Consider the following 57,671-nt stretch of genomic DNA (forward strand, 5'->3'; position numbering starts at 1 on the left):
CCTATGCGCATTCCTTAAGAAAAAGAATAAAGCCCATGCTCTCATAAAAATGGATGCTTTACAAATAAGGATGATAAACAAAAAATGTCATATTTTTGTTTATATAAGCATTGCCGATAGGGGAGTTTTTACTTTGTGAAAATTAACCACTTTTTATCTTTATAGAAATGACAGTTTAAATTAAGGTTTAGCCTTTTATTTTAAAAGGAACGGAGTGCTGAAACGGCCAGATTTAGGCTGCTTTTTTGGAGTCATTAGCTATTCTTCAATTAATTTTAAAATTAAAATGAAATGAAAGCTTGGCATTAATCAGTGAATTTAGTAGTTTGACATTTAGTTTACATGCTAGTTAATCTATAAGGTTGGTCGACAATGTATCTACAGATAGATTGATAGCAAAAAAACAGTTTAAAAGGAGGGTAGGCTTTAGTATATTACTGAGGAATGCTAGAATGAGAATATAATATAACAAATTTTTAAACATATAACATTTGTGGGGGTAGTGTGAGCGACTTTTATGAAAGACAACTCAATTTTATCCTAAAAAAAATCGAGGAATATGAATTAAACAAAATACCATTATCTTGTTTTGTTTATGAGTGCGATGGCGTGCTATGCCTAATGGAAGAAGGGGTTAATCCCATTTTAGAAAGAAAAATCAGGGCATACTGGTGGGAATTGGAACAAGTCCAAACCACCACTTATGCTCATGAACAAAAGACGGTGGATTTCAATGAGCAAAAAATTATTGAAGAAGCTTTGGAAGGTATCAAGCAACTAATCCATCGGGAATTGCTTTTGATTCAAATTAGCGGAAAGCATTCCCGGTCTCTTCGCAAAGTTGAGCAATATGATTGGTGAAAGCCAATTTTCTAACCCTTATCAGGAAGAATACTCCAGCGAATTTACAGAAATGACCTCTTCCTGATTCAAAGGATCTCTTCTCTGCGCGCTAATACTTTCACATGCGCTTTCACAGACTGAGCGAGTGCAAGTAAGTGATACCCCCCTTCTAGTATTGAAATGACCCTATTTTCTGCATATCGGCGAGCAATTTCTTTGGTCAATATAGTCAATTCAGCAAAATCTCTCTCAGTTAAGTTAAAGCGACCTAAGGGGTCGAGGAAATGCGCATCAAAGCCAGCGGAGATGAGCACAAGGTTGGGAACAAAAGTCTCCATGGCAGGAATAAGCTTTTTATAAAAAGCTTTTAAAATTTCAAACCGAGCTTCCTCTCCCCCTCTAATCGGGCAATTCAAGATTGTTCCGACACCCTCTCCTTCACCCGCAAAAAGGGTATCGCCTGTACCCGGGTAATTTCCTTGCTCATGTGTACTAAAGTAGAAGACAGAAGGATCATCTTTAAAAATATCTTCTGTGCCGTCTCCATGATGGAGATCCCAATCGACAATCAATACTTTCTTGATAAAAGGATATTTTTTTTGCGCATAGCGAGCTCCAATGGCAATATTATTAAACAGGCAAAAGCCTTTTCCTTGCGCTTTTCTCGCATGGTGACCGGGAGGGCGTACGATGCAAAAAGCATTTTGGCCTTCTTTATTCAAAATGGCATCTACTGCAGTTAATACGCCGCCTGCTGCACGAATAGCCACCTCAAACGAGCTAGGGCAGATATTCACATCTCCTGTGCTTAACTCTGTAGAGCCATCTGTCTGAGCATATTTGACTTCATCTTGTACAAGTTGCCAATAATCTTCTGTATGGCAAAGGAGAATCTCTTCTTTGGTTGCTTTTCGAGGCGTGCGAGTATTTTGGCCAGTTTTTAGCCCCGATTGCATCAAGGCTTGATTAACCACCCTAGCACGCTCGGGAGTTTCCACATGAAAAGGGCCTGTTAAATGTTGGAGATAGAGGGGATCTTCAATAATGAGAGTGGGTAAAGTTGGAGGTGGCATAATTTGTTCCTTTTTAATGAAACTTTTAATTTCGAAAATCGAGTAATAAACTCCCTGTTTTTTAATAGAAATTCTGCTAAAATCCTATCTTTTTTATTTAGTGGGAGTGTGTTGTGTTAAAGTTAGCCCCAGATCATTGGAAAATGATTTTTCGCCAAAATTTTACTCAATGGAAAACACTAGCGGATTTCCTCGAGTTGGATCAACCCCTGCGCGAGCAAATTTTGAAACACCCCTCTTTTCCTTTAAATCTTCCGCGACGTTTAGCTGAAAAAATTAAAAAAAACACGCTTGATGATCCTATCTTAAAGCAATTCTTACCCACTTTATCCGAGCAAATCCCATTGGCTGGTTTTGTGCTTGATCCTGTGGAAGACAGGCAATTTGCTAAAGCCCCTAAGCTCTTGCACAAATATCATGGCAGGGCTTTGATTGTTTGTACAAGTGCTTGTGTGATGAATTGCCGTTTTTGTTTCAGGCAAAATTTCGATTATGAAGTTCAAGAAAAAGGCTTTCAAAAAGAGCTTGAGCTGATTGCTGCTGACGAATCCTTGCAAGAAATCATTTTAAGTGGGGGGGACCCTCTTTCTTTATCTGATAGGGTGATTGGCCATTTGCTCGACGAATTAAGTCGCCTTAAGCATGTGAAGCGAGTGCGCTTTCATACACGTTTTCCCATCGGGATCCCGGAGCGCATAGATGAAAATTTTCTTAAGCTATTTGAGAGCCGCCCTTATGTTACCTGGTTTGTTTTGCATACCAATCATCCGCATGAACTCGACGATCAGATTTTCTACCATTTGCATTTGCTTCAACAAAAAGGGGTAATTTTATTAACCCAATCGGTTTTGCTAAAAGGAATCAATGATTGTTCAAATGTTTTAAGAGAGCTTTTTACCCTTTTAGTTAATCGAGGAATTATTCCTTATTACCTCCATCAATTGGATCGGGTCCAAGGGGGGGGACATTTCGAGGTGTCGGAAGAAACTGGCAAAAAGCTCATTCAAGAGATCGCTAAATACCTTCCTGGGTATGCTGTCCCTAAGTATGTAAGAGAAATTGCAGGGGAGCCGCATAAGACTCCTCTATTTTAGCTAGTATAAGCCGCGATAATTTCTTCTTTAATTTTGGAAAGAGGCTTTTCTGGTCCAAAAGTATACGCGTATACTTCTTGGCGTATCGCGCCAAATTTTTCTTGATCAGTTGGAAGGCTTTTTTCAATGGTTTGGTAAAGAGCGGGAAATTGTTCAGGCGCAATTTCTGTCCCACACCGAAATAGATAAAGGCCCCGATCTGTTTTGGTATCTCTACGTTGCTTATTTAAGAAGAACATGGGTTTATTAAACGCTAAAAAGTCATAGCCAACTGATGACATGTCTCCAATATAAATATCCGCATAATCCAATAAAGGATAAACGAGAGGAAAATCTTTTAAAAAAATGATATTGCTTTTGCCTTGGTGTTTGCCCAAGATCCGGTAGTAGGCCACAGTATCATCCAGTTCCAAGCGGGGATGGAGCTTGACGATTAAGTTATAGTCGGGGGGGAGCCCATCTAAAACATATCTAGATGAATCAAAGAAGCTAGTGGATTCTTCTAAATCTAACCAGGTGGGGGCATACAAAATTGTGGGGTTTGCTGGATTAAATTGAGGCAAAATCTCTTTTTTGATCAGTTGATCGTAAAAAGCCTTATTTTTTTTATAATAAGTATACCGATAATTCCCTGTAATAACGTAAGCGTGGAGGTTTTCAAAGGTTTGGTAGTGCTTTAGCTGGTCCAGCATATTCTGCCCATAAATTAGGGTGATATCTTCATTCGCACTTTTTTTCAGATAAAATCCTTTATCGGAAAACCCATGAGGGCAATGAACATTTCTGAGCCTTTTTTGATATTTCATTTCTAGATTGAAATATTTTTCTCGAAAGGTTTTTCTGTCCCATAAATCGGACATAAATAAGACGTCGTAATGGGCGATTAAAAACTCCGGATCAAACGAGTCGTAATCCACTTTTTGAGCATTGAGCCCGGGATAATATCTTGATCCTAAGGCGTAGTCTAATTCGTCGATAAATAAAAGGGGGATGCCCATAAGGATGCAGACTACAGCAAGATGGTCGGTATAGTGTATATTGGCAGAGGGGTTAACACCCACCCCTTTTTTTGGCTCTGTCATAAGGGTTTTAAATCGTTAGAGTGGCATTTTTTAAGGCTTTATGTACAAATTCTGCTCGCTTGTGGGGAATTTCTTCCTGGGGGATTTTTTCATCTCCACATTGAAATAGCAAATGAGCGCGCCGGCAGGCGAAAAACAATTCATTGAGCTTATCGACGGTAATTCCTGTGAGCCAGCCCAGATCCGTTCCCAATTTTAATAAGCTTATCGCATTCAAAGCTTCAATGGCTTCCAGTTTATAGGAGTGAACCAGAACTCCAAACGCACGGCTCACCTTATCCATCACTTCTGGATTTTTTTGTTGATGCAGGTGCATACGGGCTGTACTTTCCTCTACGACAAGTTTAGTAATGAAAGCACGCAAAGAGGCGATCACATTTTCCTCCGTGACTCCCAGGGTATAACGGTTGCGTATGGCGAGGAGATCTCCAATAATTTCATGGGGATTCCCTTGTAGGCTAGTAATGGTCAATGTTTCATTTCCTAAGCGGGCGAGGGTTTGATTGATTTCACCGGTTTGAATTAATGCGGACGGTTGAGCTAGAACTGTAATAGTCAATGCCGTTCCACATTGGCTCGGGTCAGCTGTTAGAAAACCAAAGTTTGGCGAAAATGCATAAGTAACCACTTTTCGCAAGGTGGTTTCTAATTTAACAAGGCGGGACCAAATTTGCTCAATTTCGCCATGGCAATCAATCCAGGTAATTTGCATGTGATCTTTAACATTGAGGGCGAGTAAAAATTCTCCGGAAGAGCCGAGGATAAAAGCTTCTCCTCCATGCGCTTGTTGGTAGCCTTCTTCAGACAAAAAATGCTCTACCAGGAATTCTTTTTCTAAAGGCCCTAATTCTTCTGAACGAATCAGAGCGGAATCTGCCAGGTGGTTAGATTGAAGAAGCTCATGGCTAACCAGAGAAATGATCTGTTTTTTCTGATCTGAGGAAAGCTTGCTAGGGAATTTAAATTTTTCAATATTTCTATTTAAGGTTGCAGTCGTAGCTAACCAAATCGTGTTGCGGTTATTGGCCCAAGGTTTGGTTTGCCGAATCAGAAAATCACTATTTTTCTTCATGTTTTTTCTCCGCATCCTTAGTAAGCTCCTTAATCTGATCGCGTAGCAGAGCTGCTTGTTCATAATCTTCTCGTTGCAAGGTTTCAGTTAGGGCTTCATTCAGAGCGAGTAAGCGCAAAGAAGAACTAATAATAGGGGCTTCTTGGGGAGTACGCCCAATATGGAAAAGGATCGATTTTTTATTACCTGCTAAGCGTGCTGGAATTTTATTAGAGGCGACCATATCTGCTAAAAGAGCTTCTCCAAAGACCTCATAACAAGTGCTACATCCCATGCGAGAGCCAATGCGAACCTCTTCCAGGGTAGTGTCGCAATTTCCGCAGGCAAGGTTGGTGCCTCCATCCCCGAGGTTTACGCCACCTTCTTTGTAGCTTTGCACCCCATAGAGTTTTTTCTTAAGCTCTGGGCAATCTGCGCACATACTAATATGGTTAATCGCGTTTCCTGAGATTTCGGTATAGCGTATTGCAATCGTTTTTTTGCATTCTGTGCATTCTAAGGGACGCTCTGGCTCTCTATCGGGAAAGAGTGGATTCTTTTTTTCTGGCATAGTCATTTTCCCTTTTAATGTTTATGGGTACCTATGAAAAGTAAAGCCGTTCCCCTATTAGGATTAAAAAACTCTCGGGAAGGAATCCCTGCATGGTGAGGAGAGTCAAGCTCACTATAGGAAAAAAAAAGAATAAAAGTAAAGGGAACATCGGATAGAAAGAAGAATGAGTCTTGATGGACTCGAACCATCGACTCCCTCATTAAAAGTGAGGTGCTCTACCAACTGAGCTAAAGACTCATTATATATTGACCCCAAGGGGATTCGAACCCCTGTTATCGGAATGAAAATCCGGTGTCCTAGACCTGACTAGACGATGGGGCCAGCGGACACAGTTTTGGGCTTGTTTCACTTGGTTACTTGCCCTTAACTTAAAGAAAACTATCTTACCGGACATCCTATTTTTGCACAAGCGTTTTTAAATTGTCGAAATCTCTTTTTCTTTTTTCGCTGCTATTTCATCAGCTAATTTGCAATAATTATCTGTCAGATCTTGGATTTCTTTCTCTTGCTTTTTCATTTGATCTTCAGGAAGCTCCCCTGCTGCTTTCTGCTTGCGCACTAAGTCGTTTGCATCGCGGCGCAAATTGCGAATGGTCACTTTTGCTTCTTCTTGTTTTTTACGGCAAAGCTTTGCCATTTCCTTCCGAAGAGATTCATCCATGGGGGGAATTTTGAGGCGGACCGCATTTCCATCCACGATAGGCATGAAACCTAAATTGGCTCTTTCAATCGCTTTTCCAATGGCATTAGTAGTCCCTGCATCGTAAGGAGTAATAAGCAATTGGCGAGCTTCTGGGCTATTAACAGTCGCGATATCGCGCAAACGCATTTGGCTTCCATAAACTTCCACCATAATACCATCTAGCATAGCTGGGTTGGCTTGACCTGTTCTAATTCCATTAAGATCATTTTTTAAATGTTCTAGGGCTGCTTCCATCTTTTGTTTGGTTTGTTTGACTGTACTCATTGCGAGTGCTCCTTAAATTTAATATTCTTCGACATACGTGCCTTTTTCTATTAAAGAGGCAATGTTAATTTGACCCCATTCCAATAGCTGCATGTTAAAAACGAGGATGGGGATATGGTTATTGCGGCACAATGCAACGGATGTAGCATCCATGACTTCCAGTTTTTCTGCAAGGAATTGCGAATAGCTAATCTTGGCATATTTTGTGGCTGTGGGGTGTTTAGTAGGATCTTTATCGTAAATCCCATCGACTTTTGTGGCTTTCAGCAAAATATCTGCTTGGATTTCACTTGCACGCAAGGCAGCAGCTGTGTCTGTGGTAAAATAAGGGTTACCTGTTCCCCCTACAAAAATAAGAATCTTACCTGCTTTTAGTAAATGGGTGGCATTATTCCACCGGTAAGAGGAGGCAATTTGGGGACATTCAATGGCCGACATGACTTGCGATGGGCAATCAATGGATTCTAAAGCTTGTTGAAGGACAATCCCATTCATCATGGTGGCCAGCATTCCCACATGATCGGAGGGAGGGCGTGGCATTCCAAGCTTTTTTAGATTTATCCCCCGGAAAATATTTCCCCCTCCGATCACGATCGCTAGTTCATGCTGATTATCATGAATTTTTTTTAAGGAATGTGCAATAGATTGGCAGGCTGCGTAATCAATCCCAAATTTTTGGGGGCCCATCAGAATTTCTCCGGATAGCTTTAAAAGAATGCGTTTATGCTTGTTTGCATGTATTTCCATAAGGTATTCCACTTAGTTGGTGCTGAATGGCTGAGTGTAAAGCTTGTTTTGGGAATTTGCAAGTATCGAATGGGAATATTTTGGAGGATTTAAATGTTTAATCCACTCGCTCCTTGTGTAAATTGGGAATTGTCTTTAAAATTGTCAATTAAGCTAAACACATAAACATTCATGCAAGTTATGCAACCTCATTTTTCCGTTTTACCCTTTGAAATTGAATCAAGTTGGCAAAAAGCTTTAGAAGAAGAATTAAAAAAGTCTTACCTTTTAGAGCTTGCTGTCTTTTTAGAAAAAGAGCGCGCTCAAGGCGCCCAGATTTACCCTCCTAAAAATTTGGTTTTCAATGCGCTTTGGAATACGCCCTTCGATCAAGTCAAAGTAGTTATTATTGGGCAAGATCCCTACCATGGTCAGGGGCAAGCACATGGATTGAGCTTTAGTGTGCCCGAAGGAATTACACAACCTCCTTCTTTGAAAAACATTTTTAAGGAGTTGTCAGACGATCTTGGAGTTTCTCCTCCCTCACATGGTTGTTTATTACATTGGGCTAAACAAGGAGTACTCCTGTTAAATGCGACCCTCACAGTTAGAAAAGGGGAACCTATGTCTCACGAGGGGAGGGGGTGGGAGCAATTTACCGATGCCGTCGTGAAAGCCTTGCTGATGCAAAAAAGGCCGCTGGTTTTTATCTTATGGGGCAGATGGGCTCAGAAAAAATGGGAACATTTCAAAAGTTTGCAAGATCCCAATCTACATTTAGTGCTAACAGCTGCACATCCTTCCCCCTATTCAGCTAATCAAGGATTTTTTGGATGCCGCCATTTTTCTAAGACAAATCAATGGTTAGAAAAGCACCATTTAACCCCGATTGATTGGAAAATTGTTTAAAACTCGTTCGTTTTCTTAATAGAAATTTGCTAGAATGTTTTTTTGTACTCTCTTTATTTGGAGAATGATGGATATGGTTCCTTTGCAAGAATTGCCCTCTTCAGTTCGTTATTGTGCTCTTGATGGGCGTGACGTTTATTTAGTAGGTACAGCTCATGTCTCTGCCCAAAGTGTACAGGATGTGGGGGAAACTATTGGAAAAATTCAGCCCGATACCATTTGTATTGAATTATGTCCCTCTCGCTACCAATCTCTTAATCAGCAAGATGCCTGGAAAAATATGGACCTTTTTGAAGTGGTAAGAAAAGGCAAGTCGCTTTATTTACTCGGTCATTTGATTATGAGCGGCTTTTATCAAAGAATTGGCCAGCAACTTGGCGTAAAGCCGGGAGCTGAAATGCTTGAAGGGGCGCGTTTGGCCAAAGAACTAAATGCTGAACTTGTTTTGGCTGACCGTTCAGTAGAAGTGACCATTAAAAGGGTGTGGAGAAGCCTAAATTTTTGGGACCAAATGAAAGCCATGGCCCATTTGCTTTCAGGTTTCTTTTTAGCGGAAGAGATCGATCAAAAATCTATCGAAGAGTTAAAAAATCCTGAAAATCTTGAGAATACTTTACAGGAATTTGCCAAAGAGTTTCCACAAGCTAAAGAAAAGATTATCGATGAACGGGATTGGTACTTAGCAGAAAAAATTCGTACAGCTCCAGGAAAAAAAATTGTGGCTGTCGTAGGGGCAGGACATGTGCCAGGTATCTTAAATAACGTCCATCGAGAAATTTCTTTAAAAACACTTGAAGAGGTGCCTCCTCCCTCCCAATGGCCTAAAGTTTTTAAATGGGCTTTTTCTTTGTTGCTTGTTGGCTTGGTTCTTTACGGTTTTTTCGCGGGTGCTTCAGAAAAATCCTTGCAATCGATCTATCTATGGGCGGCAAGCCATGCAGTTTTAGCAGGGGCTGGTACAGCACTTGCTTTTGGTCATCCTTTAGCTATCCTCGCTTCCTCGATAGCTGCCCCTTTTACCAGTTTAAATCCGATGATTGCAGCTGGCTGGATTGCAGGGTTGGTGCAAGCGTGGGTAAAACGCCCTACGGTTGCTGATTTAGAGAATGTTCCTGCGGCTATTACTTCTTTAAAAGGTTTTTGGACAAATCCTGTCACAAGGGTGTTATTAGTCGTGATTTTAGCGAATTTAGGAAGTTCTTTAGGCACTTTTATTACGAGTGCTTGGATCCTCTCTCATTCAATATAAATAAAAACGCTTTTGTTGAATTTCGAAAAATGGGATAAGTCGAACAAGCATTCATCCACTCAGGAGGAAACATGTTTAACTTATCTACTTTCAAAATGACTATTCTCCCATTTTTTACGATCTGCGGGCTGTCCGTACAATTAGCCTATTCCGATTGCAAACTTTGCGAGAGAATTCGGGAGAAAAATGCCAAAGAAATAAACCCCTATGAATACTACGAGGATTATTTAGAAGCCCAAAAACAGGGCAAAGAAGATGCTTTTAAAGAAGACGGATTTGGTGAACAAAAAAAGCAGGAAAAAAAATCGGCAGGTCAAGGCTTATGATCGCGCTTATTATTTTTGTGGTCTGCTATCTTTTCTTTATTTTTTTTCCAAATCGTAAGGCAGAAGTGGGGCTTTTAGGCTCGCTGGCTTTAATTTTTCTCAGCCAAATTTCTTGGCATACCGCCCTTTTTGAATTAGTGAATTGGAATGTGGTTGGTTTATTTTTGGGAACACTCATTTTAGCTGAGTTATTTTTGCTGTCCCGTGTGCCAGCAGTGGTATCAGAATGGCTGGTAGACCGCGCAAAAAATGTTCGCTCGGCTTTAATGGGCATTTTTATCCTCTCAAGCCTTCTTTCCATGTTTGTTGAAAATGTGGCCGTTGTCCTTCTAGTCGGGCCTGTTGCCATGACCTTATGTGAAAAACTGAAAATTTCTGCTTTTAAACCCATGGCTTTGCTTGCCATGTTTTCTAACCTGCAAGGAACTGCCACATTAATTGGCGATCCTCCCAGCATGATAATGGGTGGGTATATGAAAATGACTTTTAACGACTTTTTTATTTACCAAGGAAAGCCCAGCATTTTTTTTATTGTGCAAGCAGGAGCTATCGGAGCTTTGGTTTATGCTTGGTATCTTTTAAGGACTGAAGAAAAACAAGTGCGGCTAATACCGATGGAAACTGTAAGATCGTGGATTCCAGCTTTGCTACTGTTCTTTTTGGTTGCAATCTTAGCCTTAGGGTCTTTCATAGACACACAAATGGAGTGGTTGGCGGGAATTGCTGCCATGGGATTGGCCTTCATAGGGATACTTTGGCTGTGGATGGGACCGCGATGGGCTTCTACTGAAGAAATGCTAAGAAATATCGATTGGAAAACCACTCTTTTTTTTGCAAGTTTGTTTATTTTAGTCGGGGCTGTCCAGCAAGCAGGCTGGATGGATGTTGCCGCAAAAGCCCTCTCCTCTGTTTTAGGAAAGAATAAGGCAATTCTTTTCATTGCTATTATCGGATTGTCTGCTTTTATTTCAGCTGTCGTCGATAACGTTCCCTTCCTCTTGGCAGCTATTCCTGTTGTGATGGATCTTGCCAAAATCAATCAGATCTCCCTTCCTTTTCTCATGTTTGCTCTATTAATAGGAACATGCCTTGGAGGAAACGTCACGCCTATTGGAGCCTCTGCTAACATTGTAGCTATGGGATTTTTAGAAAAAAAGGGGCAATCAGCCAGCTTTGGTGAGTATGTTCCCATAGGGCTTAAGTTTACAACTTGTGCGCTGATTCCCGCTGCTATTGCCCTTTGGGTGATATGGGCCTAAATATGGATAGAGAGCTCTTTAAAAAAATTAGACGCATTCAAATTCAAACTACGCACTTGGCAGAAGATATTTTAGCGGGTGCTTATCATTCCGCTTTCAAAGGAAAAGGAATGGAATTTGAAGAGGTGCGTGAATATCAACCCGGAGATGAAATTCGGCATATTGATTGGAATGTCACAGCTCGGATGAGCCATCTTTATGTAAAAAATTTTAAGGAAGAAAGAGAAATTACTGTGTTCCTCTTGGTGGACATTTCTGCATCCTCCAGGTTTGGCAGCCAAAACCTTTTGAAAAGCGAACTGATTGCAGAGATTGGAGCGGTTTTGGCTTTTTCAGCTAACAAAAACCAGGATCGAGTGGGCTTGATTCTTTTTTCCGATCAAGTTGAATCCTATTTATCTCCTAAAAAAGGACTTAGGCATGTTTTAAGAGTGGTGCGGGATTTATTAGTGTTTTCTCCGCAGCATTCAAAAACCGATTTAGGCGCCGCCCTTGCCTTTCTTGGAAAAGTTCAACGCAAAGCGGCTATTTGTTTTTTAATTTCTGATTTTTTGGCCACGGGTTATGAACACCAGGCAAAGTTAATTGCCCAAGGGCATGATTTGATTTCAATTTGTGTTCAAGATCCTTTCGAGGCCCATATTCCCCCTTTAGGTTTGCTTAATATGCAAGATTTAGAGACGGAATCGGTTGCTTTAATCGATTCTAACCAACCTCAAAATCCCCTGCGTGAAAGCGCTCAAGCACATTTGAGAGATGTGCAGTTTTTTATGAAAACAATCGGTGCTGATTTTCTCTCCATTCGCACTGATCAACCCTTTATGCCTGTCTTAAGAAAGTTTTTCAAGGTTCGGGGGATGAAGCGATGAAAAGCCTAAAAACTATCCTGTTATTTTTCACCATCCAGACAATCTTTTTACAAGCCCAAAATCCTGTTTTTGAAGCCTATGTTAGCCTTTCTGCGGAAAAAATCTTTTTAGATCAAACAGTTGATATTCAATTAGATTTGAAATTTCCTGACGGTTACCATACGGATATGGCGGTTTTGCAGGAACATCTTATGAGAAATTCAAGCTTTAATTTTTTCCCTTTTTCATTAGCTTCAGAGCCTATAACTTCGAGAAAGTCAGAACAGGGCACTATTCAAGAAACCTTCCTTTTTAGGCTTCAGCCAGAAAGCCCAGGCACCTATATGCTTTCTTTTTTAGATATTCCTTTTTATCTGGAAACCTCTCCCCAAAAAACTGTGAAGGAGATTATATCCCCTATATTTAAGCTGGAAGTGGAGATGCCCTCCTCTGCATTGAATGAAATTCAGCCCGCTTCTCCTTTACCTTTATCGGGGAAACTTCCAATCGGCCTATCACCCTCAAATACCCGAAGGACAAAGGCCTTATTTTTTTCTGCGGATTCATTAAAAAAAATGGAAGCAGAATGGAGAGCCAGACAATTTCCTTGGAAAAAAATGGGAGCGGCAATTTTAGGTCTTCTAGCTGGGTTGATTGTATGGGTGCTCACACGCGATAGGCAATTGGCCCCGCTTAAGCACCAAAAAAAAATCAAAGAATCGGCGAAAGCCTTTAAAAGTTTAGAACAAGCCCACCTGCTTGAAAAAGGACAATTGTCTTTCTTCATGGAACAACTTAGTTGGGTGCTAAAAAAATACCTTGAAGAGCAAGCCGGATTACAAGCAGAAGTTTTAACCACAGATGAGCTAGCCACTCATGTCGCTTCTAAGGAAATTCAGAAATTTTTCTTAAAAGTGGATTTGGTAAAATTTGCTGGCTATACGCCCAGTTTGGAAGAGTGCCAACAAGCTGAAGCGCTTGTAAAGGCATGCCTTAAACAACCTTAAGCGTATCTCCCCATTTGGCATCTTGGGCCTGTTTGTACAAATCTTTGTGACGTTTTGAAATAATCGCCTTTTGAATCCCTTTGGATGTGCACACTCGCAAGTGAACGTGCCCCGAGCGCTTTTGAGGATGCTCTAGAATGCGAGCTTGAGAAAGGGGATAGGGTTGCTTAGAAAAAATTGCGTAGGAAAATTTCTCGTCTTCATAGCCTAAAGAGCCTTCTTTGCATTGGCGGTGAAGGCGTGTGCGCTCCACCCTTTTGGAAAAATGGCACCAATCTCCTGGCGGCATGGGACAGGCGCCTGCATGGGGACATGGGCCTACGAGATAGCCTCCTAAATCTAATACCTGCTGGCGAGCTTGTAAAATCGTGGCAAAACCTTTTTGAGAGCCAGGCTCCACCAGGATCAAAAATTGTTGAGCCGCGTCCCAACTTTTTTTCACCACTTCGGAAATGTCCTTAAGTTCACCTAGTACATAGGAAGCAATCACTAAATCATGAGGCAGGGGAATAAAAGTCGAAAGGCATCCTTGCTTCCACTCAGCTTTGGGAAAGGCCGAATGTTTGGCAAGACGTTGCCCAATTTCGATTAAATCGGCATCTTGTTCAATTAGCGTGGCTTGAATGAGAGAGGGAAATACAGCACTTGCTGCCCACGTTCCCGTACCAGGGCCGGCGCCCAAATCTAATACAGAATGAATGGGTGTAGCGGGGATTTGCTGTAAAAGATGCTCCAAAGCTTTGTAAGTGGCTGGCATACGGGTCACTAGGTAAGAGATCCTTTCGACAGCCGTTTGCATCCAGGTTTCCTGACGAGCCGTAATGGAGGCGCGTTGCTCTTCAACGCGGTATCGATTGGTGAGATTTTCACGCGCTTTTTTTAACTCGGATAAAGAAAAGCTCCCTATTTCAGCTTCAATAGCGCTAATTAATGTTTCAAAATTCATAAGTTCTCTTAAAAAAAGAAATCACTTTACACTTAACTCACTTTAAAATCTAGCTAAGAGGGTATGTTGAAATCCTATCCTCTTTTACAACAGCATTTGCGCAACTTCCTAAAACTACAAAATTTATTAGTTCAGTGGATAAGCTTTTTATATCCATTTTAACTACTCATTTTTATGATTTGCATTACAAATCACTCAATATTAGCATATTGTCAATTTTCAAACACCCTCTTATTGCTATTTAGAATTTGTCTTTACCATTGACATTTAACCTTTCCGATGAATAGCATATTTTTTAATAATCACCATGAGCGCATCAAAATGCATATAAATGCTGGCTTTTTAGTAAAAGCAGACCAAATATCTGACTACGTCCCAGGGTTAAGTACTATCACTAGCTTAGTTGATCTATTTCAAAAATGCGTGCTGCTTTTATCGAAGCAGAAAGCAGACATTTCAAAAAGCCATTATTACACCTATTTACAGCAAAAAAGCTTTTCCCGTTGTATTATGCTGCTAATCCCGGTAATAGGAAATATAAGTGTAGCAATTTATGATTTTGCGAAGAGTAAGTCCAACCATCAAGACGCTATGCTTGCGGCTGCTCAGCCAGCTTCTCCTTTTACCTCCTACCATAGTCATGCTGAACCTAACCGTGAAGGGCTTGCGATAGACGATAGACGTTACCTAGGTAAGCATGCAAAAAGCTTAGTGGCGGGCAAAAAAGAAGCTAGGGTAAGTGGAGCGGTTCAACAAGACTATTCTGAATCCACGGTTGTAGCAGGCTACCCTGCAGGAGCTGCCCGGCAATTAGCCACAAGGGCATATGGAAACAGCCTCCAAGTAAGTAGCCTATCGGAACAATGGTCTTTTGATGAGTCCAATTGCTGTGAGCACAGCCTTACAGAACCCTATATCGCCCTTTATCCCGCTTTACAAACTAAACCTGGTCTTATCACCGTTAAGGCGAGTGCTGAAAATATCCACATGGAAGGGGCACATTCTCAACTAAATATCCACTCTAATCCTATTATTCAATACCATGCAGCATCGCCGTCTAAGTTGCCAGAAGCAGAGGTTCACAAACGGTTAAGGGATTTATTGCAACTGCAATGCTCTCGCTGTATAAAAGTTTTAATGGCGCAAGGGCACAAACTTTTAAGAGAAGAAAAGGGGGAGGCTTCCTTACAGGGGGCCTTTTATCTAGCCACAGCTTATGAGTTATATTGCACGCTTAAAATAAGAGAATATAAATTTGATCAACAAGTACTCGATCAATATCTGGATAGTTTGGAAGAAAAGTTAGAAAACAATGAAACCTTACTGCATTATTTTGCGGTACGGGAAAATACCAGTATTTTTCTCTATCTCTTTAATGAAAGGCAAAAGGTGAAATCTCAGCTTGACACCTTAGCTGGGAAAGTAATCAAAGAAACCCCTTTACATTTAGCTGCCAATAGGGGGTATACCTCTGTGTCCCAATTTTTGCTTGACCAAGGCGCAGATATCAAAAAAGGGCGGTATGGTGAGTATGCTAAAACCGTGTTGCATGTAGCCGTAGAATATGGGCGAGAGGAAATTGTCGAGCTTTTGCTTCAGCACAAAGATATTCAAGAAATCTTGAACCTACCCCAAGGAGGTAATAAGCATACTGCTCTGCATTTAGCAGCTGCCAAAGGGCATTTTTCCATTTTGCGCAAGCTTATTGATTGTGGCGCACATACTGAACAACAAGATCTGCTCCGCCAAACCTCCTTAGAAATTCTGCTTGAGCAGGAAAGCTTAGATTTTAAGATGCAAGAGGAATGCGCTTGCCTTTTATTAAGCAAAAAAACGCCCCCTTTTTTCCAACTAGATAATCCTAAACTCACACAGTGTTTTATCAATGCTCTTAAGCAGGGCCTCTTGCACGTTGCACAAAAACTGGCAAAGAACGGATTGCCCCACTTAGAAGAGCAAGAGCGCTCATTTTTAGAAATTGCTGCACACGGGGCCTTTCAAAGAACACATACTCTGTCCCCAGAGCCTATAGAGATTCCTCAGGAGAAGCGCGCTGCTTATATTCTCATGATTCGCTGGCTGCTTGCAGAGAAGAAGGTAGATCCCAACCAGCCATTCAAAGGCCGTGCTGATTTTTTGATCCACCAGGTCTGTTATGCGGGCTGCAGTGAACTCCTTTTGCTTCTTATTGAATTGAAAGCGGATTTAAAAAAGCTTGATAGCTCGCAAAACAGTGTGTTGCATCATGCTTGCCAATCGTCCACAGATTGTGTGGAAATAGTGCGCCTTTTGCTGGGACATGACCCAGCTCTTCTGGAAGCCAAAAATAGCTACGGTCAAACGCCTTTACACTTAGCAGCCCTTAGAGGAAATGCAAAGAGTGCGGAATACTTGCTAAATCAAATTGCCGAACAAAGTGAATTAAATCAGCAAGACTACCAGGAAAATACCCCTTTGCATTTAGCCGTGATTGGAGAGGGGAGAGCTTTTAATCTAGCTAAAGAGAATTATGTTAAAATTGTTGAAGCTTTATTAAAAAAAGGGGCCAACCTAAATATCATAAATCGGGAGCAAAAAACGGCTGTAGAGCTTGCTTATAAAAATGGAAGTGAAGCCCTTATACAGTTGCTATCCCAAGCAGCTCTACTTCCAAAGCAGCTGATTAACTCTCTAAAAAACCTTTACCTTTCTCAAAAAACTCTTTCCATCTTTAGGATTAAGGTAGAGCAAGAGTGGGAATTTAAAGTGCCTTTGGAAGAAATCTATGTGCGTTTAGGCATTATTGAGCGTGAAGAAAGAAAAGCGCGCGATCAAGCATTTGATAAACATTCTGAGTATTTACAAGATGTTCGCATCCCAACTTATGAAACCATCTACGAGCCTAAGCAGAATATCGACATCGAAAAACTTTTCCAACATAAAAGTTTGGAGAAAAATGTTCGTAAAAGAGTTTTCATCCAAGGTGCAGCTGGCATTGGTAAAAGTACTCTCTGCCACTATATTAGCTACCATTGGGCAAAAGGGACTCTGTGGACAGACGTGTTTACCTGCCTTTTGTGGATTCCTTTAAGAAATCTTACCTTGAGGAAATATCCTGATAATAGAAAGTATAGTGCGGTTGATCTAATTGCAAACGAGTATGAAGGAAAAATCGATCGCAGCGTATTTGAAGCTTGCCTAAATGATGCCAACTTTAGAAAAAAAACTCTGCTTATTTTAGATGGTTATGATGAGCTTTCTGCAGAAGCCCAAGCAAACACAAGCCTAGCTACAGCTTTTAAACAGCTAAAAGAGTTATTGCCCCATATTTTGGTCACCTCAAGGCCTGGAAGCTGCTCTTTTGAACGTTCTTGTGAGCTAGAGCTTTTAGGCTTTGATAAAGAAGGGATTAAACATTATATCAACAGGTTTTTCAAATACCTTCAAGCCGAAGAGAAAAAACAGAAGCTTAGCCACCTATTAAAAGCTTCTCCCCAGGTGTTAAGCCTGGCACAGATTCCCATTAACTTAACTTTACTTTGTTGCCTCTTTCATGAAGATCCTCAGGTTTTTGATACTGAGCAATCCATTACGATGACAGCAATTTACGAAAGGATTGTTAGCTGGATGTATCGGTGGTTTCTCTTAAGAAGGATTGACCAGGGACAATCCAGGCAAACTAAAGAGCAAATTCTGGTAGAGAAAAGTCTGCGCAAAAACCCAGAAGTTGTCCATATTGCCACCGCTTTTGAAAAAATGGCCGACTTTGCAATGAAAAACGATACCCTTTATTTAAGCAAACTAGAAATTGAAGACTTGAAGGGTAACAAAATTTCGTCCAATGAGCTTACAGATTGCGGATTTATACGCATCCCTGAAGCCGAAGAAAAAGGGTTCTTTATACACTTAACCTTCCAAGAATTCCTAACCGCTTCAAAAGTTGCCAATCAATATCTTAAAGGAGAAAGAAAAGCGTGCCAAGAATTTATACGCAATTACAAGTTTGAACCACGCTATAACCTTGTTTTTCGCATGATTGCCGGCAGCCTTTCCCTGGCTGTCTCTGGTAATCGGCGCTATGCGGATGTCCTACAGTCTTTTTTTGACGATCTTTTTACTAAGCCGCGAGACCTAGCTATCAGTGGCGAGCTTGCTTTGATTGCGGGGTGTTTTGAAGAGTGCCAAGATCCTACGGTAGTGAAGCAGTACGATGGCTTTATTGAGCTTGTAAAAGATTACATTAATTATTTTTGTTTACTAGGCTTAGGCTTGGAAAGATTGCTCAGGCATAAGAATCTCCTTAATCATCCAGAAATTGTGCATATTATTACAGAATTATTATCCGATCCCAAGACAAGTCAAAATGTTTTAGAAAACTTACTACGCGTTGTGAGAACTGGGCTAAGCTTAGCTTCGGAAACGGTAGAAGCGGTCGCTGAGGGACTTAAAGATCCTGAAAAAGATCTTTATGCTAAAAGATATGCTACTTTTATTCTAGAAGAAGTCGCGCAGCAAGGAGGTAAACTGTCTAAAAAAGCGCTATTTGCTTTCATCCAAGCTTTCAAAGAAAACGATTATTTTACTATCCGCTCTGCTGCTAGCGCCCTAATAGCAATGACAAAACAAAGAGATAGTAAGCTTCCGAAAGGAGTGATAGTCGCTCTCATCCAAGCTCTCAAAAAAGCAAACTTTTGGGGGAAAAATCCTGCTGCTAATGCCCTAAAAGCAATGGTAAAGCAAGGAGATAAGCTTTCTAAAAAAGTGCTAGTTTTTCTCATCCAAGTTCTCAAAGAAGGGGATAGAGAGGTTAAAGATTGTGTTGCTAGTGTTCTAATAGATATGGCGAACCGAGGGTATGAGTTTACAAGAGAAACGTTAGCAGCTCTCATCCAAGTTCTCAAAGAAGGAGATATAGAGGCTCAAGGTTGGGCTGCTAGTGTCTTAAGAGAAAAGGCTATGCAAAGTAAGCTTCCTAAAGAAATATTAACGGCTCTCATCCAAGTTCTCAAAGAAGGGGATAGAGAGGCTAAAGGCTGGGCTGCTAGTGTCTTAAGAGAAAAAGCTATGCGAAGCAAGTTTCCTAAAGAAATACTAGCAGCTCTCATCCAAATTCTTAATGAAGGGGATAAAGAGACTAAACTGTATGCTGCCGCCTTAAGAGCAGTGGCCCAACCAGAAGATGGGCTTCCTAAAGAAGTGCTCGCTGTTCTCATTCAAGCTCTCAAAGAAAGAGAGGATGAAATTAAATGTTTTGCTATGAGTGTTTTAATAGAAATGGCAGAACGAGGAGCTGAATTTCCAAAAAAACTCCTAGCTACTCTTATCCAAGCCCTTGAAGAAGGAGATAGTGCGACTAAAAGTTTTGCTGTTAAAGCCCTAGAAACAATGGCAGGTAAAGGATACGAGCTTCCAAAAGAAGTGTTAGCTGCTCTTATTCAAGCCTTCAAAGAAAGCCATTGGCAGATTAAAACTTTTGCTGCTGGTGCCCTAAGATTAATCGCAATGCAAGAATGTGAGCTTTCGAAAGGAGGGCTAGCAGCTCTCATCCAAGTACTTAAAGAAGGCGATGAAGGGGCTAAACGGCATGCAGCTGGTGTCCTAGGAGAAATAGCAAAGCAAGGAGGTGAGCTTTCGGAAAGAGTGCTAGTAGCTCTTATTCGAGCTTTTAAAGAAGGTGATAAAGAGACTAAAGATTATGCTCCTCTTGCCCTAGGAGAAATAGCAAAGCAAGGAGGCAAACTTTCAGAAGAAGCACTAGCTGCTCTTATTCAAGCTCTTGAAGAAGGCGATGAAGACACTAAATGTTATTCTGCTAGTGCTCTAGGAGAAATAGCAAAACAAGAGAGAGGGCTTCCGAAAGAAGCCCTAGATGCTCTTATTCAAGCTTTTAAAGAAGGTGATAGAAGAACTAAAAATTATGCTGCTCTTGCCCTAGAAGCAATAGCAAAACAAGGAGGTGGGTTTCCGAAAGAATTCCTAGATGTTCTCATTCAAGCTTTCAAAGAAAGCCATAGAGATACTAAAGCTTGTATTGCTAGTGCTCTAAGAGAAATAGTAAGGCAAGGAGGTGAGCTTCCGAAAGAAGGGCTAGCAGCTCTCGTCCAAATACTTAAAGGAGGCGATGATGAGACTAAACGTTTTACTGCAGATGTTCTAGAAGCAATAGCAAGACAGGGAGGTGAGCTTCCTAAAGAAGCCCTAGACGCTCTCGTCCAAGCTCTTGAAGAAGGTGATGATGAAATCAAATTCTCTGCTGCTGAGGCCCTAGAAGCAATAGCAAAACAAGGAGATAAGCTTTCAAAAGAAGCGCTCATAGCTCTCATCCAAGCTCTTAAAAAGGCCGATAGAGATACTAAAGATCACATTGCTAGGGGCCTAGGAGAAATAGCAAAACAAAGAGGTGAGCTTTCAAAAGAAGAGCTAGCAGCTCTCATCCAAGCTTTTAAAGAAGGTGATGGACGTACTAAAAATTATATTGCTAAGAGTCTAGGAGAAATAGCAAAACAAGAAGGTGAGTTTCCGAAAGAAGCGTTAGTCGTACTTATCCAAGCTCTCAAAGAGGGTGATGATGAAATCAAACTTTCTGCTGCGGATGCCCTAGAATCTATAGTAAAACAAGAAGGTAAGCTTTCGGAAGAAGCTCTAGTCGCGCTCATCCAAGCTCTCAAAAAAGGGGACGATGAAACTAAAACTTTTGCTGCCGATGCCCTAGAAGCCATAGTAGAACAAGGAGGTAGGCTTTCGAAAGAAGCATTAGCTGCACTTATCCAAGCTCATAAAAAAGATGATGCTTGGACTGTAAACTCTGCTATTTATGCTGTAAAAAAAATAGCAAAGCAAGGAGGTGAGCTTCCAAAAGAAGCCTTAGCTGCTCTCATCCAAGCTCTCAAAGAAGGCAATGCTTGGACTGCAGGCGTTGTTGCAGCAACTCTAAAAAAAATTGATAAAAAGGCTTTTTTAAAAATGGGCATAGAGGCATTTCCTCTACTTGCTGAGTTTTGCTTCTTTGCTGAATATAGCTTCTTTGTTAAACATCGACGGCCTCAAATTTCTGACAGCAGGGCAGCTTATCCTTTTAAAAATGAATCGCTGCTCAGCTACAAAAAACTAAGGGAAAAGCTACCTAAGGATGCTGGCGTATGGCGGGAACGATTAGATAGGCTTAGCCCATCGGGGAAATTTCTTAACAATCCGTCGATTGAATCCGATCCTTGAAATGAATGCTAACAGTTTACATTATGTCTGCAATTCCCTTCGCCGAATAAAGCTTTTAAAGGGCTTGCAAGCAAGGCAAAACAACCTCCGGCTGGTTTTACGTCTTCAAACTTCACTTAAGGATAAATGATAAAGGCGAAATTTTAGCCTTTCAAATTACTCCAGTAAACATTTCGGATGTTTCTATGCTTGAAACCCTCTTCAAAGATAATTTGGGAAAGCTATTTGGGGACAGAGCTTACCTCTCTAAGGAGATCGGAGAAAGGCTTTTAAAACGTGGCCTAAAGCTATTTACCAACCTTAGATCTAATATGAAACAAAAGTTAATCTCCTTAAAAAATAAAATTTTGCTAAAAAAGAGATCCTTAATTGAAACGGTAAATGATGAATTAAAAAAACATCTCCCAAATCGAGCATACTCACCACAGAAGTATAGGAAATTTTCTAGTCAATATGCTTGGTGGGATTGCTGCCTATTGCCATCAACCGAAAAAGCCTTCGTTGAGTTTGAATGATAAGCATAATTCTTTGCTAATTGTCTCTTAAAAACCCCAAACTCAGGTTACTATAAATTCTTCTTAGGTTTGAGGGTGTGAGTTTATTCAAGAGAGGGCAAAAGCGCCATGATGAAGTGGTGGTGGGTTTCATAGACAAGTTTATAAGCCTCTAATTGCCCTTCAAGGAGAGGTAACTCCTCTATATGTTCTTTGGCTTGCCAAACATAAGCTTGATGTTCCCGGATATTTAAGGTTATAGGAAGAAAGGTTGGTAATTTCCAGGGATAAAGAAATAATTGGTAGTCACCAAGAGAATGGCGCACATAAACTTTTATAAGGTGGTCAATCTTATCTCGTCTTACTGCTATTAAAAGCTCTTCTTGTAATTCTCTTTCAAGGGCCTCAATTAAAGTCTCTCCTTTTTTGACCTTTCCTCCAGGAATAGCCCATTTGCCAGGACTTTTACATTCATTTGCCCTTTGTAAAAGCAAAATTTTTCCCTCACATTCCAAAAAGCAGGTTACCACTTGTAATTTGCTGTTGAAATCAACTGGTTTTTTTCTAAAAAACAAACTCATTGGCAGCTTAGACTTAATGTTTGGACTTTTTAATGTAAGGAATGCTTTTTTGGATATATTCAACCTTATTTAGCCTTTCTTCCTAAATTTCGCCAACCAGTTCCCTTTCCCTTGGAAGCTTAGAAAAATTTTTAGCTTTTTGCTCAATTGCCCAAAGCAAGCTACTAAGATGGACCCTAAACTTAAAAAGCTAGGCTTTAGCACTAAATAGCTCACTTTCATTGCTGTAGGATTAAAAATATAATTTTCTTATTCTGCATGTGACAATAAGATTGAAGGAAGAAAAAGGTACACCTCTCTAGTTAAATCAGTAAGAGCTGAACTTTCCCAATCAATTAGATAAACAGCCTACTTTTGAGGAAATTTTGCTAATACTTGTGTTTACACCCTATTGATTTTGCATCTGGTGAAGTTTAGGAGAATTCATCTCTTTTATAAAAAGAATGATTGAAGCCGCGCAGCAAAATAAACCTATTATACGAGGCCCTGTCCATCTATAGTCGAAAAAGAATGTGGATAAGCAAGCTACAAAAAATGGAGAAGTGGATCTAATTGAACTTATTAAAGAAAGCCCTCCTTGATAAAGTGCCTTATAATATAAGTAGGCGCCAATTCCCTGGGCAAAAAAAGTAGTAAAAACAATTATAAGAAAGTTTTTACTTGTAAATACTCTAGTCCATGAAATTTCAATGTTGTGAATCCATAAAATATCAAAGGCTACCATCCACAAGCTAAAAAATGCTCCCCAAAACATGAGTGACTTTATAGGTAATGGGGGGCTTTTCTTTATAAGCAATCCTCTTAATGCCCAGACAAAGCAGTACAGTAAAACAAATAAAATTCCACTATTTAATTGATTTCCGAGCGAAACAAAAGAGAAAAAGTAGCTTCCTCCCAAAGCCAAACAAATGGCTAACCAAATTGTTGAAGAGTGCTGCTCGTTTAGCAATAGCCTACTTAATATCACGGAAATGGTTGCCTGATTGCGTCCTAGGAACGAAAATTCTAATGGAGAAAAGTAGGCCAAAGAGAGAAAAAAAAGCAAATTTCCTAAACCGCTAAGGCAGCTTCCTAGAAAGAGGTATAAAAGCTGTTTAGGGCAATAGCCGTTTAGTTTATAGGCCTTTTGTATCCCAAAGTAAAAGCATAAAAATAAACCTTCCACTACTGCAATTTCTTGGAAAGGCATTTCTTCGAAAAGTTTCTTAAAAGTCACTCCATTTATAGACCCTAAAGCGGTTGAAACAAAACCCAGCCATACACTTTTAGAGTAATTATTAGCTTTCATGAGAAAAGTTATTAAGAGGTTACCAGCAAGGACCTATTCTATGAATTTAGGCGAGCGGCTAAGTATTATAAGTATATATCCGTGCTCACATAAAAAGTTTCGAGTTAAAGCTGAATTTTCTATGAGAATTTCATGAAAACTCTATAACTCATCCTCACTTCTGAAGTTCTTATTTTCCCATTATGCCAATTACCACTCTTTTCTTTGAAGATGAATAAAGCTGTCATAAAGGCAGTAAACTACTACAATCTATTCTTTCATAGTTTTGGCTCTCGAGTTTGCTCTGGAAAAGCAATTTCGAAAACTTAAAGCCAGCTTGTTTAGGTCTAAAAGAGTTACTTTCCCCTTACCTTATATAGACGTATTTTTTTATGGGCAATTTTTTTGATTTAATTAAAGATTTGAGTTTAAAAAAATGGCCCGAGTTGCCAGCAATGCCTTTTAAGTATTGCTTTTTATCCGCCTGGAGAAACCTCTTAAGCGTGCTTTTGGTAAAAAATAGCTATAAAGTTTGCAAAAAGGATGAATTCAGCCCTTCAATTTTTTGCAATGTTAGCCATGAAAACCACAAGTATAGGCATTTAGCAGTTCCAATTGTTTGCGTCTCGTTTAATCTCCGAAAGTCTGTTCGAATCCTTCTCCTCTACACTTTATCAAACCTAAATCGGTTGAAAAAGCTTTTAAAGGGGAGCTTTCAGAAATGTGGGAAAAGAAGGCGGAACAAACAAAGAACCCGGTGCGACTTGTCGTAGGAATGCTCATATTACCGCACAATTATAGGATTGCAGATGGACATACTACCCACAGATGAATCAAGAGACTTATTGGCAATACGCCTGCAGGTAGGGCTATTTGCAACCTAAGCTTCGTATGCATCCCTCTTCTTTAATTTGATGGAGACGCCACATAGGAAGAAGCAGGTCTTGTTAAGATCCTCCAAGGAACGGCTGCCATGTTTGTATCGGCCCCAGTAATTAAAAAAGACTTAAAAAAGTAATGTTATTTTAGGGAGAGGTGGCCACAATCCACGACTGACCTACAAATGGCTGTTGCCAATCCAAAAAAGTTTTTAATTGTGCTTGTCTTTTGGAAAATTTTATTTTAAAAAAAAATTTTAAATAGCTTGTTTTCTATCCATAGTGCTTTTTTGGAGCATGTTTACTGAGTTTAGCAGAATTTATTGACAAAAATCTTTTTGAGAAGAATAACTAGGCTTTTATAGGAATAATTTCCCTCTTTCCCAAAGGATATAAATTGCAATGACATGGCCTGCTCAAACACCCCCTCAGGCGTTTATTTGGAGAAGATTGCATTCTCTTACAGGCGCATGGCTTTCTCTTTTCTTGATTGAGCATTTACTAGTCAATTCGCAAGCTGCTCTTTTTATTGGAGAGGATGGCTATGGTTTTGTACATGCCGTAAATGCCATTAAAAATTTCCCCTATCTCCCCCTTATTGAGTTATTTCTGCTGGGGGTTCCTATTTTTGTGCATCTGGTGTGGGGAATCAAATATTTGAAAACCAGAGCCATAAATTCCTTTGAAACTGATGGGTCAAAACCTTCTTTACCCCAATATTCTCGCAATCATGCTTATTCCTGGCAACGTATCACCTCTTGGATCTTACTTTTTGGTCTTCTCGCGCATATTATTCATATGCGCTTTATCGAGGCTCCCCTAGAGACCCGTTTGGGGATTCAAAAGCACTACTTGGTGCGCCTAAATGCAGATAAAGGACTTTACACATTGGCTGCTAGGCTAGATGCCAAATTATATAACCAAGAGCAAATCAAAATAGAAGAAAAGGCCTTTCTTAGTAGGACTCAAAATAAGCTTTTAGAAGATTCTGAGGGAACTTTTGCGGCTTCAATTCCAAAAAGGATTGAAAAAGAAGGGGCAGAAAAAGAGGAAAACCCTCAAGTGCTTATTCGCGAGCAACAAAAAAAACAAGAAAGAGAGTGGCTAAAAACCTTAAAGAAAAAACCGCTAAAAGGCAATGAAGTCATGGCTGTAACGCCGAGCTTTGGGGTAGCTGAGCTACTGATGGTGCGAGAAACGTTCAAAATGCCTACCATGATTGTGCTCTATACCCTTTTTGTGTTAGCGGCGTGTTATCATGGATTTAATGGTCTTTGGACTTTCATGATAACTTGGGGAGTGACCTTAACGGCTCTTTCCCAAAGGTATATGAGATACTTGGCTACAGCTTTGATGGTTATGACCGCCTTTTGGGGAATGGCCGCGATTTGGGGAACCTATTGGATCAATTTGAAGAATTAAAGGGAACGGCTTATGGCGCAAAAAAAATCCCACAAGAATGTCATCGTAGTAGGGGGCGGTTTGGCAGGCTTAGCGGCCGCTATGAAGCTCGCTGAGAATGGTTGCCAGGTCAAGATTGTTTCTGTTACCAAAGTGAGAAGATCTCATTCTGTCTGTGCCCAGGGAGGAATTAATGCGGCGATTAATTTAGTTGGCGAAGAAGATTCTCCCTTTATTCATGCTTACGATACCATCAAAGGGGGAGACTTTCTTGCGAATCAGCCTCCTATTTTAGAAATGTGTCTTTGCGCCCCTCAAATTATTTACCTGATGGATCGCCTAGGTTGCACATTTAACCGTACTCCTGAAGGCAACCTCGATTTTAGGCGTTTTGGCGGCACGCTTTACCATCGCACGGCGTTCTGTGGAGCTTCCACAGGACAGCAATTGCTCTATTCTCTTGATGAACAAGTGCGCAGATTTGAAATGAAGGGAGTGGTTGAAAAATTTGAAAATCACGAGTTCATGCGCCTGGTACTGGATGAAACAGGGGCGACGCGTGGGATCGTGATGATGAATTTATTCAATTTAAAACTCGAAACATTAAAAGCGGATGCTGTGGTGATTGCCACGGGAGGGCCTGGGTTAATCTTTAAAAAATCGACCAATTCTACCTTTTGCACGGGAGCTGCAAATGGGAGGTTGTATCGACAAGGGATGAAATATGCAAATGGGGAATTTATTCAAGTGCATCCCACTGCTATTCCAGGAGAAGATAAGCTGCGTTTAATGTCTGAATCGGCTCGCGGCGAGGGAGGACGTATTTGGGTGTATGGGGATTCTTCCAAATCGATTGTCACTCCGGATGGGCGCACGATTTCCTGTGGGAAAACAGGTGAGCCTTGGTATTTCCTTGAAGAAATGTATCCCGCTTTTGGAAATCTCGTGCCGCGAGATATTGGGGCACGAGAAGTTTTACGTGTGTGTGAAATGGGCCTAGGGATTGACGGCCAAATGCAAGTGTACTTAGATGTGTCGCACCTTCCAGAAGAAAGAAAACATAAACTAGAATCTATTTTAGAAATTTATAAAAAGTTTACCGGTGAAGATCCCCGCAAGGTTCCTATGCGTATCTTTCCTGCTGTCCATTATTCTATGGGAGGAGGGTGGGTAGATTGGCCCGCGGTGAATGATCCCGATCGGCATTCCCGTTTTAGACAAATGACTAACATTCCGGGTTGCTTTAACGTGGGGGAATCGGATTACCAATATCATGGAGCGAATCGTTTAGGCGCAAATTCTTTGCTTTCATGCATATTTGGAGGCTTAGTGGCAGGGGTAGAAGTGCCCAACTACCTTCATTCTCTACAGGCAAGTTGGGAAGACATCCCTTCTCAGGTTTATGAAAATTCTCTTCAGAGAGAGAAGGAGCGAAAGGAGGACCTTTTATCAAGAGAGGGTCCTGAAAATATTCACCACTTACATTTAGAATTATCCAAATGGATGGTGGATCATGTGACTGTTAAAAGAAACAACGCCGATCTGAGAAAAACGATGGATAAAATTAAAGAATTGCAGGATCGTTATAAAAAAATCTCCCTCGCTGACAAAACACAGTTTGCTAACCAAACCTACGCTTTTGCCAACCAATTTGAAGCGATGCTAGACGTGGCATTGATTATAACAAAAGGGGCGCTACTGCGCGATGAATTCCGAGGTTCTCATTACAAACCAGAATTTCCCGAACGGAATGATGAGCATTGGCTTAAAACCACAATTGCAACTTTTGATTCGCAGCAAGACGAACCCGTGATCTCTTATGAGCCTGTCGATGTGCGCCACTTGGATCCCATTCTGCGCGATTATACCCAGGCGAAGAAAGTCAAGCCCTCCTTAAAAAATGTTCCCCATGACATCAAGCTGCCTATCTAATTGAGGTGATATGGAAAACACTTATATCCTAAAAATTTATCGAGGCCATCCAGGTAAGCAATACTGGGAAGAATTTGAATTAAAATTAGTTCCGCGTGCCAATGTCATTTCTGCCTTAATGGAAATTCAATGCAATCCCGTTAATCGCCAAGGAAAAAAGGTCGAGCCGGTTGTGTGGGAACAAGGGTGCCTAGAGGAGGTTTGTGGCTCTTGTTCCATGTTGATTAACGGCTTTCCCAGGCAAGCTTGCACAGCGTTAATTCAAACGATTGTGGAAGAAACCGGAAACCGGACAATTACTTTGGCTCCTTTCACCAAGTTTCCTTTAGTGAGGGATTTAATTGTAGATCGGGGGGTGATGTTCGATAATCTAAAAAAAGTGCATGCATGGATTGAGGTGGATAACACCTACCATCATGGGCCTGGAAAAAAAATTGATCCACGAACGCAAGAAGTGATGTATTCCTTGTCCACCTGCATGACATGTGGATGTTGTGCGGAGGCTTGTCCACAAATGAATGAAAACTCAAAATTTGTAGGTCCCCACATTATGGCCCAGGTACGCTTATTTAATGCGCATCCTGTGGGGAAATATCAACGGCAAAAACGGCTGCGCCCCCTGATGGAAGAAGGGGGCATTTCGGATTGTGGAAATGCCCAAAATTGCGTAAGGGTATGCCCTAAAGGAGTTCCTTTAACCGATTCTATTGCGGCTATCGGCAGACAAGTGACGATGCAAGCTTTAAGAGATGTATTTAGTTTTCCAGACACAGAAGACTATCAATGAAAGCTCGGGAGAAATATATTTTTAAACTGGTTAAGAAACAATATCGAAGGGAATAACCACACAGAGGGAGATAATCATCCATAAAGAACATCGATACATATTTTTTCCCCATAACCGATCTTCTTGAGTTTTAAATCCTTGTAAGCTTAGCCTAATCCAAACAAGCCCTACTAAGGTTGTGACAGCAAAATACACATAGCCCGTGTAGTTGAAAAAAGTAAGCATCAGCGCGGCCATAACAAAGCCGATCACATAGATGAACATATGAATTTTTGTTCTAGAAATGCCTTTTACAACTGGAAGAACCGGGATTCCAGCTGCAGCATAGTCCTCCAAGCGGTAGAGCGCAATGGCAAAAAAATGGGGCATTTGCCATAGCACCAATAAGGTGAAAAGAATTGCCGCTCCTACATCAATTTGATTGCTAACCGCACAATAGCCGGCAACAGGAGGAACTGCTCCGGCGAGGCTCCCTATGGCTGTTCCATAAACGGTATGGCATTTCCACAGGCTATAGAGAATGACATATACGAAAAAACCAAATGTTGCCACATAAACGGTGAGTAGATTAGTGAAAAAATAAAGGGTTGTTGTGCCGAGGATTCCTAAAAAAACGGCAAAGAGGAGGGCGTCACGGGCTGAAATAAGGCCTATTACAAGAGCTCGATTTTTTGTTCTCTCCATTCTTTGATCAATCTGCCGATCAATGTAATTATTAAAAACACAGGCAGATGCCATAATTAGGGAGAGACCAAAAAGCGTGGCAAAAAATAGCCAAACATCCATTTTTCCTTTAGACGCTAGCAAAAATCCCGCGGCAAGTGTGATGAGATTGCCTAAAACAATGTTTGGTTTAGTCAATAAGTAGTAATTAATCATGAGTCATTTCCATGGCCATATCGGACATCACGCGGTCATTTAAATCTTGCATAATCCACACAGATCCGAGCGCAATAATGAGTAATACTAAAAGCATAAAATAAAAAACGATTGTCTCCCACTTGGGCTTGGCTTCCTGTCTAAGATGCAAAAAGTAACGCAATTGCACAATCGCTTGGATAAGAGCTAATCCCACAATCGTATAAACAAGTGCGCGACCAGAGAGTAGTCTGGCACTTACGATAGAAAAAGAGAGAAGGGTGAGTAAGATAGATCCAATAAACCCGATCACATAAGATTTTAGGGTCCCATGCCATTCTTTTTGAATATCTTGCAAACTGCGTTCACGATGCATTAAATGACTCCTATTAAATAGACAAATGTAAAGATAAAAATCCACACTAAATCTAGAAAATGCCAGTACATACTAAAAATGACAAGCCTTCGAAACGTTGTGGGAGTGATATCGTAAAAATAGAGCTGAAATATGACGACCGACATCCATAGCAGACCGATGGAAACGTGTAGTCCATGGGTTCCCACGAGGGTAAAGAAAGAAGAAAGAAATGCGCTTTTTTGCCAGCTATTTCCTTCCTGAATTAAAGTTGCAAACTCCTCTAATTCCAGCCCGATGAATGCAGCACCTAATAAAAAGGTAATGGCTAGCCATCCTATGACAGCGTTTTTCTTATTCTTTAATGAGGAAAGCATAGCAAAACCGCAAGTCACGCTACTCACTAGTAAAATTAAGGTTTCGCCAAAGGCAGTAGAGAGGCTAAACAGCTCTCGTCCCGAAGGGCCACCAAATGTACTATTGTGAAGAACTGCATAAGTGGTAAAAAGAGAGATAAATAAGACGCAGTCGGTCATCAAATATATCCAAAACCCTAAAACAGTTCTGGAATATGTTTCATACTCATGTCCTGAAGAGTGAAAGAGGGACTTAATCATGCATTCACCTCCCTTAAATGGGCAGCTTCCATTTGTTCAACTTGCGCAGCTGTAATGAGTACATGCTCATCTTGTGCACTTGAAAGGCGTATGATGACGCAAGCGACAATTCCTATCAAACTTACGATTGCGAGCCAGGTCATATGCCAAGTCATGGCAAACCCAAAAAATAGGCTGAGGACCCCTATATAAAGCCCCATAGGCGTATTTTTAGGCAAATAAATATCTTCGTAACGTTTTCTCGGCAGAGGGGCTTCTCCTCGCTTAATGGCCCATAATGGATCACGTTGGTTGACACTGGGGATAGTTGCAAAGTTATAAATGGGAGGAGGAGAAGAGACGGACCATTCCAGCGTTCTGCCGTTCCAAGGGTCTCCCGTTTTATCTCGATTCTGTTTTCGTTCAACAATGCTCTTGAATAAGCCATAAATTTGAATACTGACACCGCAAAGAATCACCAAGGCGCCCAGGGCTACGAGAATAAAGTGGGATTGCCAGCCTGTAGCAGCTTCATAGTGATCCAAACGCCTTGTGGCTCCCATAAAACCAAGCATATATAACGGCATAAAAGCGAGTAAAAATCCTATGAACCAGCACCAAAAGGCATAGCGATTTAAGGTTTCACTTAGAAAAAAACCTGTGAACTTGGGAAACCAATAAGTAAAACCGGCAAAAAATCCAAATAGCACTCCTCCGATCACCATTCCATGAAAGTGAGCGACTAGAAATAGACTATTGTGGACTTGAAAGTCAACAGGCGGAGAAGAAAGAAGGATGCCCGTCATTCCACCGATGCTGAAGTTGAGCACAAAAGCAAAAAACCATAGCATAGAGGAAGTAAAATGAACGCGCCCTCTGAATTTAGTAAATAGCCAATTGAAAATTTTTACGCCGGTTGGGATTGCCACTAACATCGTCATCACGGCAAAAAAAGCATTGACTTTTGGGCTAGCCCCCATCGTAAAAAAGTGGTGAAGCCATACGATGAAAGAAAGAAAAGCAATGATAATCAGGGCCCATACCATGGAGGCATAGCCAAACAGCCGTTTTTCTGAAAAAGTAGGGACAACTTCCGAAAAGATTCCAAACGCAGGTAAGATTAAAATATAGACTTCCGGATGTCCCCATGCCCAAATAAGATTGATGTACATCATGGGATTCCCCCCGTGGTCTGTGGTGAAAAAGTGCATGCCAAGATAACGGTCTAATGTCAGCATGGCAAGCGTTGCGGTCAGAATAGGGAAGGCAAAGACGATCAGAACAGATGCACATAAAGCGCTCCAGGTAAAGATAGGCATTCTCATCAGGGTCATGCCTGGGCAGCGCATCGTTAAAATGGTGACTAAAAAGTTGATCCCAGACAGGGAAGTTCCTATTCCCGATATCTGGACAAGCCAGATCCAGTAATCAATGCCAACCCCAGGGCTATATTGAATCTCAGCAAGGGGAGGATATGCAAGCCAGCCCGCAGCTGAAAATTGTCCAATTGCTAAAGAAACAAGCGTCATCATGGCACCTGAAGCAAAAAGCCAGAAGCTGAGTGAATTCAGAAAAGGAAAGGCCACGTCTCTTGCTCCAATTTGCAAGGGGATGACAAGATTGAGAATTCCGACGACGATCCCCATACCGACGAAGAAGATCATGGTGGTGCCATGTGCGGAAAAAACTTCTTGAAAGTGTCCGGGGGAGATAATGCCAGGGGAGCCTCCCACCGAAAGGGCTTGGTGCAAACGCATCATCAGCGCATCTGCGAATCCTTTAAAGAACATAATTAAGGCCACTATGATGTACATCATGCCAATCTTTTTGGGATCGACAGATGTTAGCCACTCCTCCCAAAGCCACTTCCACCTTTTGGTATAGGTGATGGCGGCTATAATTCCGATACCTGTCAAAATCATGCCGTAAACAGCAAAACTTTGGCTTGCCTCGTGCTGGAAAGCCTCCCAAGTTAATTTACCAAACATTTTGAATTATCCTCCCTGCGGATGCATGTATTTCATGAGAACCTGCTCAAACAAGCTGCCATCTTTTAATCGATATATTTGCGGTGGGACATAGCTGCTGGGAAGCGCTAACTTGTGATATTCCTCTGTATTTAAAACCCGAGAGGATTGTTTTGCGGATTCCACCCATTGATGGTACTCTTCTTCCGATGAAGCTCGGGTAATGAAGTGCATCCCTGCAAAGCCTTCGCCGCTGATATTTGCAGAACAACCTCTAAAATCGCCTTTCTCACTTGCGATTAAATGCAATTGCGTTTTCATTTGAGGCATGGCATATATTTGGCCCCCTAGCTGAGGGATCCAAAAGGAGTTCATCGGAGCGTCTGCCGTAATTTCAAAATGAATGGGAACCCCTGCTGGAATTTGCAAAAAGTTTAAACTGGCAATTTTCTCCTCTGGATAAATAAATAGCCATTTCCATTGCAAGGCCACCACTTGGACGGTGATTGGCTTTTTATCCGATTCAATCGGCTTTAAAGGGTCAAGCTCATAGGTTTTAACCCATGTCAAAACAGCAATAATACATGTAAAAACAAAGGGAATCCCCCACCATAAGTATTCCGCTAAACGATTGTCGTCTAAGTCAGGGTCGTATTTGGCGTGGCGATTATCAGCGCGATATCTCCATGAGAAAACGAACGTTAAAATGTATACAGGAATGATCACCAGCAGCATGATGGCTTGAATGATTAAGAGAAGATTGCGCTCTTCTAAGGCAATCATCCCTTTTGGAAATAGAATCGCGATCTTGTCTCGAAATTGCCAAATGGTAAGGGGTTGCATGACCAAGAATAGCAACAAGATAAGGCTTGAAAAGAATAGCAAGAATTGAACGAATCTTTTCTTGGGAGTCATTTTTGATAAATCCTTAGATTATTTTTTAGAAAATTTGACTATAGGTTTTTTTAAGGAAAAGTCAAACTAAATTTTAAAGAAAACCTAAAAAAATTCTTGGGAAACTGCTTTAAGAGCATGGTTGAAGGATGATTTATTTTTTACTATTGCCTTACAAAATGAGGTAAAGGGGGGACATATTAGGCAAAAAGGGGACAATAAGAAACCAAATTTTCCGGCAGGCGAATGTTTGAATTGAGGAGCTAATCATTGCTCATCTCAACAAACGGCCCCTTTAATTGCTAGAGAGGCCTTTTTTCTTCCTGCGAATTTAGACCTTCTATTGTCTATCAATTAAATAAATTATAAAAGGTTGAGCTTAAATTTTATGCGAATTAAGCTGGCATTAACATCTATTAACTTTAATATCGGACTAATTATGGGGCGTATCCAGTTGTCGTCTCTTTGGTCTTTTTTTATCCCTTGCATGAGCCAGCCTTCTGGGATGGAGCAGCTGCCAGAAGAGCTAACATTGCACATTTTTTCTTTCTTGACGGTACAAGATCTTGCTACAACGGAAAAGGTTTGCAGAAACTGGCAGCGCCTAAGTCTTGATGGCCAGCTTTGGGCGAGGCTCTATCAAAATCGTTATCCTCGCGCCGACGTCAAAGGCGGGAGATGTTTTAAAAAGCTTTTCAGCATGCGTCATCGAGGGGAGGTAGAATTGGAAAAAGCGAGAAGATGGTTAGCAAATCTTAGCAAATCTTCGGATATTGCTAAAAACCTATCTCAATAAGGTATCATTCTAAGAAATCGAGCCTTGTCTCTAAGGAATGAAGGAGGCGCTGAGACAGAAAATCGAGGTAAACTTTTAGAGAATTTTAGAGCCTTTGTTTTCTCCTGAATAAGGGCCCATGAGATAGCGTTATTAAAATAGCTTCTTAGGAGCCCCTTCTTTCCCGTGCGTTTATTTTCCCGCCAAATGCAATAGCTTTAAATACATATGAACCTCAATTTTTGGACTAAAGCTTTATTAGATCTCTTTCGAAATCTCTTTTGTTTGTCTTTCTTGTCTTTACTCAATATTTTGAAACTTTTGATTTAAATAAAGGTATCGTATAATTTTTTATTCCCTGAGCAAGACTTTTAGGCGGACATTACCAATTGAGTGAAAAAAAAACAAATATTTTATTAATTTCTCTTTTGCTGCTTAAGGCAGCCTGCATGTTTTGGATGATTACTTCACGTGAGATAGGTTTAGGGCCTGATGAAGCGCAGTATTGGACATGGAGCCAAGCCCTTGATTGGGGGTATTATAGCAAACCGCCAGGAATAGCTTGGCAAATAGGGGGGGGAACGCAGCTTTTTGGAAACACTGAGCTTGGCGTGCGCTTTGCTTCTATTCTCTTCGGGATCATTCAGCCCTTGCTAATATATGGCTTAGCTAGGGCCTGCTCTTTGTTACCTCAAACTGCTTTTTGGGCAGCTCTCATCATGGCATTTTCTCCGTTAGGCGTGATGGGATCGCTGCTGGCAATTACGGATGCTGGCATGCTCATTTTTTGGACAGCTGCCTGCATTGGGATTGCGAATGCCATCGAGCGTCATACTACGCCTTCTTATTTGCTAATAGGGGTTTTTATTTTTCTGGGGGCGTTATTCAAATGGCCAATCTATCTCTTATGGAGCTGGATTCTAGTAGGGTGGCTTTTTTTCCCATGCTTGAGAAGCCGGAATATATTAGGAGGTCTTCTTGTCTCCTTATTTGGCCTATTTCCCAGTGTGGTATGGAATGTTTCTCACCGATGGGCAACCTTTCACCACGTATTTTCAACGGTTCAGGGGGCCGAAAGCCGGGTTTTATTTCAAGGAAATGCTTTAGATTTTATAGGAGCGCAGGCCGTATTAATTTCTCCCTTGCTCTTTTTTTTAGCTTTATGCGCTTTAGCCTATTGCTTTAGGCAGTCTTTAAGGCCCTCTCTTTTCTTTTGTGCTTTTTTCTGTTTTATCACTCTGGCAGGGTTTTGTGTATATGCTCTTTTTAAAAAAATGCAAGGGAATTGGTGTATTTTCATTTACCCCACATTCATCATTTATCTGAGTTGGTATTTAAATGAAAAAGTGACATGGGGGAAAAAGGCTTTGGTTGCCTCTTTGACCTTATCCTTGGTTGTGGGAGGAATGGGACTCAGTATTCCGTTTATGCAATCGCGCAATATCGCTATTCCCTTTCAGATTCCCTATCGGATGAATCCGTTTCGTCACAATGTGGGCTGGAAGGAAATGCAAGCCAAGCTGGATCAAGAGGGATATCGAGCAGAAAAACATTTCTTGTTTGGAGACCGGTATCAAATGAGCAGCTTATTAAGCTTTTATAATACAGGGCAAAAGCGCGCTTATTTTTTTAATTTAGACGGCATCCGTAAAAATCAATTTTCTTTTTGGCCGGATATGGCTCAAGAGCAAATGGGAAAAACAGGCTTTTTTGCTCATGTGGAAAATATTCCCTTTCATGAAGGGGAGGAGAAGGCCTATCTCGAAAAGCTATCGCCCTATTTTAAACAAGTGGATTACTTGGGTTCCTTTCCTATTTTTGAGGCCTACAACCAACCTGTAAAACGATTATTATTATTCAAATGCACTTTTTTTCTGGGCAAACAGCCTGATGAGGGAGCTGGATGGTGAGGGAGAAGGGGCTATGATGGGTGCCTCCTCTATTAATAGGTTTAGGCTGAGAAATGAGAGAGGAGTTTTTTAGCGCTATGGTTTCACCTGTAATGGTTAAGGGGGATCTCGCGCCCCTTTTCTAAAATGCGCCGCCGTTCCTGTTCATGAGAAAGGTCTTAATTGACCTTCTCGTTGGCTTCATCCCCGCAGCCATGCGATGAAGACAATGCTTTCATTATCTTTAAAAAAGCTGTTTTAAATAGAGCTATTTTCGGCTGTAATAACTAAAGCCCCCTAGCCCATCTTTGAAAAAATACGCTCATGCCCCTCATTTTTCATAAAGGAGGTGCTATTTAGTAAAATTTTGGAACGTTTCATAAGGCAGATGTCTTTCACAAAAGACTCAGGGGATGAAGAAGCCCGTTCTTTGGAGCGCCTTGTAAGCATTTATTCCAGTCAGACTCCTCTCTGATAATTCTTTATGAACAACCTTAGGACTATCAGCAAGTCTTTTTAAAAACCTACAACGTATCCCCTATCTCGTTAAGGCAATGTGCATTTGAAACATAAAGTGATCGAGAACACTGTATTGGCTGTTAGTTTGCAGAGATATGTCCGTTTTGCGAAACATTAAGATAATCCTATCTCAAGTTGTTGATAATGTTTCATAAGATCGCGGAAGTGAGCAGCATCTTCGAATTGCATCTCTTTAGCCGCTTTTTTCATCAAGCTTTCATTTTCACGAATTTTCAAGCGGATCTCCTCAAGTGTGAGGTACTCATGCTGTTCTTCTGCCACCTTTAAAGGAGGTTTTTTTACTTCTTCCTGCTCTTCATGCAGGAGGTCGGGCTCAACTAAAGGCGCAATCTCTCGCTTAACCGTTTTAGGAGTAATGCCATGTTTTAGGTTGTGTGCCTGCTGCAAGGCGCGCCTTGCTTCGGTAATTTCTAATGTATGCCGAATCGCCTTTGTGATTTTATTGGCATACATAATCACTCGCCCTTCCGCATTGCGGGCTGCCCGGCCACAAGTTTGGATGAGGGAGGTTTCACTGCGCAAAAAACCCTCTTTATCAGCGTCTAGAATAGCAACTAAAGAAACTTCAGGGATATCTAATCCTTCCCGAAGTAGGTTGATACCGACTAACACATCAAATGTACCTGAACGAAGATCTTGAATAATTTGAGCTCGTTCCAGGGTATCGATATCGGAGTGCAGGTATTTTGCTTTCACATCGAGTTCTGTCAGATAAGTGGTTAGCTCTTCTGCAAGTCGTTTGGTTAAAGTGGTGACAAGGACCCTGCCTCCTTTCTCGACGTGGGTCCTTATTTCTGCTAAGCTATCGTCGACTTGCCCATCAGCAGGTCTAACCTCAATATGGGGATCGAGAAGGCCAGTTGGGCGAATGACTTGCTCGACAATCTCACCTTGTGCTTCTGTAACTTCCCATTCTGCAGGAGTAGCAGAAACATAGACGACTTGATGAAAGTGGGCATAGCTTTCTTCAAATTTTAAAGGGCGATTGTCATAAGCAGAAGGTAGGCGGAAACCAAAATCTACCAACGAAGCTTTGCGAGCACGGTCGCCGTTATACATCGCGCGCATTTGGGGAATAGTTTGGTGCGACTCATCGATAATCAGTAAAAAATCAGAGGGGAAGTAATCGATGAGGCAGGGGGGAGGATCTCCAGGTTGACGCCGACTAAAATGGCGCGAATAGTTCTCAATCCCTTTGCAAAAGCCGATTTCACGAATCATCTCCATATCATGCTGCGTACGTTGCTGAATTCTTTGCCGTTCGATGAGGAGATTATTTTTTTCAAAAGATTCCATCCGCTCGGCTAGCTCTGCTTTGATTGTCTCTAAAGCTTGCCAACGCACTTCTTCAGGGGTGACGTGGTGAGAACTTGGATAAATGGTAATTTGTTGGATTCTTTGTCTAACTTTGCCTGTTAAAGGATCGATTTCGCTAATTCTCTCAATATCGTCTCCAAAAAACTCCACGCGAATGGATAAATCTTCTTCATAAGCTGGGAAGATTTCAAGTACATCTCCTCTCACTCGGAAGGTGGAACGAGAAAAGTCATAATCATTGCGCGTATATTGCATCTCTACAAGGTGGAGAAGAATATCGTCCCGCCGACAATTTTGGCCCGTGGTAAGGGTTAAATTCATATCGCGGTAGTACTCAGGCGTACCTAAGCCGTAAATACAAGAGACAGACGCCACAATTAAGACATCGTTGCGTTCGAGCAAAGAGCGGGTGGCGCTGAGTCGCATTTTATCTATGCGGTCATTGATAGCCATATCTTTTTCAATATAGGTATCGGTACGCGCGATATAAGCTTCGGGTTGGTAGTAATCGTAGTAAGAAACAAAGTATTCAACAGCATTGTGGGGGAAAAAGGCTTTAAATTCTTGATAAAGTTGGGCTGCTAGGGTTTTATTATGGGCAATCACCAACGTCGGACGCTGCACTTGAGCGATAACGTTGGCCATAGTATAGGTTTTACCTGAGCCTGTAATCCCTAAAAGAACTTGAGCTTTTTTTCCCTCAGCAATTCCCTGGGCAATTTTTTCAATTGCCTGAGGTTGGTCTCCAGCTGGAGGGAAAATGGATTCTAATTGAAATTTTCCGTTCACTTTGATTGTTTTCCCATTTTTTCTTTGGCAGCTTTAGCAATTTTTTTCCACGTTCCACTTAAGCCCATTAAGCTCAGCATCTCTTTGACGGTTTCATTGGAGATTTCGATCATTTTTTGAGTGCCTTCATAGATGACTTGCTCGACGAGCCCTTTTTCTTGCTCATAATATTTTCTTTTTTCCCGAATTGGGTCAAGGAAATGATTTAACGCGCGTATGAGTTTTTCTTTGACCTCTACATCGCCTACTTTGCCTTCCCGATACCGAGATTTTAGATCTTCCACTTCAGCTTTATCGGGATTGAAAGTGTCATGGTAGGCAAAGACGGGATTTCCTTCTACTGTTCCAGGCATATCTGCGCGGATCCGATTTGGATCGGTGTACATCCCTTTAACCTTTTTTTCGACGGTCTTAGCATCGTCTGCCAAGAAGATTGCATTATTGGCAGATTTACTCATCTTTCCTTGCCCATCCGTACCGATTAAAGTAGGGACATCGCTAAGCAAGCAATCGGGCAGGGGGAAAAAATCGCCGTAGTACAGGTTAAATCGACGCGCAATATCTCGCGTCAACTCAATGTGAGCCTCGTTGTCTTTTCCCACAGGGACTAGATGAGCTTTTGGCATTAAAATGTCAGCTGATTGTAATACAGGATATCCGATGAGTCCATAAGGAATGCTTTCGGTAGACATGTGAGCATTGCGAGCCATTTCTTTCAAGCTAGGCAAGCCGGTTAACCTATTTAGAGAAATTAACATCTGGAAAATTAAATTCATTTGGTAGACAGCGGGGATGGCAGATTGCAGGTAAATGACCGATTTTTGAGGATCTATTCCACAAGCCAAATAGTCGATAACCATTTGAGCGATGTTTTCTCTTAGCTTTAAGATAGATTCTTTTTCTGGTTTGGTTGTCAGGACATGCAAGTCTGCAATAATAAAATAGCAATCATATTTTTCTTGCAGTTCCACCCGATTCTTTAAAGAGCCTACGTAATGGCCGAGGTGAAGCAAACCGGTGGGGCGATCTCCTGTGAGAATTCTTTTCTTTGGTTGATTTTCGTACATGGTCGTTCCTAATCCTAAGAAGTAATAAAGGGGTTTAGCCATCCTGCGCTATTGGCGATTTCCAGGCCGATGAAAATTAGGGCAAACACGATTGTCAGCACTAATGAGCATTTTCCGCCGGGAGCTGTGAAAGGGGATTGATACTTTTTTTTATACCTCCCACTCCATACGATTAAAGGGGGAAGCAATCCCAGTAACATCATCACTCCATAAGCACCCGCATACTCTAAAGCCGTTAGAAATGCTCGGGGACAAATAAAAGTAAACAATAGAGGAGGCAAAAAAGTGAGGAGATAAAGCAATAGTTTGCCAGCTTGATTTTTTTTAATCTTTAATCCGTCAGATAAGAAATCAGATAAACTTAAAGAAACGCCTAAAAAAGAAGTGATGATGGCAAAAAAAGAGAAAAAACGGGCAATTACAGTAATAGAAGATTGGTGAAGAGTGCTTGCCAATAGGCGAGTTCCATCAATGCCATGCAAGTAGCCAGCCACGATTCCATGTTCGCCGTGGAGAGGAATGATGCCAAGTGCCAGCATTTCCCAAAGGCCATAAATGATAAAAGGGATAATGCTTCCCATTAAGATGGCTTTTTTAATTTGAGGGACGTCTCGTTTAAAGTAAGTGGTCAAGGTGGGGATGATAATGTGAAATCCGAAGGAAGTTACTATAATCGAAGTGGCTAAGAGCAAGTAAGACCACTCGATATGGAGAAATTTTGTAGGTTGAATGTGAGGAGCGAGAAGAAAGGTCATCGCTAGATAAGCCATGATCAATCCTGTCATGAGTAGGCGATTTAAATAGTCGACAGATTCTGTTCCACGGTAAACGAAATATCCTAAAACCAGAATTAAGGGTAGCGCTCCTATCCAATGGGAGATGGTCAGTTTGAAACAAGATTGGCCAATATCGACAAAGATAGGGATGCAAACAGCAATATAGGCAGTTGTCAAAGAGTAAAGTAAAAAGAGATAGGTGATCCAGCTTAATCCTGCTCCCCATGAGCCTAAAGTATGGCGGGCCATGGTGATGAGGTTTGTATCGGGTTCCATCCACAAGTTCGCTTCTAAAATTAAAAACGCTGTGTAGGTCATGTATATCCAGCAAATAGCCAAAAGGAGGAAAGAAGGAATAAATCCAGCTTGGCCTGTTGCTACTGGCAAGGCAAGCATGGCGGCTCCAATGGTGGTGCCTGAGACGAGAAGGATTCCTCCGATCAGTTTAGTATTCATTCAATTCCATTCCTTTAAGTTATCCTACAATTTGCAAAAAGATAATAGTCAAAGAGCCGATCATGACAAAAACCAAAGCACTTTTCCCCCCAGCAGCTCTGAAATCACTCGATTGAGCGATAGGGTAAATATAACGCCCCGCCCACACCATGGCTGCAGGCAGAATTCCAAACAAGATAACAGCCCCAAAGCCCCCTGCATAATTAAGCGCTAAGAGGAAAATATGAGGAAATAAGCAAGCGAAAATCCAGGGAGGAAAAAGCACCACAAAGGAGAGAAAAATTTTCCCTGAAAAAGATTTTTTAATATTTAGGGCATCGCTAAGAAAGTCAACAAAACTCATCGCTACTCCGAGACACGAGGTGACGATAGCAAAAAATGCAAAGTAATGAGCAATGTCAACTACCCAAGAGTGCCCAATGGCTCTTTGCAAAGCTGTGGTGGCCATTTCACCCGAATCTAAAACAGTTCGGAAAGTTTCATTTTCTCCCATAGGAATTAACCCTAAAATGACCCATTCCCACACAACGTAGACAAGTAAGGGAAGAAAACTTCCAATCAAAATAATTTTTTTCATTTCCTTAGCATTTCGGTTTACATAGGAAGTTAGACTGGGGATAAGGTTGTGAAAACCAAAAGAAATGACCATCAGAGGAAAGGCAAAAGGGGCAACAAGCCAATTCTGGCGCGTTAGTAAGTCGGGATTAACATGCATTCCCCCTAATACCACTAAGAGAATATAGGTAAAAATCAAACCTCCCATTAAAAGGCGATTAAATAGATCGACAACATGCATGCCGATGCAGATAAAGCTAGCGAAAATTGAGATTAAAACTAAACTTCCCAACCAAGAAGGCACGCCAATAGACAGCGTCTGTTGTAAAAAATCGGAAATAAGCTGCCCGCTTCCTGAAATATAGGCTACTATTAAAGAGTAGAATAAAAATAAAAAGAGGCTCCAGGCCACAATTTTGCCTACAGGGCCTAACGTTCTTTCTGCCATGCTCACAATGCTAACTTCCTCTTTAAACCACAAATTAACTTCTAGCAGGAGGAGAGCAGTAAAACTCATAAATAACCAGCTCAAAGTAAATAAAAAAATAGAAGGCCTAAAGCCTCCCAGAGCAGAGAGAATGGGCAATCCCAACATTCCAGCGCCAATACAGCAGCCTGCTACAAGTAAAATTCCTCCTACAGAACTTCCTGTTAATTGTGAAGGCGAAGTATTCATGAATCCTCATGTGTTAAAACCGGGCTATCAATCATCGTATGCAAAAAACGGAAGAGATTGTAATGGTTGACAGGCCTTAGAAATAATAAAGGTAATTTAAAAGGAAAAGGGGAGACCTATTAGTAAACCCGCCAAAAACGGAAATGGCCATAAAAGGGAAAAACCCAGCCAGTGTGAAAATAATTGATGTGCATTTTATTATGCCTTGAAATCAAATTTACAGGAATTTTAGCCATATAAGCTATTTTCTGCAATAGGCCTTTTTCAAAATCTCTTTCTTTCCTATGAAATTGGCTGTACGGAAAAAGCTTGCCTAATAGCCCATTTAGCATTGCATTAAGGCGAGAATTTCTTTATTGCCCATTTTTTTAGCTAGTTTGATAGTTTCTTTATTTTTTTTGGCGCCGTGGTCAAGAAAGAGCTTTACTGCAGTCGCGTTTTGCAGGCGGACAGCGTTTAAAAGCAAGGCTTGGGTTTGATCCGCTGAGATTTGCTTTTTAGAGAGTGCATTTTTAAAAAGAAATTCAGCTATTTCTAATAGATTTAAAGAAAGGGCTAAGGTAATAGGATCTTCTTCACTTGCTATGACGGGATAAAAAGGACGAACTCCTTGGCTTATAAGAAACTTTATAAAACCTACATCATGATGATTTCTAGAATCGCGGATCGCTTCGTGTAAAAGTGTTTCGCCCAGGGTATTGCGGTTATGAAGAGAAGGGGCGTTTATCCTTGCTTTAAGCAACCGTTTAGCCTTAGACCTATTAAAAAAAAATTTCCCCAAAAAATGGGGAATAAAATGAAAAAATTTCGCTAGTTTTGTTTGCTTGAGTTTAAGCGTGGCTATTTGATCAAGTCTTTCTATTCTCGTTAAAGTACGGGAGATGTCAGCGGCAGCTTCTGCATTTTTTGTTTTCTCAACCGCCTTTGCGAAAAGATAATTTAAACTAATCGAGCCTTGATAACCCTTACAAAACCATTTGCGCGAACCTAAAAAGCCAATTTTTACTTCAAGCATATCCAGAAAAATATTCATTTCATTGAGATTCTGGTTTTCAAAAGCTTTTTTAATTGAAGTCATATTCCTCCAACAAAATGATAAAGGTGCTAGGGATTGTTATAAAGAGTTTAAAAATAGTATCAAAGCAAATAGAGAGGGATTAGAAGAGAGCATTACAAGAGCGAAAAAGAAGGAGGTGAAGGAAGGATTTTAACTAAAAAATCATTAAAGGGGTAATGTTGTTTTTAGGATTCTAGTCGTTTGGTTTTTCATTTTTATTAAATGCTCTTGCGTTTAGGGGCCTAAAATGGGGCTTTTTATAAAGGCTTCCGAGTAAATTTTCCTATCTGCAAGCAAGGATGGCAGCCGCTCCTTTAATTTTTTTAAGCTTGATCATCAGTCTTTATGGTAATAGAGGGACTTTTCATCAGCAAGCGATTCTACCCTTTGCCGAACAGCAATTAAGTTACTGATTAAGTGTTTGCTTGAAACTATCTCACCGCAAGTGGTCCTGTTGAAAACCAGGCAATCAGAACAGGATACTTAACAAGATGGCCCCTTTAAAGGTCGGCTCCCTTTAGCTATAATTTTTGTAGGCTAGGGCTTATGAATTTTTAAAATTGTAATAAAGGATAAATTTGGAAAAAGAGAATATGGGGAGACGCAATTAGGTGCAAGGCATTTCATTGATGGCAAAAGTGCTGAATCCAGAGAGCAAAAGTCCCTAACCATAAATTCGATTTGACGCCTTCTCCAAAGGCGGGCGCACCTAAGAATAAGAGCTATTAATTTGAGCTTTGGAGTTTGAGTCCTGAGTGTTTAAGAAGGGAAAATCAAAGCTCGAATTAGGAATGATTTAACCACCAAATACCTGCATTGATGGAAGCGGCATAAGCCGTCCATAGCCAATAGGGAGCAAGTAAAGAAGCAGCTAATCGCGAAATTTGCCAAAAAGAGCCCATTGTCCAGCTTAAGACGATCTCCAATAAAAGAATATCGACAAGCGCCCAACCCGGACTTTTGAGGTAAAAAAATAGGCATGACCAAGCTAAATTTAGGGCAAGTTGTGAGAAAAAAAGAAAGTAAGGTTGGAAATGATAACCGGATAGCTGCTCCCGATTCCATATTAGCCAAACAGAAATAGCCATTAAAAGATATAAAGTTGTCCAAATGGGCCCAAAAACCCATGTGGGTGGTGTCCAAGAAGGCTTAAGCAATGTCGGATACCAAGTATTCACACCTACTTGGGTAAACCATCCTCCAACGACTTCAACGAAAAGGCAAAGCAAGATAAATAGCGCAAGCACGCCTATGGAGTAGGGATGAGTTTTATTCATGTATCATTATTCTCCTTTCCCAGATTTTTTCACTCGGATCTTAGCGTATTTCTGGATTTGCCAAAAGGGCTTTATTAACCTACGCTTTTCTCCCTAGGTAACTTTAAATAGTGATCAACCTAGCTCCTTCTTAATGGAATTTATTTTGCGCAGGCAGAATAGCAGGCAAGGGAATGCAGTCCCTCTATTCACAAGCCAACCATTCAGCTATAAGGAAAGTTTCAAACCATGAGAGGATGGGAGGGGCAGTCGAAGAGGGCTTTAAAAAAAATGCTAAAAGACCCTATAAATGAGAGAAGCAGAATGAATCAAAAGTAAAAAAAATGCAGAATAAACCTATTATAGCGGCATTCGATTTTGATGGGACCCTGACTTATCGAGACTCTCTCCTACCTTTTTTATTTTTTACCCATAAATATTTTGGTACTCTTCAAAAGCTCTTTTTGCTTCTTCCTAAATTTCTGGGGTTTGTCTTAGGCTTTGTGACGAGACAGGCCATAAAAGAGGCCATTGTGTCTAAATTTTTCAAAGGTTATTCTATCGAGAGGCTTACCGAATGGGGAGAAGCTTTTGCCACTCAAATATTGGATAGCAAAATTCGACCAGGGGCTTTTAAAAAAATTCGGTGGCATCTTGACCAAGGCCATCGTTGTATTTTGGTGAGTGCCAATTTAGAGATTTACCTACGCCCTTGGGCATATGCGCATGGCTTTTCTGACATTCTTGCTTCAGGTTTTGAGCTATCAAAGGAAGGGCAGATTACAGGAAAGCTAAAAGGTAAAAATTGCTGGGGCCCAGAAAAAACTCAACGGTTAGAGCAATTATTAGGCCTTAAGGAAAGCTATGTCCTTTATGCTTATGGAGATAGCCGAGGCGACCAAGAGTTATTGGAACTTGCAGATTATCCCTTTTATCGCGCTCTTTAATCTTCATCTCTAAATCGATAGCCAACACCTCGTACTGTCTCAATGCCATCAAAATTGGGGCCTAATTTTTTACGGAGCGCGGCAATGTGCACATCGATATTCCGATCGACGATAAAGGCATCGTCATTCTGTACATCATCCAGAAGCTGATTGCGAGTAAGAACTTTTCCCCGATTCATTAATAGGCGACGAAGAATGCCAAACTCAGAAAGGGTTAAGGCGATTGGCTTATCTTTATTCCGAATCGTATAGCGATCAACTTCCATGGTAAAAGAACCATAAGTTAGAATTCTTGGAGGCTTTTCGGTTTCTTTACCACGGCGCAAAACGGCACGCACTCTTGAGAACAAGACTTTAGGAGAAAAAGGTTTAGCTACATAATCGTCAGCTCCTAGTTCTAATCCTAGCACCACATCCAACTCTTCACTTTTTGCCGAAATCATGATCACAGGAATAGATTTTAACTCGGCAGAGGTTTTTATTTTACGGCAAACATCTAAACCGCTCATCCCTGGAAGCATAATATCTAAAATGACCAAGTCTGGCTTTTCACGCTCTATGGCGCGAAATCCATTTAAACCATCCATCTCTGTAATCATTTTATATCCTGAGATTTCGGCTTGTAATTGAATTAGAGCGGCAATGTCATCTTCGTCCTCAATCAGAAGAAGCGTGGGTTTTTGCATAATCAGTTGCTCCTGAGTCTTTAATTTTATTTGCAAGAATGTCAAATTTCACTTTATATAGCGTTTTATTATAAATGATTACCTGATTTCTCGAAATGACACAACGGGCTTACTATGGAAAATTAAGATGACTAAACATCTTATAATATGGTAACGTGACTTATTTTCTTTCAATTTTGGCTATTCTCATGCAACTTTCACGTCTTTTTAGAGGAACATTCATATACGGATTAGGGCAATTTTTAGCTCGACTTGTGACCTTTTTTTTACTTCCCCTTTATACCTCCTACCTTACGCCAGAAGATTATGGGATTTTTGGATCTTTAGCTGTTTTAGGAATGATGATGAATGGGCTACTCACCTTAGGTTTTGGAGGATCCTTTAGTAGAACGTATTGGGCATTAGAAAAAGAAGGGGAAAAGGGGGCTTTAGTGTGGACAGGTTTTTTAACTTTGCTTTTAAATGCCCTATTTTGGAATGGAATAGCTTATTGGTTGTCAGAGCGATTAAGTCTCTTACTGTTTGGCATTGCCGGCCACGCCTGGCCTGTGTTTTTGTCATTTTTCGGAATAAGCCTATCGGCCACGCTTTTTCCTTTATTAAGCTATTTTAGGATACGTGAAAGGGCCATTTTGTCTATTATGTTGTACCTTTCTGAGGTCATCGTTTCAATCGGAGCTACTCTATTTTTTGTGGTCTTTAAGAATGAGGGAGCTTTAGGTCTTGTTAAAGGGGCCTTATCTGCCCAATCATGGGCTTTTTTTATTACTCTCTGTGTAGCCTTACGTCAAATACCTCTTGGATTGCAATTTAAGCAGGTGCAGGAGCTCATTCAGGTGGGATATCCTTTTATTTTAGGCCTATTTGGATATTTTCTTTTGCAATCTTCTTCCAGATATATTTTGCATCTCTATGCCGATTTGAAAGTGGTAGGTTTATTTTGCGTGGGGTTATATTTTGCGCGTCCGGTTGAACTGGCGGTCAGCAGTTTTAATACAGCTTGGCAACCCTTTTTCACTTCCTATCTTCACCGCCAAGAAGAGGCGAAAGTTTTATTTGGCAAAGTGATGAGCTATTATTTAATGGGCATGGGTATCTTGATTGTACCGCTTTTTACCATGGCTAAAACTTTCACCCATTATATGCTGCATCCAGCTTATCATGGTACCTGGTCTATTATTGGTTTGCTAGGGATTTCACAGTCTTTATGGGGCGTGTATGTGATTTCTGCAGCTCCTTTTCTTTTTTACAAAAAATCTCTTTGGCAAGTTGCTGTGGAAACAGTAGCCGGTTTAACGTGCGTCTTGGCAAACTTTATGTTGATCCCTTTTTTAGAAAAAGAGGGGGCTGCCATGGCCACATTTTGTGGTTTTTTGATGGTGATTATCCTAAGCGTTACAGTGAGCAGACGTTTGTTAAAAGTCCAATATGAAACCAATCGCTTGATGAAAATTTTTGGGGGCTTTGCATTCACAGCAGCCGCTTCATTTATCCCTGTGAATTTTGGAGTGCCCTATATCGCCTTCATGTTTTTTATTACAGCTTTATACTATGCTTTTTTATGGAAAATATGTTTAAATCGGGCAGAAAAAACTGCCCTAATTTCTAAGATGAAGGGCCTCCTGGGAATTCGACAAAACTTAACGATGGCAAATCCATAAAAATGAGCGCAATGCCACTTCACGTTCTATGGCTACCTTCTTGGTACCCGATTGAAGAGAACCCACTCAAAGGCATTTTTTTTCAAGAGCAAGCTAAAGCTTTATATCAAGAAGGGGTAAATGTGGGGGTTATCTATCCCGAAGTTCGCCCTTTAAGGGATTGGAAATGGGCGCAGGGCCTAAAAAATTATTTTCAATCCTCTTTTGCTATAGAAGATCATATCCCCACTTATCGCCGACATGGTTGGAACCTTTTTCCCAAGATGATCAAGCAACAGATGCGCTTTTGGATCGCACAAGCGGATAGTTTGATGAAAAGATATGTGGCAAAACAGGGATTGCCTGCTCTTATTCATGCACATTCCGTTTTGTGGGGTGGGATTGCTGCCCAAGTGTTATCTAAGAAATGGAAAATCCCTTATGTGGTCACAGAGCATTTTACCGGCATTTTAAAAGAAAAACCTTTTAGTACGGGTTTAGAAGACTGCTGGAGCAAGCCTTATATAAGGGAAGCTTATCGGCATGCGACGTATGTTTTTTCAGTAGGAAGGGCTCTAAAAGTGGTCATTGAGAAGTGCGCCGGGAGAGAAGTGCAGGTGCTGCCTAATTGTTTTGATGCGGATTTTTTTACCTTGGCTTCTCAAGAAAAAAAACGGAGCCCTTTTCGTTTTTTTTGCCTTGCACATTTAACCGCAAACAAAAATTATCCTCTTCTGCTAAAGGCCTTTCAATTGGCTTATCAACATAATCCTCATATTTGCCTGGAGATTGGGGGGGCCGGAGAGTTAAAAAAGGGATTAGAACAAATGGCGCGCGATTATAAGATTGCTTCGGCTGTCCATTTTCTGGGTCCTTTATCTAGAGGGGAAGTGTTAAAAGCTATGCATCGAGCAAATGCTTTTGTCCTTCCCAGCAACTTTGAAACCTTTGGAGTGGTTTTGATCGAAGCTTTGGCAACAGGTTTGCCGCTCATCGCGACTCGCTGCGGTGGGCCCGAGGATATTGTGACAGAGGATGTGGGTATTCTGGTACCTTTGAATGATTCTCAGGCTCTGGCAGAGGCCATGAAAAACATTCAATATAATTGCTATGAACCTGAAGTTTTGCGCAACAGCGCTATCAATCGATTTAGCAGACAGGTTGTGACCCAAAAATTGATCCAATTTTATCGGTTTACTAGCTCAGGAAGTAATCATGAATATCCTTGTCATTTATGACTATTATGCGCCTCAAAAACTCAGGCAAACCTTTTCTGATTTTCTGGGTTGTTTTGGCAAGTATGCGAAGCAGCATGTGTATTACTGTAATTATGCCTATGGGATTCCCGCCTATTATTCTCAAATTGAGTTTGATCTCATCATTTTTCTCCATTTCTTCAGCATTCATTTCAGGATGAATGGGTTATCTTACGAAGATTACATTTCTCGTTTAAGCCTTATTAAAAAATCGAAAGCGATAAAAGTGATTTTCTCCCAAGATGAGTTTTTTGCTATGGATCGAATCAATCGATTTATTCAGGAATTTCAGATTGAAGGAGTATTTTCCGTGGCAGAAGAATCGGAGTGGCCCACCATTTATTACGGTATAGATCGATCCAAAGTTCGTTTCTATAAAAATTTAACGGGATATTTAGAAAACGACATTTGTGCAGTCATGAGCAGTTTAAGAAAAATTGTTCCTCACAAAGATATTGATATCGGCTATCGGGCTACTCGTGTACCGGCATGGCTGGGAAGGCAAGGTAAACTGAAAGTAGATATTGCTCCTATTGTTAGAGAGGCTGCCATTGCAAAAGGATTGACTGTCGATATTGCCACTGTCACAAAGGCTGAAGATTTTTTTCTAGGTTACGACTGGTATAAATTTATGTTGCGCTGCAAAGCCTTTATTGGCGTTGAAGGTGGAAGCAGTATTTTTGACAAGGATGGAAGTTTACGGAGTAAAGTCGATCAATATGTCAAGGCAAATCCCCATAAAAGTTTTGAAGAAATTGAAGCCGCTTGCTTTCCTGGTATGGAGGGCAATCTTGCTTTAGCTGCCTTATCACCAAGGCATTTAGAGGCTTGTGTGGCTAAGTGTTGCCAAATTCTAGTGGAAGGATCTTATGGAGGGATTTTAAAGCCAGGCATTCATTACCTGGAACTTAAAAAAGATTTTAGCAATCTGGATGAGGTATTAGAGTTAGTTCAAAAAGAGGACGTGAGAGAGGAATTGACAGAAAGGGCTTTTCAAGATGTGGTAGAGTCCGGACTGTATACCTATAAATCCTTCGTCGAAAAGGCTCTCCCAGATTGCTTAGCGATCAGGCCTTTCAATCCATCAAAGCGACACTCTTTTTTTTATCCAATTAACCAGTTTAGAGATTGGTTAACTTGGAAATTAATGCCTTGCGAATTTTATTTATTCAAAAAAATAAAAAAATGGCTGCCGCAAAGCTTCATCACAAGCTTAAAAACTTTTAGAAACCGAGGCCCTACTGTGTAAGCTTTTCTTGAATTAAGGGAAAGTGTATGTTCCCATTTAAGGGAATAGACAAAGGAATCAGTATGGAAGCTGGGTTGTGGATAGTTTTTATCAGTTTAATTGTTATCTTGCTCATTTTAGATTTAGGTGTTTTCCACCGAAATTCCCATGCGATTAGCACGCGCGAGGCACTCACATGGTCGTTTTTTTGGATCATGTTGGCTTTAGTTTTCAATGTTTTTATCTTCTTTCTGTATGAAAACCATTGGTTTAGAATGGGGTTAAATGAACCTATTCTAAAAGGAAAAGAAGCCGCTTTGCAATTTTTGGCCGGTTATGTGATTGAAAAATCGCTCAGTTTGGACAATATTGTAGTTATTGCCTTGGTTTTTAGTTATTTTAAAGTTCCATCGATTTACCAACACCGTGTGCTTTTTTGGGGAATATTAGGGGTTTTGGTTCTGCGATTAATCATGATTTTAGGAGGGATTGCTCTCGTTTCCCTATTTCATTGGATTAACTATATTTTTGGGGCTTTTCTCATATTTACCGCCATTAAAATGCTGGTTATTCAGCATGATCGCCTAGAAACTAAAAATAATTTATTAGTTAAGCTCGCTTATCGTTATTTTCCTATCACTTCAGAATTTCATGGAAATCGTTTTTTCGTGAGGAGCAAGGGACATTTGCAAATGACCCCTTTATTTTTGGTTTTACTTGTGATCGAAGGTTCAGATGTGCTTTTTGCGATTGATTCTATTCCTGCAATTTTTGCCGTTACCAAGGAACCCTTTATTATATTTACCTCAAATATTTTTGCAATTTTGGGATTGCGTTCCCTCTATTTTGCTTTAGCTAGCATGATGCAAAAATTTGCCTATCTGAAGGCAAGCTTAGCTTTATTAATGGCCTTTGTGGGAATGAAAATGTTGATGGCAAATTATTACCATATCCCTATTGGAGTTTCGCTTGCCATAATTGGTGGAATTTTATTCGTGGGCATTTTGGCCTCTATCTTTGCACAGGAAAGAGAGGGAGCTCCTTTCGCCTTATTTTTTGCGGGAGTGCAAGAGTCTTTGCTTCAAGTTATCATTAAACATGCCCGAAAAATGATCACCTTGGTGGTGGGGAGTACGATTCTTTTGATAGGGATTACCCTCCTCGTATTGCCTGGCCCCGCTTTTATTGTCATCCCCCTCGGGGTAGCCATCTTGGCAAAAGAATTCTTATGGGCGAAAAAATTGTATAAAAAAATTAAGGGGTATAGCAAACATTTCATAAATAAAGTTTCAGAGAGAATAACGAAAATGAAGGAGGATAAGTAAAGTAAACTTGCTTAGTTACAGCACTTCCAACTTCTTCCAAGCGCTTGAATTAATTGTAGGACGGCTACACAAGCTAAACCTTATAAATTATTAAAAATCATTTTTATCTCATGAATTTGGTGTTAAACCGGACACTCTCGGAATAAAATGTTAGGACCTTTTGAAAAAAGAGTGGAATAAAAATATTAAAAGCTATTTGGAATGGGGTATGAAAATAAATATCCGAAGGGATATTACGATGGCAGACATTATCATGAGATCAACCCCTAGCTGAGTCATAGGCCAATAATTCAGGATGACTTAGTTGAGATTGCTCTGCCAAGTCATCCATTCGCTCCACAAAACTAGAAAGTCGATTGGAGGCTCTTTTTAAAGTTTGACTCAAGGTATTGGGATTAGTCCAAACTTGTAAATGCTTTTTAGCCCTTGTCACAGCTGTGTACAGCACCTCTCGCCCAAACACTTCAGATCCCACAGGGAGCATGAGCAGGATTTGATCAAATTCACTTCCTTGGCTTTTGTGCACAGATAAGCAATACGCATATTCAAATTGAGGAAGAAGCAAAGCGGGAATGCGCCGAATTGTACCTGATCCATCGGTTGCTTTAGCGGGAAAAAGAGCATAATCTCCTGCTTGCAATCCTTCGCTTTTTCGCAGGCGTACTAGTACTCCAATTTCCCCATTATACAACTCCGCTTGATGGTCATTTTTGATAAGTAAAATAGGAGCGACAAAGGGGGAGGTAGGGGGATGGTTTTGCATAAACTTTTCTAAAAGAAGGTGATTGAGTGCCTCAATTCCTAAAGGGCCTTTTCTTAAAGGAGATAAAATGCGAAAGCGATTAAACATCCTCAAAAGATCTTCAGGAGGCGTGTGTGTGATATTCCCAAACGAAAAAAGAGAAGCCGTTTTTTCTAAAAAAAAGGAATAAAAATGGGAAAGAGAAATTTTTTCATCAAAATAGACTTTTTCAATCCCTTGGGAATGTTCATTCTCGAGAAGGGAGAGGGCATTTGCGGTATCTCCTCTTTTCACCGCTTCTGCAAACTCTAAAATTCCTTTCAATTCAGCTCTTAAACAGGTTTTTAGCTCGATGACTTGATCGGCGTATTCCGGTTTGCTTTGCATGTAGGCGCGCAGATCTCTAAACGGGCTGCCAATCCCCACTGCGGGCAGCTGATGGTGATCTCCTAACAAGATTAATTTGGCAGAGGGCTTGAGAGAAGAGAAAAGTTGGATCATCATGGGCAGGTCAATCATAGAACTTTCATCGACCAGGATAAGATCTGCAGCCAGGGGGGAGAAGCTTCTTTTTTTTGTATATTTGTAAGGAGTTATTTGGAGAAGTGCGTGCAAAGTTTTAGCTTTAGGAATTTTCCAATTTGCAAGATCTTCGGTCGCTTTAGCGAGACTATTTTGTAGATTAGAAGCTGCTTTGCCAGTTGGGGCTGCTAGGGCAATTTGAAAGGCTTTTTGCTTATCAATCGGTAAATGATTCCATAAAATTTTAATCAATTGCCCTGCCGTGTAAGTTTTACCTGTGCCGGGTCCTCCGCAAATGAGAAGCAAATTTTGTTGAGCGGCTTTGAGCACGGCTTGTGCTTGTTCAGGAAGCAGTTTCTGCGAGAGAAGCATATGGGAAATTTCATGTTCGATAGCATGCTGATTCCCCCATGGTTGAGGGAAAGTAAGAGCTTTTTTAACGCAATCAATCCAGAGGGTTTCTTGTTGCCAATGTTTTTGCAAATAGTAAGAGCAATCTTTTTGATAAATCACGTGTGGTAAGGAGCCTGAAAGGTTTTGTACTCCTTCTGGGATTAGAGCTGACAGTTTAAGGAGAAGCGGATCCAGCGCGCTTTTTTGATGAGGCTCTCCAAGCCAAATATCATCGATTGAAGGGGTAATAAAACCTGGCTTAACGGAAATACAGAGATGCCCATGTTGAGTGGATAAAAGAAGGTGGCAAATAAAAGCCGCAGAAGCCTCATTTTCTACGAGAAGCTTGGCAACTGCGTAAACTTCATAGGGAAGGGCTTCTTGTTCTAATAAAGCATTTAAAATAGACCAATGGGAAACTATTTTTAGCATGTAAAATTTCCTTCTGGTAAGGCATAACAGCCAAAGAATTGATTATTTTCGCTATGCAGTCCTCTAAGAAATAAGTAGTAGATCCCTCCGAAATCCCTTTCAAAATTGAATTGATTGAACAGCTGAAGGTAGCGCTTTAAGGATTCTACATAAATAGTACTTTGTAGGTGGTAATGGTGGGTTTGCATGGCTTTTTGTAAAGAGGTTGGCGAATAAGCTTCTAAGTTAGGCCCTAACCAGTTTGATTTCCAGTCTATAATATAAAATTTGCCAGCATGCTCAAACATTAAGTCGATGATACCTTTGAGATAACCTTTAGGAATATTTGGATCTAACAACTCTTTTTCGCAAGGATAAAGAAACTCGATCTCTCTAAATATTTTAGAAGGGTGAACCTCAGCTAGGGAAAAGCAAGAATCTTTAAACGGTAGAGGCATTTTTAAAGCTCTCATTAAAATTTCCGCTAAAACCTGTTCCCAAGCTTGAAATTCCGTATGCTGAACAAAAGGTGAGATCCAAGCTGATAAATCTGCCGAACAGTGGATATCGTGTGCTTTTTCAAATGAAAATTTTTCTAAGAGTTCGTGTAGGAGAAGGCCGGTTTTATTTCCTGCAGGAAGGGTATGAGGGTTTTTGTTCAAGGCCTCAAAGTCATGGGGAGGGGACTCAACCCATTCAGGGGTGATTTGGTCCATTTGTTTAGAGATTTGGGAAAAAGACGAAATGGCCGTCATTTCAGAAGCAATGTGAATCTGTGGAGGAGGTATAAGTATAGGGGACGCGATTTTATTTTGAACAGGAGAAGAAACTAATGCACTTGTTTCAGTATAAGTTATTGAAATAGAGCTGCTTAATGATTTGATAAAAGGAATTAGAGCTTGAGAGGGCCTCGCATGAATCCTTTGGTATAACTCTTCATACGAACAGGCAGCGCGCCCTAGCTTTGCTAGGAAAATTTCCATAGCAGAAGCACAGCCATAAGCGACTTTTCGTTCATAATTGCTTGTGGCTGCCACGTATAAGCGGTATTTAGCGCGCGTAAAAGCTACATATAACTGGCGCATTTTCTCTGCATCTAATTCTTGGCAATAGTCTATATAACGGGGATCTTGAACATCAAAAACCAGCTCCAAATTCGGTTGTGAAGAGGATTTAAATTGGGGGATCAACTGAGAGGGAACTTGGTTTTTTTTAATTAAACCGAGGACAAAGACAATTTCGAATTCCAGTCCTTTACTAGAATGCAAAGTGAGAATTTGGACAGCTTGTTGATGCATATCGGCTTGTTTGTAAAGCCTTTTGTCGTCGTTAAGTTTTAAGAGGGGAAACTCATCTAGAAAAGCGATTAAACCTTCAGGAGGGCAGTGGGTTTCATGCTGTTTTTGAATAAGGAGTTCTGCAATTTGGCTGAGCTCCTCTAAAAAGTCGGACCCATTTTCTTGTTGTAAAATTTTTTCGATGAGTGCCTGCTTATTTTGAAAGAGAGGGTGATGCATCAGGGCTTGATAAAAAGCTATAAACCCTTCTTTGAGAAGTTTTTTGCGTAGAAAATAGATTTCCGATAACGTTTTTTCATAGAAAAAGGGATCTTCTAGCTTAAGAATCTCCTCATGGTTCCATCCGAAGATCTTTCCACCTAAAGCTATCTTTAGCGAGCTGCTGTGCCGGGCGTATAAAATGCCATACAATAGCTCTTGCCAGTATTGAACTGCTGGAGAGTCTGCGAGGTTGCTCTGCCTTTGTGTCAAAGAGGGGATGTTCATTTTTTTTAAATAGTCAGATAGACGCTGAGCCTGATAACGGTCAGCAACAAGTACTGCAAAATCTTGGTATTTAAAGACACTTTGTTGGCAGAGTCTGTGGATCTCCTGGGTAATAAAAGGAAAATAAACATTCTCTTCCAAGCTATCTAGAGAAGGCTTTTCCTGAGCGCTTAAAATAAAATGGATGGCTCCCATTTCATCTGTCAGCCTTTTATCAAAAATCTTGTCCGCAGCTTGCACCTGTTGGTAATTTAATGTTTTTTGCCATTTTGGCAAAAAAATCAAGTCAGGAGTGTTTGCTTGAGAAAAAAGGGTATTAAGTCCTTGGACTAATAAAGGATGGGACCGGTAATTGGTGGCCAGTGAAACTCGATGTTCATTTCCAATTGCTTGAGCTGCTGAAAGATAGGTATAAATATCAGCTTGTCTAAACGCATAGATGGATTGTTTAGGATCTCCGACCAGATAGAGATAGCCCGTATAATCTTCATGGAGAAAAAGGGTTTCAAAAATTTTCCATTGAACCGGATCGGTATCCTGAAATTCATCAATTAAAGCAGCCTTATATTGGCTGCGGATATTTTCTGCAAAGGCCTGATCTTGCAAGGCCTGTAACATGTTATGCAGCAAGTCATCGAACCTGAATTTCTCTTCTTGTTGTTGGTAATATTTCAGGAATTTTTGACAATCATAGGCGAGTTTGGCAAATGTACTTAAAGGTTGAACGAGAGGCTCTAGGTGTTGTTTAAGCAAGGAGCACAAATTGGGTAAGGTTAAGGCAGGCATCTGTGTGGAAAGCGCTTTTTGGGTTAAGGCGGAAGGATCGAATGCTTTAACTAAGAATAATTGATCTTCAATGATTTTTTCATAATCTTGCAGAGACCAGTCTTCTTGGTCGAAAAGCGTGGCAAAGCATTGGATTTTAGAAAGGATCTCAGGTTTTACCCTTTTTTGCCTGTCCATCATCCCTTTATAAAGGGGAGCTAACACATAAAAATCCTTTAAAATTAAATGAGAGCAAAATCCTTCCTTTTTTAGAAGGAGCATAGCATTTTTAAACAATTCAAATTGCTCTTCAAAACTTGGGGAGGAGGCTAAAGGAATCCCCTGTGTTATCACTTTAGCGAGCTCATTTTCTAATTTTTCAATCGAGTGATCATAATGTTTAAGCAAAAATTGAAAATGTACCTGGCCGTAAATATGAGGCTTAAGCTCCGTGCGGAAAAAATTGCGGATAATGTGGATAATTTCAGCGTGGGAAAGAGTTTCTTTTTCTGCCAGAGCATGTAAAGACAAATCTCCTTCGAAAAAATAAGTGCGAAGCGTTCTCAAACAGAAGGAATGAATCGTAAAAATTTGCGCTTGATCGTATTCAAAAAGGGCGTACTCTAAACGTTTTTTTGCCGTTCTGATTTCTTCTTCGCTTGCTTCTTGAAAGGCTTTTAAATAATCTGGAGCTTCCTGTAAGTCTGCATAGGAAGGATGAAGCAAGCTGTGCAGAAACAGTCGAGCTTTTTCAAGGTTCTCTCGTATACGTACCTTTAGATCATGAGTAGAAGCTCGGGTAAAGGTTACCACAAGAATTTCTTGAATACTTACAGGCGGGCTTTCCACAAGAAGGCGCACAATAATGTTTTCAATAGAAAATGTTTTACCCGTTCCTGCTGAGGCTTCTAAAACATGATGTTGATGGATATTAAGGTGTCTATCTAAGACATCAAACATCGCTCTCTCCTTTCCGCTTTGAGGAGTACCAATTTGAGTAAATAGGAGAAAAATAAGTAGTTGCCACTTCTCGCCATTCTGAGATTAAGGAAGAGTAGTCCAGTTCGTTATTTCCTCTTGTTATCCAATCGACATATTCATTAAAAAGAGTAAAATGGCCTGTCAGGCTTTTTTGGATCTTTGTTTGACACGAAGCGGGATTTTCAACCATCTCAGGTATCCATTGAGGAAGAAGAGGGGAAATATGGGTCTGGCAGATAAAATAATAATCTAAAAATTGCTCCAACAAAGAAAAGGGATGCTCAAAAAAGGGGGTTTTAATGCTACCGCTTTTTGCGAAAATGAGATGAGTTCCAAAAATGTTTGGATGGATTTTTGCTAAGCAATTCAAAATAAGATAGGCGGGCCAAGCTTTAATAACTTCTCTTTTTTCATCTCGAATAAAAGCTAAAAGGCCTTGAGGGGTGACTTCTGGGATAACTCCGATGATTTTAATTTTTTTATTTGAGTGATAGTCAAATTCCAAAGGAGGGAAAAGCCAGCAAGTGGGATGAATGTGTGTAGGTTGTGAAACGGCCTCTGTTAACTCTATTTGAAAGATATGCTCTAAGTTCACACCACAATTCAGCAAGGATGTTTTAGTTTGTTCAATTTCTTTTTTTAATAGATCCACAGCAAGTGTTTTAAAATAACCAGAAGGA

43 protein-coding genes, 2 tRNA genes and 1 pseudogene (1 of these 46 running past the window's edge) are annotated in these 57,671 nt (G+C 40.7%); 20 read left to right on the forward strand and 26 right to left on the reverse strand.

All coding sequences use genetic code 11. From position 1 onward, the window contains the following. The first annotated feature begins 504 nt into the window (after positions 1-504). On the forward strand, positions 505-861 hold the full coding sequence (locus PARA125_RS02115; RefSeq protein WP_213157067.1) for a hypothetical protein: 357 nt from the start codon (positions 505-507) through the stop codon (positions 859-861). A 68-nt stretch (positions 862-929) separates the two neighbouring features. Here PARA125_RS02115 and PARA125_RS02120 read toward each other — a convergent pair whose 3' ends face one another. Beyond that, a complete protein-coding gene (locus tag PARA125_RS02120; protein ID WP_213157068.1) occupies positions 930-1,916 on the reverse strand; it encodes a histone deacetylase family protein in 987 nt (328 codons plus the stop codon). Between the two features lie 113 nt (positions 1,917-2,029). Between PARA125_RS02120 and PARA125_RS02125 the strand changes: the two genes are divergently transcribed. After that, entirely contained in the window at positions 2,030-3,010 is a 981-nt protein-coding gene (locus PARA125_RS02125) for a KamA family radical SAM protein (RefSeq protein ID WP_213157069.1), read from the forward strand. Here PARA125_RS02125 and PARA125_RS02130 read toward each other — a convergent pair. From PARA125_RS02130 to pyrH, 7 genes are all read right to left on the reverse strand, one after another. Next, on the reverse strand, positions 3,007-4,092 hold the full coding sequence (locus PARA125_RS02130; RefSeq protein ID WP_213157070.1) for a CDP-glycerol glycerophosphotransferase family protein: 1,086 nt from the start codon (positions 4,090-4,092) through the stop codon (positions 3,007-3,009). The genes PARA125_RS02125 and PARA125_RS02130 overlap by 4 nt on opposite strands. A 7-nt stretch (positions 4,093-4,099) precedes the next feature. Further along, positions 4,100-5,164, reverse strand: coding sequence for a protein arginine kinase (locus PARA125_RS02135; protein WP_213157071.1), 1,065 nt, complete (start codon positions 5,162-5,164; stop codon positions 4,100-4,102). Then, complete coding sequence (locus PARA125_RS02140) at positions 5,151-5,714, reverse strand: UvrB/UvrC motif-containing protein (protein WP_213157072.1); 564 nt, start codon at positions 5,712-5,714, stop codon at positions 5,151-5,153. The genes PARA125_RS02135 and PARA125_RS02140 overlap by 14 nt, the downstream gene beginning before the upstream one ends. A gap of 167 nt (positions 5,715-5,881) precedes the next feature. Beyond that, positions 5,882-5,954: transfer RNA gene (locus tag PARA125_RS02145), tRNA-Lys, on the reverse strand. 9 nt (positions 5,955-5,963) lie between these two features. Then, positions 5,964-6,038 (reverse strand) — tRNA-Glu (locus PARA125_RS02150). A gap of 94 nt (positions 6,039-6,132) precedes the next feature. Then, entirely contained in the window at positions 6,133-6,684 is a 552-nt protein-coding gene (gene frr / locus PARA125_RS02155) for a ribosome recycling factor (RefSeq protein ID WP_213157073.1), read from the reverse strand. 18 nt (positions 6,685-6,702) lie between these two features. Then, positions 6,703-7,431 (reverse strand): UMP kinase, encoded by a 729-nt coding sequence (gene pyrH / locus PARA125_RS02160; protein WP_213157074.1) that lies wholly within the window; start codon positions 7,429-7,431, stop codon positions 6,703-6,705. A gap of 171 nt (positions 7,432-7,602) precedes the next feature. On the opposite strand from pyrH, the gene ung reads away from it, so the two are divergent. The 6 genes from ung (at position 7,603) to PARA125_RS02190 (ending at position 13,008) form a co-directional block, all read left to right on the forward strand. Continuing rightward, positions 7,603-8,319 (forward strand): uracil-DNA glycosylase, encoded by a 717-nt coding sequence (ung, locus tag PARA125_RS02165; protein ID WP_213157075.1) that lies wholly within the window; start codon positions 7,603-7,605, stop codon positions 8,317-8,319. A gap of 64 nt (positions 8,320-8,383) precedes the next feature. Beyond that, on the forward strand, positions 8,384-9,568 hold the full coding sequence (locus tag PARA125_RS02170; RefSeq protein ID WP_249274127.1) for a TraB/GumN family protein: 1,185 nt from the start codon (positions 8,384-8,386) through the stop codon (positions 9,566-9,568). Between the two features lie 71 nt (positions 9,569-9,639). Beyond that, positions 9,640-9,894 carry a hypothetical protein gene (locus PARA125_RS02175; protein ID WP_249274128.1) on the forward strand — a complete coding sequence of 85 codons (255 nt, stop codon included), beginning with the start codon at positions 9,640-9,642 and terminating at the stop codon, positions 9,892-9,894. Beyond that, positions 9,891-11,153 carry an ArsB/NhaD family transporter gene (locus PARA125_RS02180; RefSeq protein WP_213157076.1) on the forward strand — a complete coding sequence of 421 codons (1,263 nt, stop codon included), beginning with the start codon at positions 9,891-9,893 and terminating at the stop codon, positions 11,151-11,153. The genes PARA125_RS02175 and PARA125_RS02180 overlap by 4 nt, the downstream gene beginning before the upstream one ends. A gap of 2 nt (positions 11,154-11,155) precedes the next feature. Beyond that, positions 11,156-12,022, forward strand: a complete 867-nt coding sequence (locus PARA125_RS02185) for a DUF58 domain-containing protein (RefSeq protein ID WP_213157077.1) — start codon at positions 11,156-11,158, stop codon at positions 12,020-12,022. Beyond that, positions 12,019-13,008, forward strand: coding sequence for a hypothetical protein (locus PARA125_RS02190; protein WP_213157078.1), 990 nt, complete (start codon positions 12,019-12,021; stop codon positions 13,006-13,008). The genes PARA125_RS02185 and PARA125_RS02190 overlap by 4 nt, the downstream gene beginning before the upstream one ends. On the opposite strand, the gene PARA125_RS02195 is transcribed toward PARA125_RS02190, so the two are convergent. Next, positions 12,995-13,954, reverse strand: a complete 960-nt coding sequence (locus tag PARA125_RS02195) for a small ribosomal subunit Rsm22 family protein (protein WP_213157079.1) — start codon at positions 13,952-13,954, stop codon at positions 12,995-12,997. The genes PARA125_RS02190 and PARA125_RS02195 overlap by 14 nt on opposite strands. A 321-nt stretch (positions 13,955-14,275) precedes the next feature. Here PARA125_RS02195 and PARA125_RS02200 point away from each other — a divergent pair, with 321 nt between their 5' ends. Together PARA125_RS02200 and PARA125_RS02205 are read left to right on the forward strand one after the other, a co-directional pair. After that, the gene (locus PARA125_RS02200; protein WP_213157080.1) at positions 14,276-21,148 is read left to right on the forward strand and encodes an ankyrin repeat domain-containing protein; all 6,873 of its coding nucleotides are present in this window, start codon (positions 14,276-14,278) and stop codon (positions 21,146-21,148) included. 39 nt (positions 21,149-21,187) lie between these two features. Next, a pseudogene (locus tag PARA125_RS02205) lies at positions 21,188-21,694 on the forward strand (IS982 family transposase); the annotation flags it as partial. A gap of 52 nt (positions 21,695-21,746) precedes the next feature. Here PARA125_RS02205 and PARA125_RS02210 read toward each other — a convergent pair. Together PARA125_RS02210 and PARA125_RS10130 are read right to left on the reverse strand one after the other, a co-directional pair. Then, complete coding sequence (locus PARA125_RS02210) at positions 21,747-22,223, reverse strand: NUDIX domain-containing protein (protein ID WP_283248316.1); 477 nt, start codon at positions 22,221-22,223, stop codon at positions 21,747-21,749. Positions 22,224-22,611: 388 nt separating this feature from the next. Continuing rightward, the gene (locus PARA125_RS10130) at positions 22,612-23,511 is read right to left on the reverse strand and encodes a DMT family transporter (RefSeq protein WP_213157082.1); all 900 of its coding nucleotides are present in this window, start codon (positions 23,509-23,511) and stop codon (positions 22,612-22,614) included. 1,259 nt (positions 23,512-24,770) lie between these two features. On the opposite strand from PARA125_RS10130, the gene PARA125_RS02220 reads away from it, so the two are divergent. The 3 genes from PARA125_RS02220 to sdhB are packed head-to-tail and all read left to right on the forward strand — an operon-like array spanning position 24,771 to position 28,488. After that, positions 24,771-25,790, forward strand: a complete 1,020-nt coding sequence (locus PARA125_RS02220) for a succinate dehydrogenase/fumarate reductase transmembrane subunit (protein ID WP_213157083.1) — start codon at positions 24,771-24,773, stop codon at positions 25,788-25,790. Positions 25,791-25,802: 12 nt separating this feature from the next. Continuing rightward, positions 25,803-27,701 (forward strand): succinate dehydrogenase flavoprotein subunit, encoded by a 1,899-nt coding sequence (gene sdhA / locus PARA125_RS02225; protein ID WP_213157084.1) that lies wholly within the window; start codon positions 25,803-25,805, stop codon positions 27,699-27,701. A 10-nt stretch (positions 27,702-27,711) separates the two neighbouring features. After that, positions 27,712-28,488: a succinate dehydrogenase iron-sulfur subunit gene (gene sdhB, locus PARA125_RS02230; protein WP_213157085.1), complete on the forward strand. Its 777-nt coding sequence runs from the start codon at positions 27,712-27,714 to the stop codon at positions 28,486-28,488. 30 nt (positions 28,489-28,518) lie between these two features. On the opposite strand, the gene cyoE is transcribed toward sdhB, so the two are convergent. The 5 genes from cyoE to cyoA are packed head-to-tail and all read right to left on the reverse strand — an operon-like array spanning position 28,519 to position 33,107. After that, entirely contained in the window at positions 28,519-29,367 is an 849-nt protein-coding gene (gene cyoE / locus PARA125_RS02235; protein ID WP_213157086.1) for a heme o synthase, read from the reverse strand. Next, complete coding sequence (cyoD, locus tag PARA125_RS02240) at positions 29,360-29,722, reverse strand: cytochrome o ubiquinol oxidase subunit IV (RefSeq protein ID WP_213157087.1); 363 nt, start codon at positions 29,720-29,722, stop codon at positions 29,360-29,362. The genes cyoE and cyoD overlap by 8 nt, the downstream gene beginning before the upstream one ends. Then, on the reverse strand, positions 29,722-30,318 hold the full coding sequence (cyoC, locus tag PARA125_RS02245; RefSeq protein ID WP_213157088.1) for a cytochrome o ubiquinol oxidase subunit III: 597 nt from the start codon (positions 30,316-30,318) through the stop codon (positions 29,722-29,724). Before cyoC ends, cyoD begins: the two co-directional genes overlap by 1 nt. Next, on the reverse strand, positions 30,315-32,285 hold the full coding sequence (cyoB, locus tag PARA125_RS02250; RefSeq protein ID WP_213157089.1) for a cytochrome o ubiquinol oxidase subunit I: 1,971 nt from the start codon (positions 32,283-32,285) through the stop codon (positions 30,315-30,317). The genes cyoC and cyoB overlap by 4 nt, the downstream gene beginning before the upstream one ends. Before the next feature lie 6 nt (positions 32,286-32,291). Further along, positions 32,292-33,107, reverse strand: a complete 816-nt coding sequence (gene cyoA / locus PARA125_RS02255; protein WP_249274129.1) for a ubiquinol oxidase subunit II — start codon at positions 33,105-33,107, stop codon at positions 32,292-32,294. 439 nt (positions 33,108-33,546) lie between these two features. On the opposite strand from cyoA, the gene PARA125_RS02260 reads away from it, so the two are divergent. Both PARA125_RS02260 and PARA125_RS02265 read left to right on the forward strand, forming a co-directional pair. Continuing rightward, complete coding sequence (locus tag PARA125_RS02260) at positions 33,547-33,954, forward strand: F-box protein (protein WP_213157091.1); 408 nt, start codon at positions 33,547-33,549, stop codon at positions 33,952-33,954. 428 nt (positions 33,955-34,382) lie between these two features. Beyond that, positions 34,383-35,843 carry an ArnT family glycosyltransferase gene (locus PARA125_RS02265; protein WP_249274130.1) on the forward strand — a complete coding sequence of 487 codons (1,461 nt, stop codon included), beginning with the start codon at positions 34,383-34,385 and terminating at the stop codon, positions 35,841-35,843. Between the two features lie 612 nt (positions 35,844-36,455). On the opposite strand, the gene uvrB is transcribed toward PARA125_RS02265, so the two are convergent. The 6 genes from uvrB to PARA125_RS02295 all read right to left on the reverse strand — a co-directional run bounded on the left by uvrB (position 36,456) and on the right by PARA125_RS02295 (position 44,332). Then, complete coding sequence (uvrB, locus tag PARA125_RS02270) at positions 36,456-38,468, reverse strand: excinuclease ABC subunit UvrB (protein WP_213157093.1); 2,013 nt, start codon at positions 38,466-38,468, stop codon at positions 36,456-36,458. Continuing rightward, on the reverse strand, positions 38,465-39,535 hold the full coding sequence (gene trpS / locus PARA125_RS02275; RefSeq protein WP_249274131.1) for a tryptophan--tRNA ligase: 1,071 nt from the start codon (positions 39,533-39,535) through the stop codon (positions 38,465-38,467). Before trpS ends, uvrB begins: the two co-directional genes overlap by 4 nt. A 14-nt stretch (positions 39,536-39,549) precedes the next feature. Further along, positions 39,550-40,767: an amino acid permease gene (locus PARA125_RS02280; protein WP_213157095.1), complete on the reverse strand. Its 1,218-nt coding sequence runs from the start codon at positions 40,765-40,767 to the stop codon at positions 39,550-39,552. Between the two features lie 19 nt (positions 40,768-40,786). After that, the gene (locus tag PARA125_RS02285) at positions 40,787-41,998 is read right to left on the reverse strand and encodes an amino acid permease (protein ID WP_213157096.1); all 1,212 of its coding nucleotides are present in this window, start codon (positions 41,996-41,998) and stop codon (positions 40,787-40,789) included. 325 nt (positions 41,999-42,323) lie between these two features. Continuing rightward, positions 42,324-43,076, reverse strand: a complete 753-nt coding sequence (locus PARA125_RS02290) for an ankyrin repeat domain-containing protein (protein ID WP_213157097.1) — start codon at positions 43,074-43,076, stop codon at positions 42,324-42,326. A 764-nt stretch (positions 43,077-43,840) separates the two neighbouring features. After that, entirely contained in the window at positions 43,841-44,332 is a 492-nt protein-coding gene (locus PARA125_RS02295; RefSeq protein WP_213157098.1) for a TspO/MBR family protein, read from the reverse strand. A 323-nt stretch (positions 44,333-44,655) separates the two neighbouring features. Here PARA125_RS02295 and PARA125_RS02300 point away from each other — a divergent pair, with 323 nt between their 5' ends. Beyond that, positions 44,656-45,258, forward strand: coding sequence for an HAD-IB family hydrolase (locus PARA125_RS02300; protein WP_213157099.1), 603 nt, complete (start codon positions 44,656-44,658; stop codon positions 45,256-45,258). Here PARA125_RS02300 and PARA125_RS02305 read toward each other — a convergent pair. Next, entirely contained in the window at positions 45,255-45,944 is a 690-nt protein-coding gene (locus tag PARA125_RS02305) for a response regulator (RefSeq protein ID WP_213157100.1), read from the reverse strand. The genes PARA125_RS02300 and PARA125_RS02305 overlap by 4 nt on opposite strands. Before the next feature lie 188 nt (positions 45,945-46,132). On the opposite strand from PARA125_RS02305, the gene PARA125_RS02310 reads away from it, so the two are divergent. The 4 genes from PARA125_RS02310 to PARA125_RS02325 are packed head-to-tail and all read left to right on the forward strand — an operon-like array spanning position 46,133 to position 51,393. Next, a complete protein-coding gene (locus PARA125_RS02310; protein WP_213157101.1) occupies positions 46,133-47,605 on the forward strand; it encodes a lipopolysaccharide biosynthesis protein in 1,473 nt (490 codons plus the stop codon). An 11-nt stretch (positions 47,606-47,616) separates the two neighbouring features. Beyond that, positions 47,617-48,822, forward strand: coding sequence for a glycosyltransferase (locus PARA125_RS02315; RefSeq protein ID WP_249274132.1), 1,206 nt, complete (start codon positions 47,617-47,619; stop codon positions 48,820-48,822). After that, entirely contained in the window at positions 48,800-50,089 is a 1,290-nt protein-coding gene (locus PARA125_RS02320; protein ID WP_213157103.1) for a hypothetical protein, read from the forward strand. The genes PARA125_RS02315 and PARA125_RS02320 overlap by 23 nt, the downstream gene beginning before the upstream one ends. A gap of 26 nt (positions 50,090-50,115) precedes the next feature. After that, a complete protein-coding gene (locus PARA125_RS02325; protein ID WP_249274133.1) occupies positions 50,116-51,393 on the forward strand; it encodes a TerC/Alx family metal homeostasis membrane protein in 1,278 nt (425 codons plus the stop codon). A 259-nt stretch (positions 51,394-51,652) separates the two neighbouring features. Here the strand turns inward: PARA125_RS02325 and recD are convergent, their stop codons facing one another. The 3 genes in view from recD to PARA125_RS02340 are tightly spaced (each overlapping or abutting the next) and all read right to left on the reverse strand, a layout consistent with a single transcriptional unit that may run on beyond the window. Then, positions 51,653-53,482, reverse strand: a complete 1,830-nt coding sequence (recD, locus tag PARA125_RS02330; protein ID WP_213157104.1) for an exodeoxyribonuclease V subunit alpha — start codon at positions 53,480-53,482, stop codon at positions 51,653-51,655. Further along, positions 53,476-56,970: a UvrD-helicase domain-containing protein gene (locus PARA125_RS02335; RefSeq protein ID WP_213157105.1), complete on the reverse strand. Its 3,495-nt coding sequence runs from the start codon at positions 56,968-56,970 to the stop codon at positions 53,476-53,478. The genes recD and PARA125_RS02335 overlap by 7 nt, the downstream gene beginning before the upstream one ends. Next, on the reverse strand, positions 56,963-57,671 hold the final stretch of the coding sequence (locus PARA125_RS02340) for an exodeoxyribonuclease V subunit gamma (protein WP_213157106.1). Its footprint extends 2,735 nt past the window's final position; only the last 709 of its 3,444 coding nucleotides appear in the window; its start codon lies beyond the right edge, outside the window; it ends in the stop codon at positions 56,963-56,965. Before PARA125_RS02340 ends, PARA125_RS02335 begins: the two co-directional genes overlap by 8 nt.

This window comes from Parachlamydia sp. AcF125, assembly GCF_018342475.1.
In the GTDB taxonomy this organism is placed as follows: Bacteria; Chlamydiota; Chlamydiia; order Chlamydiales; family Parachlamydiaceae; genus Parachlamydia.

What these genes read in the sequence shown, in the direction of transcription:
- PARA125_RS02120 (WP_213157068.1), bottom strand. Translation starts at nt 1,916, where the DNA reads ATGCCACCTCCAACTTTACCCACTCTCATTATTGAAGATCCCCTCTAT.
- PARA125_RS02130 (WP_213157070.1), bottom strand. Translation starts at nt 4,092, where the DNA reads ATGACAGAGCCAAAAAAAGGGGTGGGTGTTAACCCCTCTGCCAATATA.
- PARA125_RS02135 (WP_213157071.1), bottom strand. Translation starts at nt 5,164, where the DNA reads ATGAAGAAAAATAGTGATTTTCTGATTCGGCAAACCAAACCTTGGGCC.
- PARA125_RS02140 (WP_213157072.1), bottom strand. Translation starts at nt 5,714, where the DNA reads ATGCCAGAAAAAAAGAATCCACTCTTTCCCGATAGAGAGCCAGAGCGT.
- frr (WP_213157073.1), bottom strand. Translation starts at nt 6,684, where the DNA reads ATGAGTACAGTCAAACAAACCAAACAAAAGATGGAAGCAGCCCTAGAA.
- pyrH (WP_213157074.1), bottom strand. Translation starts at nt 7,431, where the DNA reads ATGGAAATACATGCAAACAAGCATAAACGCATTCTTTTAAAGCTATCC.
- ung (WP_213157075.1), top strand. Translation starts at nt 7,603, where the DNA reads ATGCAAGTTATGCAACCTCATTTTTCCGTTTTACCCTTTGAAATTGAA.
- PARA125_RS02170 (WP_249274127.1), top strand. Translation starts at nt 8,384, where the DNA reads ATGATGGATATGGTTCCTTTGCAAGAATTGCCCTCTTCAGTTCGTTAT.
- PARA125_RS02175 (WP_249274128.1), top strand. Translation starts at nt 9,640, where the DNA reads ATGTTTAACTTATCTACTTTCAAAATGACTATTCTCCCATTTTTTACG.
- PARA125_RS02180 (WP_213157076.1), top strand. Translation starts at nt 9,891, where the DNA reads ATGATCGCGCTTATTATTTTTGTGGTCTGCTATCTTTTCTTTATTTTT.
- PARA125_RS02185 (WP_213157077.1), top strand. Translation starts at nt 11,156, where the DNA reads ATGGATAGAGAGCTCTTTAAAAAAATTAGACGCATTCAAATTCAAACT.
- PARA125_RS02190 (WP_213157078.1), top strand. Translation starts at nt 12,019, where the DNA reads ATGAAAAGCCTAAAAACTATCCTGTTATTTTTCACCATCCAGACAATC.
- PARA125_RS02195 (WP_213157079.1), bottom strand. Translation starts at nt 13,954, where the DNA reads ATGAATTTTGAAACATTAATTAGCGCTATTGAAGCTGAAATAGGGAGC.
- PARA125_RS02200 (WP_213157080.1), top strand. Translation starts at nt 14,276, where the DNA reads ATGCATATAAATGCTGGCTTTTTAGTAAAAGCAGACCAAATATCTGAC.
- PARA125_RS02210 (WP_283248316.1), bottom strand. Translation starts at nt 22,223, where the DNA reads ATGAGTTTGTTTTTTAGAAAAAAACCAGTTGATTTCAACAGCAAATTA.
- PARA125_RS10130 (WP_213157082.1), bottom strand. Translation starts at nt 23,511, where the DNA reads ATGAAAGCTAATAATTACTCTAAAAGTGTATGGCTGGGTTTTGTTTCA.
- PARA125_RS02220 (WP_213157083.1), top strand. Translation starts at nt 24,771, where the DNA reads ATGACATGGCCTGCTCAAACACCCCCTCAGGCGTTTATTTGGAGAAGA.
- sdhA (WP_213157084.1), top strand. Translation starts at nt 25,803, where the DNA reads ATGGCGCAAAAAAAATCCCACAAGAATGTCATCGTAGTAGGGGGCGGT.
- sdhB (WP_213157085.1), top strand. Translation starts at nt 27,712, where the DNA reads ATGGAAAACACTTATATCCTAAAAATTTATCGAGGCCATCCAGGTAAG.
- cyoE (WP_213157086.1), bottom strand. Translation starts at nt 29,367, where the DNA reads ATGATTAATTACTACTTATTGACTAAACCAAACATTGTTTTAGGCAAT.
- cyoD (WP_213157087.1), bottom strand. Translation starts at nt 29,722, where the DNA reads ATGCATCGTGAACGCAGTTTGCAAGATATTCAAAAAGAATGGCATGGG.
- cyoC (WP_213157088.1), bottom strand. Translation starts at nt 30,318, where the DNA reads ATGATTAAGTCCCTCTTTCACTCTTCAGGACATGAGTATGAAACATAT.
- cyoB (WP_213157089.1), bottom strand. Translation starts at nt 32,285, where the DNA reads ATGTTTGGTAAATTAACTTGGGAGGCTTTCCAGCACGAGGCAAGCCAA.
- cyoA (WP_249274129.1), bottom strand. Translation starts at nt 33,107, where the DNA reads ATGCAACCCCTTACCATTTGGCAATTTCGAGACAAGATCGCGATTCTA.
- PARA125_RS02260 (WP_213157091.1), top strand. Translation starts at nt 33,547, where the DNA reads ATGCGAATTAAGCTGGCATTAACATCTATTAACTTTAATATCGGACTA.
- PARA125_RS02265 (WP_249274130.1), top strand. Translation starts at nt 34,383, where the DNA reads ATGTTTTGGATGATTACTTCACGTGAGATAGGTTTAGGGCCTGATGAA.
- trpS (WP_249274131.1), bottom strand. Translation starts at nt 39,535, where the DNA reads ATGTACGAAAATCAACCAAAGAAAAGAATTCTCACAGGAGATCGCCCC.
- PARA125_RS02280 (WP_213157095.1), bottom strand. Translation starts at nt 40,767, where the DNA reads ATGAATACTAAACTGATCGGAGGAATCCTTCTCGTCTCAGGCACCACC.
- PARA125_RS02285 (WP_213157096.1), bottom strand. Translation starts at nt 41,998, where the DNA reads ATGAATACTTCGCCTTCACAATTAACAGGAAGTTCTGTAGGAGGAATT.
- PARA125_RS02290 (WP_213157097.1), bottom strand. Translation starts at nt 43,076, where the DNA reads ATGACTTCAATTAAAAAAGCTTTTGAAAACCAGAATCTCAATGAAATG.
- PARA125_RS02295 (WP_213157098.1), bottom strand. Translation starts at nt 44,332, where the DNA reads ATGAATAAAACTCATCCCTACTCCATAGGCGTGCTTGCGCTATTTATC.
- PARA125_RS02300 (WP_213157099.1), top strand. Translation starts at nt 44,656, where the DNA reads ATGCAGAATAAACCTATTATAGCGGCATTCGATTTTGATGGGACCCTG.
- PARA125_RS02305 (WP_213157100.1), bottom strand. Translation starts at nt 45,944, where the DNA reads ATGCAAAAACCCACGCTTCTTCTGATTGAGGACGAAGATGACATTGCC.
- PARA125_RS02310 (WP_213157101.1), top strand. Translation starts at nt 46,133, where the DNA reads ATGCAACTTTCACGTCTTTTTAGAGGAACATTCATATACGGATTAGGG.
- PARA125_RS02315 (WP_249274132.1), top strand. Translation starts at nt 47,617, where the DNA reads ATGCCACTTCACGTTCTATGGCTACCTTCTTGGTACCCGATTGAAGAG.
- PARA125_RS02320 (WP_213157103.1), top strand. Translation starts at nt 48,800, where the DNA reads ATGAATATCCTTGTCATTTATGACTATTATGCGCCTCAAAAACTCAGG.
- PARA125_RS02325 (WP_249274133.1), top strand. Translation starts at nt 50,116, where the DNA reads ATGTTCCCATTTAAGGGAATAGACAAAGGAATCAGTATGGAAGCTGGG.
- recD (WP_213157104.1), bottom strand. Translation starts at nt 53,482, where the DNA reads ATGCTAAAAATAGTTTCCCATTGGTCTATTTTAAATGCTTTATTAGAA.
- PARA125_RS02335 (WP_213157105.1), bottom strand. Translation starts at nt 56,970, where the DNA reads ATGTTTGATGTCTTAGATAGACACCTTAATATCCATCAACATCATGTT.